At 69.7% G+C, this 52,783-nt stretch carries 61 protein-coding genes, 3 pseudogenes and 1 riboswitch; of the genes and pseudogenes, 33 read left to right on the top strand and 31 right to left on the bottom strand.

Features of this window, described 5'->3' with window-relative positions; genetic code table 11:
- Nucleotides 1-139: 139 nt before the first annotated feature.
- Complete coding sequence (locus ACZ6YG_RS38745) at nt 140-670, bottom strand: hypothetical protein (protein WP_271276175.1); 531 nt, start codon at nt 668-670, stop codon at nt 140-142.
- 137 nt (nt 671-807) lie between these two features.
- Between ACZ6YG_RS38745 and ACZ6YG_RS38740 the strand changes: the two genes are divergently transcribed.
- On the top strand, nt 808-2,619 hold the full coding sequence (locus ACZ6YG_RS38740) for an ABC transporter ATP-binding protein (protein ID WP_261808908.1): 1,812 nt from the start codon (nt 808-810) through the stop codon (nt 2,617-2,619).
- Nucleotides 2,619-4,442 carry an ABC transporter ATP-binding protein gene (locus tag ACZ6YG_RS38735; protein WP_219546030.1) on the top strand — a complete coding sequence of 608 codons (1,824 nt, stop codon included), beginning with the start codon at nt 2,619-2,621 and terminating at the stop codon, nt 4,440-4,442. The genes ACZ6YG_RS38740 and ACZ6YG_RS38735 overlap by 1 nt, the downstream gene beginning before the upstream one ends.
- 20 nt (nt 4,443-4,462) lie before the next feature.
- Here ACZ6YG_RS38735 and ACZ6YG_RS38730 read toward each other — a convergent pair whose 3' ends face one another.
- Entirely contained in the window at nt 4,463-4,975 is a 513-nt protein-coding gene (locus ACZ6YG_RS38730) for a hemerythrin domain-containing protein (RefSeq protein ID WP_187281469.1), read from the bottom strand.
- A 131-nt stretch (nt 4,976-5,106) separates the two neighbouring features.
- Here ACZ6YG_RS38730 and ACZ6YG_RS38725 point away from each other — a divergent pair, with 131 nt between their 5' ends.
- Nucleotides 5,107-6,423: an alpha/beta hydrolase family protein gene (locus tag ACZ6YG_RS38725; RefSeq protein WP_466020722.1), complete on the top strand. Its 1,317-nt coding sequence runs from the start codon at nt 5,107-5,109 to the stop codon at nt 6,421-6,423.
- Between the two features lie 4 nt (nt 6,424-6,427).
- Here the strand turns inward: ACZ6YG_RS38725 and ACZ6YG_RS38720 are convergent, their stop codons facing one another.
- Nucleotides 6,428-6,874: a hypothetical protein gene (locus tag ACZ6YG_RS38720; RefSeq protein WP_271276171.1), complete on the bottom strand. Its 447-nt coding sequence runs from the start codon at nt 6,872-6,874 to the stop codon at nt 6,428-6,430.
- A gap of 10 nt (nt 6,875-6,884) precedes the next feature.
- Nucleotides 6,885-7,967 (bottom strand): DUF6745 domain-containing protein, encoded by a 1,083-nt coding sequence (locus ACZ6YG_RS38715; RefSeq protein ID WP_466020721.1) that lies wholly within the window; start codon nt 7,965-7,967, stop codon nt 6,885-6,887.
- Nucleotides 7,968-8,132: 165 nt separating this feature from the next.
- On the opposite strand from ACZ6YG_RS38715, the gene ACZ6YG_RS38710 reads away from it, so the two are divergent.
- The 8 genes from ACZ6YG_RS38710 (at nt 8,133) to ACZ6YG_RS38675 (ending at nt 15,973) form a co-directional block, all read left to right on the top strand.
- Nucleotides 8,133-8,675 (top strand): LGFP repeat-containing protein, encoded by a 543-nt coding sequence (locus ACZ6YG_RS38710; RefSeq protein ID WP_187281468.1) that lies wholly within the window; start codon nt 8,133-8,135, stop codon nt 8,673-8,675.
- 85 nt (nt 8,676-8,760) lie between these two features.
- Nucleotides 8,761-9,459 carry a ThuA domain-containing protein gene (locus ACZ6YG_RS38705; RefSeq protein WP_466020720.1) on the top strand — a complete coding sequence of 233 codons (699 nt, stop codon included), beginning with the start codon at nt 8,761-8,763 and terminating at the stop codon, nt 9,457-9,459.
- 219 nt (nt 9,460-9,678) lie between these two features.
- A complete protein-coding gene (locus tag ACZ6YG_RS38700) occupies nt 9,679-10,647 on the top strand; it encodes an ABC transporter permease (RefSeq protein WP_466020719.1) in 969 nt (322 codons plus the stop codon).
- 2 nt (nt 10,648-10,649) lie between these two features.
- Nucleotides 10,650-11,507: an ABC transporter permease gene (locus ACZ6YG_RS38695; RefSeq protein ID WP_148035046.1), complete on the top strand. Its 858-nt coding sequence runs from the start codon at nt 10,650-10,652 to the stop codon at nt 11,505-11,507.
- A 35-nt stretch (nt 11,508-11,542) separates the two neighbouring features.
- Nucleotides 11,543-13,099 (top strand): ABC transporter substrate-binding protein, encoded by a 1,557-nt coding sequence (locus ACZ6YG_RS38690; RefSeq protein WP_466020718.1) that lies wholly within the window; start codon nt 11,543-11,545, stop codon nt 13,097-13,099.
- Nucleotides 13,099-14,046, top strand: coding sequence for an ABC transporter ATP-binding protein (locus ACZ6YG_RS38685; protein ID WP_466020717.1), 948 nt, complete (start codon nt 13,099-13,101; stop codon nt 14,044-14,046). Before ACZ6YG_RS38690 ends, ACZ6YG_RS38685 begins: the two co-directional genes overlap by 1 nt.
- Complete coding sequence (locus ACZ6YG_RS38680) at nt 14,043-14,960, top strand: oligopeptide/dipeptide ABC transporter ATP-binding protein (protein ID WP_148035043.1); 918 nt, start codon at nt 14,043-14,045, stop codon at nt 14,958-14,960. Before ACZ6YG_RS38685 ends, ACZ6YG_RS38680 begins: the two co-directional genes overlap by 4 nt.
- Nucleotides 14,957-15,973 carry a nitrilase-related carbon-nitrogen hydrolase gene (locus ACZ6YG_RS38675; protein ID WP_466020716.1) on the top strand — a complete coding sequence of 339 codons (1,017 nt, stop codon included), beginning with the start codon at nt 14,957-14,959 and terminating at the stop codon, nt 15,971-15,973. Before ACZ6YG_RS38680 ends, ACZ6YG_RS38675 begins: the two co-directional genes overlap by 4 nt.
- On the opposite strand, the gene ACZ6YG_RS38670 is transcribed toward ACZ6YG_RS38675, so the two are convergent.
- Nucleotides 15,970-16,407 carry an anthrone oxygenase family protein gene (locus ACZ6YG_RS38670; RefSeq protein WP_466020715.1) on the bottom strand — a complete coding sequence of 146 codons (438 nt, stop codon included), beginning with the start codon at nt 16,405-16,407 and terminating at the stop codon, nt 15,970-15,972. The two genes, ACZ6YG_RS38675 and ACZ6YG_RS38670, sit on opposite strands and share 4 nt — an antisense overlap.
- A 91-nt stretch (nt 16,408-16,498) precedes the next feature.
- On the opposite strand from ACZ6YG_RS38670, the gene ACZ6YG_RS38665 reads away from it, so the two are divergent.
- Complete coding sequence (locus ACZ6YG_RS38665) at nt 16,499-17,041, top strand: hypothetical protein (RefSeq protein WP_466020714.1); 543 nt, start codon at nt 16,499-16,501, stop codon at nt 17,039-17,041.
- A gap of 63 nt (nt 17,042-17,104) precedes the next feature.
- The gene (locus ACZ6YG_RS38660) at nt 17,105-17,284 is read left to right on the top strand and encodes a hypothetical protein (RefSeq protein WP_148035039.1); all 180 of its coding nucleotides are present in this window, start codon (nt 17,105-17,107) and stop codon (nt 17,282-17,284) included.
- Nucleotides 17,285-17,429: 145 nt separating this feature from the next.
- Here the strand turns inward: ACZ6YG_RS38660 and ACZ6YG_RS38655 are convergent, their stop codons facing one another.
- On the bottom strand, nt 17,430-18,122 hold the full coding sequence (locus tag ACZ6YG_RS38655; protein ID WP_148035038.1) for an NAD(P)-dependent oxidoreductase: 693 nt from the start codon (nt 18,120-18,122) through the stop codon (nt 17,430-17,432).
- A 91-nt stretch (nt 18,123-18,213) separates the two neighbouring features.
- Between ACZ6YG_RS38655 and ACZ6YG_RS38650 the strand changes: the two genes are divergently transcribed.
- Nucleotides 18,214-18,852, top strand: a complete 639-nt coding sequence (locus tag ACZ6YG_RS38650; RefSeq protein ID WP_148035037.1) for a TetR/AcrR family transcriptional regulator — start codon at nt 18,214-18,216, stop codon at nt 18,850-18,852.
- 1 nt (nt 18,853) lies between these two features.
- On the opposite strand, the gene ACZ6YG_RS38645 is transcribed toward ACZ6YG_RS38650, so the two are convergent.
- Nucleotides 18,854-19,558, bottom strand: a complete 705-nt coding sequence (locus tag ACZ6YG_RS38645) for an NADPH-dependent F420 reductase (protein ID WP_466020713.1) — start codon at nt 19,556-19,558, stop codon at nt 18,854-18,856.
- A 66-nt stretch (nt 19,559-19,624) separates the two neighbouring features.
- Nucleotides 19,625-19,966 carry a MerR family transcriptional regulator gene (locus ACZ6YG_RS38640; RefSeq protein WP_148035035.1) on the bottom strand — a complete coding sequence of 114 codons (342 nt, stop codon included), beginning with the start codon at nt 19,964-19,966 and terminating at the stop codon, nt 19,625-19,627.
- Nucleotides 19,967-20,051: 85 nt separating this feature from the next.
- Between ACZ6YG_RS38640 and ACZ6YG_RS38635 the strand changes: the two genes are divergently transcribed.
- Nucleotides 20,052-20,849: an aminotransferase class IV family protein gene (locus ACZ6YG_RS38635; RefSeq protein ID WP_466020712.1), complete on the top strand. Its 798-nt coding sequence runs from the start codon at nt 20,052-20,054 to the stop codon at nt 20,847-20,849.
- On the opposite strand, the gene ACZ6YG_RS38630 is transcribed toward ACZ6YG_RS38635, so the two are convergent.
- Nucleotides 20,836-21,600 carry an RpnC/YadD family protein gene (locus ACZ6YG_RS38630; protein ID WP_466020711.1) on the bottom strand — a complete coding sequence of 255 codons (765 nt, stop codon included), beginning with the start codon at nt 21,598-21,600 and terminating at the stop codon, nt 20,836-20,838. The two genes, ACZ6YG_RS38635 and ACZ6YG_RS38630, sit on opposite strands and share 14 nt — an antisense overlap.
- Before the next feature lie 151 nt (nt 21,601-21,751).
- Here ACZ6YG_RS38630 and ACZ6YG_RS38625 point away from each other — a divergent pair, with 151 nt between their 5' ends.
- The gene (locus tag ACZ6YG_RS38625; protein WP_466020710.1) at nt 21,752-22,198 is read left to right on the top strand and encodes a hypothetical protein; all 447 of its coding nucleotides are present in this window, start codon (nt 21,752-21,754) and stop codon (nt 22,196-22,198) included.
- On the opposite strand, the gene ACZ6YG_RS38620 is transcribed toward ACZ6YG_RS38625, so the two are convergent.
- Nucleotides 22,195-22,596, bottom strand: coding sequence for a hypothetical protein (locus ACZ6YG_RS38620; protein WP_466020709.1), 402 nt, complete (start codon nt 22,594-22,596; stop codon nt 22,195-22,197). The two genes, ACZ6YG_RS38625 and ACZ6YG_RS38620, sit on opposite strands and share 4 nt — an antisense overlap.
- A gap of 153 nt (nt 22,597-22,749) precedes the next feature.
- Between ACZ6YG_RS38620 and ACZ6YG_RS38615 the strand changes: the two genes are divergently transcribed.
- Entirely contained in the window at nt 22,750-23,637 is an 888-nt protein-coding gene (locus tag ACZ6YG_RS38615) for a phosphorothioated DNA-binding restriction endonuclease (RefSeq protein WP_466020708.1), read from the top strand.
- A gap of 5 nt (nt 23,638-23,642) precedes the next feature.
- Here ACZ6YG_RS38615 and ACZ6YG_RS38610 read toward each other — a convergent pair whose 3' ends face one another.
- Both ACZ6YG_RS38610 and ACZ6YG_RS38605 read right to left on the bottom strand, forming a co-directional pair.
- On the bottom strand, nt 23,643-23,900 hold the full coding sequence (locus ACZ6YG_RS38610) for a hypothetical protein (RefSeq protein WP_466020707.1): 258 nt from the start codon (nt 23,898-23,900) through the stop codon (nt 23,643-23,645).
- Entirely contained in the window at nt 23,897-24,295 is a 399-nt protein-coding gene (locus tag ACZ6YG_RS38605) for a hypothetical protein (protein WP_466020706.1), read from the bottom strand. The genes ACZ6YG_RS38610 and ACZ6YG_RS38605 overlap by 4 nt, the downstream gene beginning before the upstream one ends.
- A gap of 847 nt (nt 24,296-25,142) precedes the next feature.
- Between ACZ6YG_RS38605 and ACZ6YG_RS38600 the strand changes: the two genes are divergently transcribed.
- The gene (locus tag ACZ6YG_RS38600; protein ID WP_466020705.1) at nt 25,143-26,852 is read left to right on the top strand and encodes a hypothetical protein; all 1,710 of its coding nucleotides are present in this window, start codon (nt 25,143-25,145) and stop codon (nt 26,850-26,852) included.
- 151 nt (nt 26,853-27,003) lie between these two features.
- Here ACZ6YG_RS38600 and ACZ6YG_RS38595 read toward each other — a convergent pair whose 3' ends face one another.
- The 3 genes and pseudogenes from ACZ6YG_RS38595 to ACZ6YG_RS38585 form a co-directional block, all read right to left on the bottom strand.
- Entirely contained in the window at nt 27,004-27,222 is a 219-nt protein-coding gene (locus ACZ6YG_RS38595; RefSeq protein ID WP_466020769.1) for a transposase, read from the bottom strand.
- 163 nt (nt 27,223-27,385) lie between these two features.
- Nucleotides 27,386-27,702 (bottom strand): annotated as a pseudogene (locus ACZ6YG_RS38590) (ScoMcrA-related endonuclease).
- A gap of 74 nt (nt 27,703-27,776) precedes the next feature.
- Nucleotides 27,777-28,028, bottom strand: coding sequence for a GntR family transcriptional regulator (locus ACZ6YG_RS38585; RefSeq protein ID WP_466020704.1), 252 nt, complete (start codon nt 28,026-28,028; stop codon nt 27,777-27,779).
- An 87-nt stretch (nt 28,029-28,115) separates the two neighbouring features.
- Between ACZ6YG_RS38585 and ACZ6YG_RS38580 the strand changes: the two genes are divergently transcribed.
- The 3 genes from ACZ6YG_RS38580 (at nt 28,116) to ACZ6YG_RS38570 (ending at nt 29,975) form a co-directional block, all read left to right on the top strand.
- On the top strand, nt 28,116-28,334 hold the full coding sequence (locus tag ACZ6YG_RS38580; RefSeq protein WP_466020703.1) for a hypothetical protein: 219 nt from the start codon (nt 28,116-28,118) through the stop codon (nt 28,332-28,334).
- A gap of 484 nt (nt 28,335-28,818) precedes the next feature.
- Nucleotides 28,819-29,553: an SDR family oxidoreductase gene (locus ACZ6YG_RS38575; RefSeq protein ID WP_466020702.1), complete on the top strand. Its 735-nt coding sequence runs from the start codon at nt 28,819-28,821 to the stop codon at nt 29,551-29,553.
- 5 nt (nt 29,554-29,558) lie between these two features.
- The gene (locus ACZ6YG_RS38570; RefSeq protein ID WP_466020701.1) at nt 29,559-29,975 is read left to right on the top strand and encodes a cupin domain-containing protein; all 417 of its coding nucleotides are present in this window, start codon (nt 29,559-29,561) and stop codon (nt 29,973-29,975) included.
- Here ACZ6YG_RS38570 and ACZ6YG_RS38565 read toward each other — a convergent pair.
- Nucleotides 29,972-30,340, bottom strand: coding sequence for a YybH family protein (locus ACZ6YG_RS38565; RefSeq protein WP_148035025.1), 369 nt, complete (start codon nt 30,338-30,340; stop codon nt 29,972-29,974). The genes ACZ6YG_RS38570 and ACZ6YG_RS38565 overlap by 4 nt on opposite strands.
- 69 nt (nt 30,341-30,409) lie before the next feature.
- A complete protein-coding gene (locus ACZ6YG_RS38560; protein ID WP_466020700.1) occupies nt 30,410-31,021 on the bottom strand; it encodes a dihydrofolate reductase family protein in 612 nt (203 codons plus the stop codon).
- Nucleotides 31,022-31,236: 215 nt separating this feature from the next.
- On the opposite strand from ACZ6YG_RS38560, the gene ACZ6YG_RS38555 reads away from it, so the two are divergent.
- From ACZ6YG_RS38555 to ACZ6YG_RS38545, 3 genes are all read left to right on the top strand, one after another.
- The gene (locus tag ACZ6YG_RS38555; protein WP_466020699.1) at nt 31,237-31,749 is read left to right on the top strand and encodes a hypothetical protein; all 513 of its coding nucleotides are present in this window, start codon (nt 31,237-31,239) and stop codon (nt 31,747-31,749) included.
- An 88-nt stretch (nt 31,750-31,837) separates the two neighbouring features.
- Nucleotides 31,838-32,740, top strand: a complete 903-nt coding sequence (locus ACZ6YG_RS38550) for a LysR family transcriptional regulator (RefSeq protein ID WP_466020698.1) — start codon at nt 31,838-31,840, stop codon at nt 32,738-32,740.
- A gap of 48 nt (nt 32,741-32,788) precedes the next feature.
- The gene (locus ACZ6YG_RS38545; RefSeq protein WP_148035021.1) at nt 32,789-33,208 is read left to right on the top strand and encodes a hypothetical protein; all 420 of its coding nucleotides are present in this window, start codon (nt 32,789-32,791) and stop codon (nt 33,206-33,208) included.
- Here ACZ6YG_RS38545 and ACZ6YG_RS38540 read toward each other — a convergent pair.
- Genes ACZ6YG_RS38540 through ACZ6YG_RS38530 form a run of 3 tightly spaced genes read right to left on the bottom strand, consistent with a single transcriptional unit; the run spans nt 33,158 to nt 36,029 of the window.
- The gene (locus ACZ6YG_RS38540) at nt 33,158-33,814 is read right to left on the bottom strand and encodes a TetR/AcrR family transcriptional regulator (protein WP_466020697.1); all 657 of its coding nucleotides are present in this window, start codon (nt 33,812-33,814) and stop codon (nt 33,158-33,160) included. The two genes, ACZ6YG_RS38545 and ACZ6YG_RS38540, sit on opposite strands and share 51 nt — an antisense overlap.
- Nucleotides 33,811-35,097, bottom strand: coding sequence for a cytochrome P450 (locus tag ACZ6YG_RS38535; protein WP_466020696.1), 1,287 nt, complete (start codon nt 35,095-35,097; stop codon nt 33,811-33,813). Before ACZ6YG_RS38535 ends, ACZ6YG_RS38540 begins: the two co-directional genes overlap by 4 nt.
- Before the next feature lie 47 nt (nt 35,098-35,144).
- On the bottom strand, nt 35,145-36,029 hold the full coding sequence (locus tag ACZ6YG_RS38530) for an LLM class flavin-dependent oxidoreductase (protein ID WP_466020695.1): 885 nt from the start codon (nt 36,027-36,029) through the stop codon (nt 35,145-35,147).
- A 51-nt stretch (nt 36,030-36,080) separates the two neighbouring features.
- Here ACZ6YG_RS38530 and ACZ6YG_RS38525 point away from each other — a divergent pair, with 51 nt between their 5' ends.
- Nucleotides 36,081-36,488 carry a hypothetical protein gene (locus ACZ6YG_RS38525; protein WP_466020694.1) on the top strand — a complete coding sequence of 136 codons (408 nt, stop codon included), beginning with the start codon at nt 36,081-36,083 and terminating at the stop codon, nt 36,486-36,488.
- A 253-nt stretch (nt 36,489-36,741) separates the two neighbouring features.
- Here the strand turns inward: ACZ6YG_RS38525 and ACZ6YG_RS38520 are convergent, their stop codons facing one another.
- The gene (locus tag ACZ6YG_RS38520) at nt 36,742-36,870 is read right to left on the bottom strand and encodes a hypothetical protein (RefSeq protein WP_466020693.1); all 129 of its coding nucleotides are present in this window, start codon (nt 36,868-36,870) and stop codon (nt 36,742-36,744) included.
- A 196-nt stretch (nt 36,871-37,066) separates the two neighbouring features.
- On the opposite strand from ACZ6YG_RS38520, the gene ACZ6YG_RS38515 reads away from it, so the two are divergent.
- The gene (locus ACZ6YG_RS38515) at nt 37,067-39,568 is read left to right on the top strand and encodes a polysaccharide lyase family 8 super-sandwich domain-containing protein (protein WP_466020692.1); all 2,502 of its coding nucleotides are present in this window, start codon (nt 37,067-37,069) and stop codon (nt 39,566-39,568) included.
- 94 nt (nt 39,569-39,662) lie between these two features.
- On the opposite strand, the pseudogene ACZ6YG_RS38510 reads toward ACZ6YG_RS38515, so the two are convergent.
- Nucleotides 39,663-40,920 (bottom strand): annotated as a pseudogene (locus tag ACZ6YG_RS38510) (RNA-guided endonuclease InsQ/TnpB family protein).
- Between the two features lie 187 nt (nt 40,921-41,107).
- Between ACZ6YG_RS38510 and ACZ6YG_RS38505 the strand changes: the two are divergent.
- Nucleotides 41,108-41,665 carry a restriction endonuclease gene (locus ACZ6YG_RS38505; RefSeq protein ID WP_466020691.1) on the top strand — a complete coding sequence of 186 codons (558 nt, stop codon included), beginning with the start codon at nt 41,108-41,110 and terminating at the stop codon, nt 41,663-41,665.
- 270 nt (nt 41,666-41,935) lie between these two features.
- Here ACZ6YG_RS38505 and ACZ6YG_RS38500 read toward each other — a convergent pair whose 3' ends face one another.
- From ACZ6YG_RS38500 to ACZ6YG_RS38490, 3 genes and pseudogenes are all read right to left on the bottom strand, one after another.
- Nucleotides 41,936-42,502 (bottom strand): hypothetical protein, encoded by a 567-nt coding sequence (locus ACZ6YG_RS38500; RefSeq protein ID WP_466020690.1) that lies wholly within the window; start codon nt 42,500-42,502, stop codon nt 41,936-41,938.
- 64 nt (nt 42,503-42,566) lie between these two features.
- Entirely contained in the window at nt 42,567-42,725 is a 159-nt protein-coding gene (locus tag ACZ6YG_RS38495; protein WP_466020689.1) for a multicopper oxidase domain-containing protein, read from the bottom strand.
- A 38-nt stretch (nt 42,726-42,763) separates the two neighbouring features.
- Nucleotides 42,764-42,931: pseudogene (locus ACZ6YG_RS38490) on the bottom strand (multicopper oxidase domain-containing protein); the annotation flags it as partial.
- A gap of 441 nt (nt 42,932-43,372) precedes the next feature.
- Between ACZ6YG_RS38490 and ACZ6YG_RS38485 the strand changes: the two are divergent.
- From ACZ6YG_RS38485 to ACZ6YG_RS38475, 3 genes are all read left to right on the top strand, one after another.
- Entirely contained in the window at nt 43,373-43,792 is a 420-nt protein-coding gene (locus tag ACZ6YG_RS38485; protein ID WP_148035013.1) for a DoxX family protein, read from the top strand.
- Between the two features lie 152 nt (nt 43,793-43,944).
- Nucleotides 43,945-44,997 carry a hypothetical protein gene (locus ACZ6YG_RS38480; RefSeq protein ID WP_148035012.1) on the top strand — a complete coding sequence of 351 codons (1,053 nt, stop codon included), beginning with the start codon at nt 43,945-43,947 and terminating at the stop codon, nt 44,995-44,997.
- Between the two features lie 111 nt (nt 44,998-45,108).
- The gene (locus tag ACZ6YG_RS38475) at nt 45,109-45,687 is read left to right on the top strand and encodes a dihydrofolate reductase family protein (RefSeq protein WP_466020688.1); all 579 of its coding nucleotides are present in this window, start codon (nt 45,109-45,111) and stop codon (nt 45,685-45,687) included.
- A 59-nt stretch (nt 45,688-45,746) separates the two neighbouring features.
- On the opposite strand, the gene ACZ6YG_RS38470 is transcribed toward ACZ6YG_RS38475, so the two are convergent.
- On the bottom strand, nt 45,747-46,058 hold the full coding sequence (locus tag ACZ6YG_RS38470) for an ATP-binding protein (RefSeq protein ID WP_466020687.1): 312 nt from the start codon (nt 46,056-46,058) through the stop codon (nt 45,747-45,749).
- A 29-nt stretch (nt 46,059-46,087) separates the two neighbouring features.
- Entirely contained in the window at nt 46,088-46,411 is a 324-nt protein-coding gene (locus ACZ6YG_RS38465; RefSeq protein WP_219545971.1) for a DMT family transporter, read from the bottom strand.
- A 19-nt stretch (nt 46,412-46,430) separates the two neighbouring features.
- Nucleotides 46,431-46,496, bottom strand: a riboswitch (guanidine-III (ykkC-III) riboswitch).
- 151 nt (nt 46,497-46,647) lie between these two features.
- Here ACZ6YG_RS38465 and ACZ6YG_RS38460 point away from each other — a divergent pair.
- Nucleotides 46,648-47,301, top strand: a complete 654-nt coding sequence (locus tag ACZ6YG_RS38460; protein ID WP_219545970.1) for a YoaK family protein — start codon at nt 46,648-46,650, stop codon at nt 47,299-47,301.
- Here the strand turns inward: ACZ6YG_RS38460 and ACZ6YG_RS38455 are convergent.
- The 3 genes from ACZ6YG_RS38455 to ACZ6YG_RS38445 are packed head-to-tail and all read right to left on the bottom strand — an operon-like array spanning nt 47,285 to nt 50,305.
- Nucleotides 47,285-48,790, bottom strand: coding sequence for a tripartite tricarboxylate transporter permease (locus ACZ6YG_RS38455; protein WP_148035006.1), 1,506 nt, complete (start codon nt 48,788-48,790; stop codon nt 47,285-47,287). The genes ACZ6YG_RS38460 and ACZ6YG_RS38455 overlap by 17 nt on opposite strands.
- A gap of 20 nt (nt 48,791-48,810) precedes the next feature.
- The gene (locus ACZ6YG_RS38450; protein ID WP_148035005.1) at nt 48,811-49,272 is read right to left on the bottom strand and encodes a tripartite tricarboxylate transporter TctB family protein; all 462 of its coding nucleotides are present in this window, start codon (nt 49,270-49,272) and stop codon (nt 48,811-48,813) included.
- Nucleotide 49,273: 1 nt separating this feature from the next.
- On the bottom strand, nt 49,274-50,305 hold the full coding sequence (locus ACZ6YG_RS38445; protein ID WP_222709214.1) for a tripartite tricarboxylate transporter substrate-binding protein: 1,032 nt from the start codon (nt 50,303-50,305) through the stop codon (nt 49,274-49,276).
- Nucleotides 50,306-50,474: 169 nt separating this feature from the next.
- Here ACZ6YG_RS38445 and ACZ6YG_RS38440 point away from each other — a divergent pair, with 169 nt between their 5' ends.
- Both ACZ6YG_RS38440 and ACZ6YG_RS38435 read left to right on the top strand, forming a co-directional pair.
- A complete protein-coding gene (locus ACZ6YG_RS38440; RefSeq protein WP_148035004.1) occupies nt 50,475-51,158 on the top strand; it encodes a response regulator transcription factor in 684 nt (227 codons plus the stop codon).
- A 6-nt stretch (nt 51,159-51,164) separates the two neighbouring features.
- Nucleotides 51,165-52,601: a sensor histidine kinase gene (locus ACZ6YG_RS38435; RefSeq protein ID WP_466020686.1), complete on the top strand. Its 1,437-nt coding sequence runs from the start codon at nt 51,165-51,167 to the stop codon at nt 52,599-52,601.
- On the opposite strand, the gene ACZ6YG_RS38430 is transcribed toward ACZ6YG_RS38435, so the two are convergent.
- Nucleotides 52,602-52,783: hypothetical protein (locus ACZ6YG_RS38430; protein WP_466020685.1), on the bottom strand; the 182-nt coding region annotated here is incomplete at its 5' end.

Genomic DNA, 52,783 nt, shown 5'->3' with positions numbered 1-52,783 from the left:
ACCCTCCCGATCAGAACGGCCGGCCCGCCCTGGCGGGGGCTGAGCTGGGAGCCAGCCCGCCCTCCCCGGGCGGGCGGCTCCGTCCTGGTGGGGCTGAGCTGGAAGCCGGCCCGCTCTCCCTGGATGGCCGGGTCGGTTGTCAGAGCCAGCTGGCGCGGACGCTGGGGCCGGCTTCGGCGGGGGCGGTGCCGAGGTCGCCCGCGCGTACGGCGGCGAGGGTGCGTTCGACGCAGGCGATGATCTCGGGGGCGCGCTCGCGGAGGGCGAGGGCGTCCTGGGGGTACGACTCCTCCACGTTCCCCTGCTTGAGCACCACGTCCAGGTCGCCCAGCCGGTCGGCCAGCCAGCCGAGCGGGTCGGCCGACAGTTCCCTGGCGAAGACCCGGGGGCCCGGGTCCCAGCCGGTGAAGACCGGGTGGTGGTGGGTCCGGTCGAAGCTGCCCGGCCGCCCGTCGACGGACTCCAGCAGGTCCACTCGCCAGATCGGCCGGCCGAGGCTGATCGGGCGGGCCGAGTAGACCGTGCCCCGCAGCTCGCCCTCGTCGAGCATCCGCACTTCGAGCCGGACGCCGTGCTCGGCGCCCTCCTGGCCCTTGTTGGGTTGCGGGTCGACGAAGTAGATGTCGCTGACGGCCACGCCGATCCGCTCGAAGCCGAAGACGTACAGCACGAGGTACCCCTCTCCGTTCGGTTCCTCCTCCTCGGAGTATGAGCAGTGCTCGCCCAGGAGAAAAGCGTTGGGAAACTGTCGGTGGCGGCTGGTAGAAAACAGGGTCGAAACGTCAACGGGGTCAGGGGGCCGTTCCCGTGAGCAGCAGTTCGGAGTTCTCTGTTTCCGGGCCGGTCTACGACCGGCGCGGCCCGCTGCGCTGGCTCTGGTCCCATGTGCGCCGCCATCCGCTCCACCTGACCGGGTTCCTCGGCGGGTCGCTGGTCATGGTGGTGCTCAACGCCATGGTCCCGCAGCTCACCGGCTCCGCCTTCGACGCGGTGCTGGGCGACGGCTCCGCGCTCGGCGCGATCGTGCTGGTCATGCTGGCGGTCGTGGTGGCCCGCGGCATCATCGACCTGGTGGCGCGGCTGTCGTCCGAGGTGCTGGCCAAGCGGCTGGAGCGCGACGCCCGCGACGAGCTCTACGTGAGCCTGCTCGGCAAGAGCCAGACCTTCCACAACCGCCAGCGGGTCGGCGATCTGATGGCCAGGGCCGCCAACGACATCCGGCAGCTCTCCATCATGATCTCCCCGGGCTTCGACCTGATCGTCGACTCCGGGCTGTCCGGCCTGGTGCCGCTGTTCTTCATCGCCACCATCGACCCGCGGCTGCTGCTCGTGCCCGGCGTGTTCGCGGTCGTCTTCGTGATCGCGCTCTGGCACTACATGCGCCAGCTCAACCCGGTCGCGACCCGGATGCGCGAGCAGTTCGGCGATCTCAACGCCGGGCTCAACGAGGCCGTGCGCGGCATCGAGGTCATCAAGGTGACCGCCCAGGAGGCGCAGGAGCGCCGCCGGTTCCGCGCCCGCGCCCGGCTCTACCGCGACTCCTTCGTGCGCAACGGCCTGGTGCAGGCCCGCTACCTGCCCACGCTGCTCTTCGCGGCCGCGATGGCGGGCGCGCTCTGGCACGCGCTCGCGCTGCAGGCGGCGGGCCAGATCACGATCGGCGACGTGGTGGCCTTCATGGGGCTCATGGGCATGCTCGGCTTCCCCACCCAGATGTCGATCTTCACGTTCTCGCTGGTCCAGCTCGGCGTCGTGGCCTCCCGCCGGATCCTCGCCATCGTCAACGCCGAGACCGAGCTCGACCAGCCGGCCGACGGCCATGCCGCCGCCGTCACCGGCGAGATCGTCTTCGACGACGTGACGTTCGGCTACGAGGGCGGCGACCCGGTGCTGCGCGGCGTGTCGTTCACCGTGCGGCCGGGCGAGACGGTCGCCGTCGTCGGCGAGACCGGCTCGGGCAAGAGCACGCTGACCAAGCTCGTGCCGCGCATCTACGACGTCACCTCCGGCCGCGTCCTTGTCGACGGCGTCGACGTGCGCGCCTGGGACCTCGACTCGCTGCGCTCCCAGATCTCCACCATCGAGCAGGACATCGTGCTGTTCTCCCGCTCCGTCGCGGAGAACATCGCCTTCGGCCTGGGCCAGAAGGCCGGCCGCGACGACGTGGTGCGGGCGGCCGAGGACGCGCAGGCGGCCGAGTTCATCGGCGAGCTCGACGACGGCTACGACACGGTCATCGGCGAGCGCGGCATCACCCTCTCCGGCGGCCAGCGGCAGCGGCTGGCCATCGCGCGGGCCCTGCTGACCGACCCGGCGATCCTCGTGCTCGACGACTCCACCAGCGCCGTCGACTCGGCCACCGAAGACCTGATCCAGCAGGCGATCGGCCGCGTGCTCGAAGGCCGCACCACGCTGCTGATCACCCACCGGCTGTCCCAGATCCGGTGGGCCGACAAGGTGCTGCTGCTCAAACGGGGCGAGCTGGTCGACTTCGGCACCCACGACGAGCTGCTCGGGCGCAGCCGTCTCTACCGCCGCATCTTCGCCCACTACGACGAGGTCCTGCCGGCCGGGGGCGACGCGCCCGTGCTGGCCGGCGAGCAGGGAAGGGCCGGCTGATGGGCTTCCTGATGGACGGCCTGGAGGCCGAAGACTACGACCGCACCTACAGCGACCGCGAGCTGCTGCGCCGGATCCTGTCCTACTTCCGGCCCAAGCTCGGGGCGATGGTGCTGGTCGCCGCCATGATCGTGCTCGTGTCGCTGGGGCAGGCGGCGGTGCCGCTGCTGGTCAGCTGGGGCGTCGACGCGGTGCAGGCGGGCACGATCGGCGACGTCGCCTGGCCGCTGACCGGCGCGCTGCTGCTCACCGGCGTCCTCGGCTGGGTGTTCAACTTCTTCCGGCAGTGGTACAGCGCGCGGGTGACCGGCGACGTCGTGCTCCACCTGCGCGAAGACGCCTTCGACGCGGTGCTCCAGCGCGACCTGTCCTTCTACGACGAGACGCCGTCCGGCCGCATCGTCAGCCGGGTGACGTCCGACACCGACGACTTCGCCACCGTGTCCACGCTCACCATGGACCTGATCAGCCAGGTGCTGATGGTCGGGTTCGTCACCGTGCTGCTGTTCCTGCGCAGCGTCGAGCTGGCCCTGCTGACGCTTCTGGTGGTGCCCGTCGTCGTGGGCCTGGCCCTGCTGTTCCGGCGGCTCGCCCGCGCCACCACCCGCAAGGCCCAGCGCTCGCTCAGCCGGGTCAACGCCAACCTGCAGGAGACCATGGGCGGCATCGCGGTGGCCAAGAGCTTCCGCCAGGAGCGGCAGGTCTACGACGAGTTCCTGCCGATCAACCGGCAGAGCTACCAGGTGACGCTGCGGCAGGGGTTCGTCTTCTCGGCGATCTTCCCGGTGCTGTTCCTGGTGGCCGGGCTCGCCACGGTCGCCCTGGTGCAGTTCGGCGGCACGGCCGTGCTCGGCGGGCGGCTGACGGCCGGTGACTGGTACCTGTTCCTCCAGGGTGTGGCGCTGTTCTGGTTCCCGCTGACGTCGATCGCCGCGTTCTGGTCGCAGTTCCAGCAGGGCCTGTCGGCGTCGGAGCGGGTCTTCGCGCTGATCGACGCGCCGCCGCGGGTGGTGCAGACCGGCGCGCAGCCGGTCGGCAGGCTGGCCGGGCGCATCGAGTTCCAGGGCGTCACCTTCGGCTACGACCCCGCGAGCCCGGTGCTGCGCGACTTCGACCTGCGCATCGAGGCCGGCGAGACGGTCGCGCTGGTCGGCCACACCGGTGCGGGCAAGTCCACGCTGAGCAAGCTGATCACCCGGTTCTACGAGTTCCAGGAAGGCCGGCTGCTCATCGACGGCCGCGACATCCGCGAGCTCGACCTGGGCGAGTACCGCCGCCAGATCGGCGCGGTGCCGCAGGCGCCGTTCCTGTTCAGCGGCACCGTCGCCGACAACATCCGCTACCCCAGGCCGGATGCGACCGACGACGAGGTGCGGGCCGCGGCCGAGGCGGTCGGCGGCGGCGACTGGATCGACGCCCTGCCCCACGGCCTCGACACCGACGTGGGCGAGCACGGCCGGGCCCTGTCGATGGGGCAGCGCCAGCTCGTCGCGCTGGCCCGCCTGCTCGTCCAGGACCCGGCGATCGTGGTGCTCGACGAGGCCACGGCCAGCGTCGATCCGCTCACCGAGGCGCAGATCCAGGAGGGTCTCGACGTGGTGCTGGCCGAGCGCACCTCGATCGTCATCGCCCACCGGCTGTCCACCATCGAGCACGTCGACCGCATCATCGTGCTCGACCACGGCCGCATCGTGGAGGAGGGCGACCATCCGACGCTGCTGGCGCGAGGCGGCCGCTACTGCCAGGTCTACAACACCTACTTCCGTCACCAGTCGCCCAACTACCGGGCGGGCAGCGGGTTTGTGCCCATCGGCTCGTCCTGACCGCAACACCCGAGCCGGGGTCACAGCGTGGTGAGCACCTCCTGCATCCTGGTCTTGCCCGTGCCGAACCGGCCGGCCTCCCGGCGGGGCTCGCCCTCGGCCGGACGGCCTCTGAGCGCGTCCAGCTCGCGCTGCCGGGCGTCCCGGAACGCCGCGCCCAGCTCGGCCAGCTCTTCGCCGCTCATGCTGCGGGCCAGCATCGGGAGGATCGTCGTCTCCTCGTCGCAGAAGTGCGCCATCACCGACACGACGAGCTGATGCAGCGCCTCGGTGAGCTCGGGCGTCCCGGCGTCGGCCCGCCGCAGCGTGTCCAGGTGGACCTCGGCCTCCTTGTGCTGGGCGAAGCCGTGGTGGGCGTCCAGGAGCGGGTAGACCACGTCCTCCTCGGCGCGGGTGTGCGCGGTCAGCAGGGCGTGCAGCGCGCTGACGGCGGGCCCGGGGTCCTTCTGGTTCAGCAGCAGACGCTTGAACAGGACTTCGATCCGGCGATGGTCGGCCTGGACGAGGGCGATGACGTCGTTCCGCACGGTCATGGGATCGTGGCTACCCGGGCGGCGGGCCCCCAACCGTGCCGCCCGGTGCGGGACCCTTCCCATGCCCGGTGCGCCGGAGTATGAACGAATCACCCGCACCCCCCGATCAGCCTGCCCGGAGGTGACGGCTGATGCGCCGTCCGAGCCTGGTTCTCTGCGCCCTCGCCCTGGCCGCCGCGTTACTCGTGCCCGGCACGGGCGCCGCGGCGGACGCGCGCACCGTCGTGCCCGGCGACCAGCCGCTGCCCGGCTACACCGTCGACAACCCGCCGCTCCCGCCCGCGCTCGTGGACGGCAGGCCGGCCAGGGTGCTGCAGGGCGTGCACGAGCACGCGGCGTACGTGATCGAGGTGCCGCCGCGCTGGAACGGCGGCCTGGCGATGTGGGCCCACGGCTTCCGCGGCGCCACGCGGGTGCTCTCCGTGGACCCGCCAGGCTACGGGCTCCGGCAGCGGTTCCTGGACCAGGGGTACGCGTGGGCGGCGTCCTCGTACTACGCCAACGACTACGACGTGCGGGCCGGCGTGGTCAGCACCCGCGCGCTGGCCGGTCACTTCGCGCGGGTGGTCGGCAAGCCGAAGCGTACGTTCATCGCCGGGGTGTCGATGGGCGGGCACATCACGGCCCGCTCCATCGAGCAGTACCCGGGCTTCTACGACGCCGCGATGCCGATGTGCGGGGTGCTCGGCGACCACGAGCTGTTCGACTTCTTCCTCGACTTCCACCTCGTCGCCCAGGACCTGGCGGACGTGCCCGCGTACCCGTTCCCGGCCGACTACGCCACCTCGGCCGTACCGAAGATGCGGGAGCGGCTGGACCCGGGCAGCGCGGTCGGCGCGCAGTTCCGCGACATCGTGATCAACCAGGGCGGCGGCGAGCGGCCGGGCGCGGACGCTGCGTTCGCGTACTGGAAGGACTTCCTGTTCGGGCTGGCCGGGCCGGACGAAGGCGGCTCGCTGGCGCAGCAGCCCGGCCGGGTGGGCACGAACGTCGGCACCCGCTACGCGCCCTCCTCGCCGGTGAACGTCAACGCGACCGTCCGGCGGGTGGCCCCCGAGGACCCGGTGGCCCGGTTCACCCGCGGGCTGACGGCCGTGGCGAGCGTGTCGGGCCGGATCGACGTGCCCGTGCTGTCGCTGCACGACCTGGGCGACAACTTCGTGCCGTTCTCGATGGAGCAGCACTACTTCAAGGACGTGGCCCGGCACGGCCGGACGAAGCACCTGGTGCAGCGGGCGATCAGGGCCGTGGGCCACTGCGAGTTCAGCGACGCCGAGGCCGGGGCCGCCTGGGACGACCTCGTCCGGTGGCAGCGCGGCGGCCCCCGGCCCGCGGGCGACGACGTGGTCACCCGCTCGGTGGTGGCCGACCCGCGCTACGGGTGCCGGTTCACCGACCCGTCGGTCTACTCGACCGGCACCCGTCCGCTGTTCCCCGCCTGCCCCTGACGGGTCAGTCGGCGACCAGGCGGGCCCGCGGGCCTTCCTGCTCGCGCTGCCGGCGGATCACGTACGTGCCCGGAGCGCAGCCCGTCGCCCCGTGCTCCGGGTGCAGCAGGTAGGCCGGGGCGGTGGTCTCGAACACGCCGATGGCCAGCCGTTCGGAGTCGTGGAGCCGCCGCGTCCACCGGCAGGTGTACGGTTCGGCGACGAGGGTGTGCGTGTTGCCGCCGGCCTCGCCGCGCAGCAGGTCGACGCCTTCCACGGGCACGTCGATCCACTCCCACGCCACGGCGGCCGGCGGGATCCGGACGGACGCGGCGATCATGGCCAGCGGGATGACGATCAGGTCGCCCTGGGCCTGGGGCCCGTCGACGACGGGGATGCGCACCGACCGCTCCAGGTGGTCGAGCGCGGTCAGTCCGGTCTGCTCTTCGAGGGTGGCGAGAGTCACTTTCATGGCATTCACCTCAGGTTCGGCGGAGAAGGGTCGCGTACTGGCCGGCGGACAGCCCGTAGGTCCAGCCGGCGGCGGCGATCGGGTCGTCGAAGTACCACGGCACGGTCAGCCCGTAGCGGCGGCGGCGCCCGTCGCGCTCGACGGACCCGTTGACGGCGAGCAGCACCCTGGTGCCCGCGCGCACGTCGTACAGCCGCAGCTCGAAGCCGGGATTGCCGGGGTCGGGGGCGGCGGCGACCAGCCGGAGGCCGGCCTGCTCGATGTAGGCGGCCCAGCCGAGGCGCTCGATCGCGCACCGCCTGACCTCGACGTTGCGCTCCCGCCCGATGCGCTCGGCGGACGGATCGGTGGTCACCCAGGACGGCACCCGGGTGCCGTGCCAGGCGTGCACGTCCCAGCCGTCGGCGAACCGCACGGCCGGGCCGCCGTCGTGGTGCAGGCGCACCTCGCCGTGCTCGCCGCACACCTCTGTGCGCAGCTCGGCCGGGCGTTCCGAGAGCACGCACACGTCCCGGCGCGGCCACCACCAGCCGCACGAGCGGGCCACCACGGCCCACAGGTGGGCCTGCCGTTTCTGTGCCCGGCTGAACGCCTCGACGCCGCCCAGCCGGCGCAGCGCGTCGTGCCGCGCCTGCCACGCGACGGCCGTGACGTCCTCGTACCAGCTCGTGCGCCGGAGCGGGCGGTCGTGCGCGGCCTCCAGCACCGGGACGAGCCGGCGCGCCGTCCAGGAGAGCGGGTCGTGCACCTCGCGGCGGACCACCTGGTCGAGCTCCAGGTGGGCGCCCCTGACGGCGGCGTCGACCCGCCCGCGCAGCTCGCCGGCCATGCGGGTCAGGCTCTTCACCACCGGCCAGTCCTGCACCCGCTCCGGGGGTTCGTCGGGGCGCGGCCGGACGCCGGGCGGCACGGTGGCGAGGGCGGTCACGGGCGAGGCGGCCCAGTGGAAACGCGGCGGGGCGAACCCGGCCAGGAGGTAGAGCTCCGAGATGGCGGCTTCGGCCGCCTGACGGTGACAGGGCCGCGTCGACAGCGCCAGGCCCAGCCATTCTTCGCGGATGGTCGCAGCTTCCCGCTGCGCGCGTGCGCTCACCGGCTCAGGGTGGCGCCGTCCTTCCTCACGATCATGTCTGCGATGGTGACATGTCGGAACCTCATCTGTCCACCGCCGACAGGGCCTGCCAGAAGGCGGCGGTCAAGCGTCCGGCAAGCGACAGGTCGTATCACTGAGACAGCCGACCCCCCAAGGAGCGCCGCGATGAACCGTCGCCTGTCCCTCACGCTCGTCGCGGCGCTCGCCGCCGCCGGAACGCTGACCACCGTGCCCGCGCACGCCGCGACCGGCACCGCGTGCAAGATCCAGCCGTACGGGCTCATCGGCGCCCGCTGGCAGCAGCTCGGCGGCGCGAACGGCAAGCTCGGCTGCCCCACCACGGGCGAGCGCGACATCCACCAGAACGGGGTCGGCTGGGCCGGCCGCCGTCAGACGTTCGAACGGGGCCAGCTGGCCTGGTCGCCCAAGCTGGGCGGGAACTTCGTGGTGGCGGCCTGGTCGGCCGGCGGGAACGCGTACGTCGACTGGCACCGGACGGCCAAGGAGTTCGACACCTTCCTCGTCCGCTACACCAGCGCCGCCGACCCGCACGGGGTACAGAAGGACACCGCGGGCGGCTTCCGCGGCCGCTACATCGTCAGGGCGCGGACGAACGGCGGCTACCGGTGGAACATCAAGGGCTGCGACAGCAACCTCATCGGCCCGTCCAGCTGCCAGAAGCACTGGTCCGTCTCGGTGACCGGCTGATCAGCGCGATCGCCGCCCGTGCAGGGCTATGACCCGGAAAATGCGACGATCGGATACGTCGACCCTCCGAGCGATTGGCGCGAGCATGGCGAACCGTAAGGCACTGGTGGTGCGCGGCGGCTGGGAAGGACATGCCCCGGTGGCCGCCACCGACTTCTTCGTCCCCTTCCTCGAAGCGCACGGCTTCGAGGTGCACCTGGCCGGCTCCCCGGAGCCGTACGCGGACGCCGCGTTCATGGCCGGGGTCGACCTGGTCGTGCAGTGCTACACCATGGGGACGATCGAGCCCGGCGAGCTCGCGGGCCTGCGCGCCGCCGTCGAGTCGGGCACCGGGATGGCGGGCTGGCACGGCGGCATCGCCGACTCCTTCCGCAACTCCTCCGACTACCTCCACCTGATCGGCGGGCAGTTCGCCTGCCACCCCGGCAAGGACCCGGCCGAGCCGCACGAGAGCGCCGAGGCGCACAACTTCGTGCCGTACACCGTGAACCTGCTCCCCGAGGCCGCCGCCCACCCCATCACCGAGGGCCTGACGGACTTCGACCTGGTGACCGAGCAGTACTGGGTGCTGACCGACGACTACATCGACGTGCTGGCCACGACCACCCAGCAGGTCCGCCCGTGGGACCCCTGGCACCGTGAGGTCACCTCGCCGGCCATCTGGACCCGGAGCTGGGGCGCCGGCCGCATCTTCGTCACCACCCCCGGTCACAGCCTCGACGTGCTGCGGAACGACACCGTACGCACGATCATCGAACGCGGCATGCTCTGGGCGGCCCGGTAGCCGGAAGACCCCTCGAACAGTCCCGTACCGCTCACCGTGACGGCGTTCCATGACCGCCGCGTCCAGGTGAGCTGAGGTCGAGGGCTGGATTTTCTGCGGAACAATGTTTCAAGTTGGAGCGAAAAACTCTTCCATCTCGGCTTGTGGCGTGACTAGTATTCCGCTCACCGTAATGACAGTCCGCCACGCGAAACAGCGTCGAGCACGAAGGGGCCCGCGATGCTCCGGTACGTCGGGCGCAGGGTCGCCGGTCTCGCACTGGTCCTGCTGATCGTCCTGACGCTCGTCTTCTTCATGCTCAGGGCGGCTCCCGGCGGTCCCGCCGAGGCCTACCTCGGCATGAACCCCACCCCGGAGAAGGTCGCCGAGGTCGAGCGCAGGCTCGGCCTCGACCAGCCGATCTGGGTCCAGTACGGCACCTTCGTCGGCAACCTGCTGGCCGGCGACTTCGGCCGCTCACTGTTCAGCGACCGCCCGGTCATCGAGATCATCGCCGAGCGGCTCCCCGTCACCCTGGAGCTCAGCCTGATCGCGTTCGTGTTCTGGGTCGCCGCCGGCCTTCTGGCCGGAGCCGTGGCGGCCAGGAAGCGCGACTCGTTCCTGGACGGCTGCGTGCGGGTGATCAGCGTGATCGCGCTGTCGATCCCGAGCTTCTGGCTCGGCCTGGTGCTCGTCGTGGTGTTCGGCCTCTACGTCCAGGGCGTGCTGCCCTCCAGCGGATGGGTGCGCTTCGGCGACGATCCGCTCGAGAACCTGCGCGGCGTGATCCTGCCCGCGTTCGCCCTCGGCCTCGGCTCGGGCGCCATCATCGCCCGTACGCTGCGCGCCTCGATGATCGACACCGCGCAGGCCGACTACGTGTCGTTCGCCCGCGCGATGGGCATGCCCGAGCGGCGCATCCTGCGCCGGATCACCGCGCGTAACGCGATCATCCCGACGGCCACCGTGATCGGGCTCATGCTCGGCGTCTTCATCAGCGGCACCGTGCTGGTGGAGAACGTGTTCAACCTGCCGGGGATCGGCCAGACCATCGTCGCCGCCTTCAAGCAGCACGACTACCCGCTGGCCATCGCCTGCACCCTGATCACCGCCGCTGTCTTCCTGGTCACGAACCTGATCGTGGACCTCCTCTACTTCGTGCTCAACCCCCGGATCCGCGCCGGGTTCCTGAACGGGACGGCCCGCTGACCATGAACCGAGTGCTTCCCCGGATGTCCGCGCTGACCTGGGCCGGCCTGGCCCTGCTCGGGCTGTTCCTGCTGCTGGCCGTGGCCGGGCCGCTGCTGGCCGGCTCGCCGGACGCGCGCACCGGCCTGACCCTGGCCGCCCCCGGCGCCGACCACCTGTTCGGCACCGACCACCTGCAGCGCGACCTGTTCGCCCGCACCGCCGAAGGCGCCCGCGTCTCGCTGCTCGTGGCGGCGGCCGGCGTCGCCTTCGGCCTGGTCGTCGCCGTGCCCGCCGGGCTGGTGGCCGGGTACTTCGGCGGCCGCTGGCCCGACGACCTGATCATGCGCGTGCTGGAGGCGCTGCAGGCACTGCCGCTCTTCGTCTTCGCGCTGTTCGTCATCGGCATCACCGGCACCGGCGACTCGCACTGGGGCCCGCTGACGGTGACCGCGACCACCAAGGTCGTACTGCTGCTCGGCGTCGGCTTCATCCCGTACTTCGCCCGCGTGACCCGCTCGGCCACCCTGGTCGAGGTCCAGGAGGACTACGTCGACGCGCTCCGGGCGATCGGCGTGCCGCGCTGGCGCATCATCGGCGGCGAGGTGCTGGTCAACGTGCTGCCGCCGGTGCTCGTGCAGGCGTTCCTGTGGCTCGGCGTGGCGATCTTCGCCGAGAGCGCGCTCAGCTTCCTCGGCCTCGGCATCCAGCCGCCGCGGCCCAGCCTCGGCAACATCCTCGGCGACGCGACCAGCTACATGCTGCTCGGCGCGTGGTGGTACTCCATCATCCCCGGCCTGGTCATCCTCGTCGCCACCGTCGGATTCAACCTCGCGGGCGACGGCCTCGGCGACGCGCTCGACGCGCAGGGCCGGCGCTGAGCCTCACCACCCCCACCTCTGAAGGAAACATCGTGATGAATGAAGCGATCATCGGCCGCCGCCGCTTCCTGGCGATGGCCGGCCTGCTCACCGCGGGCTCGCTGGCCGTGACGGCATGCGGCACGTCCGGGACGCCGGCCCCGGCCGCCTCCCAGGGCCCGAAGCCCACCAAGCTGGCGTTCGGCGTCACCTCCATCTCCGACTACCTGAACCCGCTCTACACCACCTCCAGCCGGGTCCACTGGATCACCGACCCCGTGGTGGAGTCGCTCTACACCCACGACGCGTCGCTGAAATCCGTGCCGCTGCTCGCCGACGGCGAGCCGGAGATCTCCGACGACGGCCTCACCTGGACCATCAAGCTCAAGGAGGGCGTGACCTTCGCCAACGGCGACCCGTTCACCGCGGCGGACGTCGTGGCCGCGCTGAAGTTCGTCTCCGACCCCAAGTCCACCAGCGACTGGACGGTCTTCTTCGCCGGCTACGTCAAGGACGCCGAGGCGGACGGCGACCACACCGTGAAGATCACCCTGACCGCCCGGTACGGCGTGCTCCGCGCCCACCTCACCAACCTGCCGATCATCCACAAGGACTTCGTCGCCAAGACCGACACCACCATGGGCACCGGCCCCTTCACGATCGAGAAGGTGACCCAGGGCCAGTCGGTCGAGCTGAGCCGCAACGACTCCTACCACGGCGACAAGCCCGCGCTCGCGAGCGTCGTCTTCCAGGCGGTGCCCGACCCCGCCACCCGCCTGGTCAACCTGCGCGAAGGCAAGATCCACATCATGACCGACGTCACGCCGGAGAGCGTGGCCCTGCTCAAGCAGGACGCGCAGGTCAAGGTGCACGAGGTCGACGCGCCCAGCGACATCATCACCTACTTCACGGCCAACAAGGCACCCTTCGACGACGTCAAGGTGCGGCAGGCGCTCGCGTACGCGATGGACCGCAAGGGCGTGCGCGACGTCGCGTACGCGGGCACCGCCACCATCGCGCAGGGCCCCATCGGCCCCGCCGTCGAGGGCCACGACCCGTCCCTGCAGATCTACGGCGAGGCACCCGACCACGAGAAGGCCAAGGCGCTGCTGGCCGAGGCCGGCGCGAGCGACCTGAAGTTCACCCTGACGATCACCAGCGACGCCATGATGAAGAACATCGGCCAGGTGCTCGTCGAAGGCTGGAAGCAGGCCGGCATCACCTGCACGCTGGAGACCCTCGACGTCGGCCCCTGGGTGCAGAAGTGGGCGTCGGGCAAGTTCGACCTGGTGATGAACAGCTTCGAGACCGGCTTCGGCGCCGGGCGCACCGCCTTCTCCCTCCTGAACGTGACCAACTCGGCGTATTCGCTGAACTTCGGTTACCAGAACGAGGAAGTGGACAAGCTGCTCGGCCAGGCCTGGGCCGCCGACGACGAGGCGGAGCGGGCCGAGCTGTGCAAGCGGATCAACGGCCTGTTGGCGGCGGACGCGATCATCATCCCGCCCGTCTACCCGAAGATGCTCGTGGCGCAGCGCACCGACGTCTCGCCGCTCGACGAGCCGGGCATGAGCGTCAGCCGCATCAGCGTCCCCGCCGTGCAGTTCACCTGATGAGCGCGCTGCTGTCGGTCAGGGACCTGGGGGTCGCCTTCCGTACCAGGGAGGGCGACGTGCCCGCCGTGCGCGAGGTCTCCTTCGACCTCGCCCGCGGCGAGATCCTCGGGCTGGTCGGCGAGTCGGGGTCGGGCAAGAGCACGCTGCTCACCGCGCTGACGCGGATGCTGCCGCCCAACGCGCGCCTCGACGCCGGGCGCCTCGCCTTCGACGGCGCCGACCTCGTCAAGCTGCGCGAGGACGGCATGCGCAAGCTGCGGGGCGACCGCATCGGGCTGATCCCGCAACGGCCCATGACCTCGCTCTCGCCGGTCACGCCCGTCGGCCGGCAGCTGCGCTGGCACCTCGACGGGCTCGACGACGGGCGGCTCAAGGAGCTGCTCGCCGGCGTCGGGCTCGGCGCGGTGCTCGACCGGCTCGACGGCTACCCGCACGAGTTCTCCGGCGGGCAGCTGCAACGCCTGCTCATCGCCGTGGCGGCCATCGGCAAGCGGCCCGACCTGCTGCTCGCCGACGAGCCCACCACCACGCTGGACGCCACCGTGCAGGCCCAGGTGCTGCGGCTGCTGCTGGACCTGCGCGACGAGATCGGCTGCTCGATGATCTTCGTCAGTCACGATCTCGGCGTGATCTCGCAGGTCAGCGACCGCATCGGGGTCATGTACGCGGGCCGCCTGGTCGAGCTGGCCCCCGCCGCCGAACTGTTCGCGACGCCGCGCCACCCGTACACGCGGGCCCTGCTGGACGCGATGCCGAGCCGGCACCGCAGGGGCGAGCCGCTGCGCACCATCCCCGGCACCGTCACCGGCGCCAACCGGCTCGCCGGATGCCCGTTCGCGCCGCGCTGCGCGTCCGTCGCCGAGCGCTGCCACGAGGAGAACCCGGAGGTCCGTACGGTGGGAGAGTCGCTGGTGCGCTGCCACGTGGCGGGGGAGTCCGCATGATCGCGGTCCGCGCCGAAGGTCTCGTCAAGCACTACCGCACCGGCGGAGGCAGGACGCTGCGCGCCGTCGACGGCGTCACCTTCGAGGTGCCGCAGGGCCGGACGCTCGCCGTCATCGGCGAGTCCGGCTGCGGCAAGTCGACCATCGCCCGCATGCTCGTCCGGCTCGCCGAACCCACCGAAGGCCGCATCCAGGTGCAGGGCAGCGAGCAGGCCGACCGCCGCGCCATCCAGCTCGTGTCGCAGAACCCCTGGTCGGCGCTGAACCGGCGCAAGAGCATCGGGCACGCGCTGCGTCAGCCGCTCGCCGTGCACGGCCTGCACCCAGGCCGCGCGGCCCGCGACGCCCGCGTCCGCGAGCTGCTCGACCTGGTCGGCCTCACCGAGGAGTACCTCGGCCGCAGGCCCGGCGGCGTCAGCGGCGGCGAGCTGCAGCGCGTCACCGTCGCCCGCGCGCTCGCCGTCGAGCCGAAGGTCCTCGTGCTCGACGAGCCCACCGCCAGCCTCGACGTCAGCGTCAAGGCGCTGCTCGTGAACCTGCTCCAGGACCTGAGGCAACGCCTCGGGCTCAGCTACGTGCTCATCACCCACGAGATCGACATCGCCCGGCACCTGGCCGACGACGTCGCCGTCATGTATCTCGGCCGCTTCGTCGAGACCGGCACCGCCGACCAGGTCTTCGACGACCCCCGCCACCCCTACACCCGGGCGCTGCTCGCCGCCGTGCCCGACCCCGGCCGCCCACCGGCGGCGCCGCTCACCGGCGAGGTGCCCTCCGCGCTGGCCCCGCCGCCCGGCTGCCGCTTCCACACCCGCTGCCCGCTGGCCACCGCCGCCTGCGAGGCCACCGATCCCGCGCTCGAACCCGCGACCGACGGCCGCCTGATCGCCTGCATCCACGAGGAGACCGCATGACCCAGCACACCGACGGCCTCTATCCCACCGTCGACCTGGCCAAGGACGTCTGGACCCTCGGCGTCGTCCAGTCGACCGTGAACCCGACGCCCGACCCGTCGGGCATGCGGGCCAACCTCGACCACATGCTCCACCTGATCGACAACTGCTTCCACACCCCCTTCGGCTACCGGCCCGACCTGCTGTTCTTCCACGAGTTCCCGATCAGCGGCTGGGACAACTGGACCAAGGCCGAAGCCGAGCGCCGCTGCATCGAGCTGCCCGGCCCCGAGTCGGAGGCCATCTCCGCCAAGGCCCGTCAGCACAACTGTTACATCGCCTTCGGCGCGTACGTCCGCGACCCCGACTGGCCCGGCCACGTGCTCAGCGTCACCACGCTCATCGGCCCGGACGGCGAGATCGTCGCCAAGCACTGGAAGGCCCGCAACGTCAAGGGCGTCTTCGGCGGCGTCGAGCTGTTCACCACCACCGTCTACGACGTGCTGGACGAGTACATCGAGAAGTACGGCATCGACCAGGTCGTGCCCGTCGCCCGCACCCCGCTGGGCAACATCTCCATGTCGTCCACCCAGTTGGAGCCCGAGCTCTTCCGCGCCGCCGCCGTCAAGGGCGCCGAGGTCTTCCTCCGCACCGCCAGCGGCAGCTTCAACGAGATCGACGTGCGCGCCTCCGCCCTGCACAACCGCGTCTACACCGCGATCGTCAACAACTCGCTCCTGCCGCGCGACACCCCGTACTTCGAGGACACCGGCGCGGGCGGCTCGGCCGTCTACGGCCCGGACGGCAACGTCATCGCGGCGGCGGACAGCAAGTTCGAGAAGCTCGTCGTCGCCCAGATCCCCATCGCCGCCCACCGCGCCCGCCATCGCCAGCCGGACATCCACTGGGACATGTACAAGCACATCTTCGACGCGTACCGGAGCCGCTTCGCCCCCAACCTCTTCACCCCGTACCAGCCGGAGAGCCTGGAGGACGCCGGCCGCTACCTCGACGGCAAGTCCCGCTGGCGCTAGAGCCAGGCCAGGCCGACGCCCACCAGGGCGAGGCAGGCCAGGGACGCCGCGGCCCGGACCGTGTTCCAGGCGGTCCACCGCGGCGAGTACTCCTTCCACGGCATCGTGCCCGCGTCGACGGCGTTGTTCATCGGCACGTTGATCGCCACGGTGACCACGAAGGAGCCGACGAAGTTCACCCCGGCGGCGGCGAAGAACCAGACCGCGGCCGGCCCGTCGGCGAACAGCCCGGCGACCAGCGCCGCGACCGGAGCCCCGAGGAACGCGACGTAGAGCCAGGGGTTGAGGATCTTCTTGTTGACGCTCCGCATCACCGTCTCGGCCTGAGCGGGCTCGACGGCGTTGAGCGCCGGCATGACGGACATGGAGAAGGCGTAGAAGAGGCCCGCGAGGGCGCCGTGCAGCACGAGGGCGATGAGCGGCAGAACCAGCATGCCCTCATCGTGTCCGTACGGGCCGGGACCGTCCATGCACCGCCCTCTCAACCGCATACGCGAGCGTCTCTCTTGTGGTGGGATATGGCGAATGGAGCGAGCGGGCCAATTAATCGGCGACACGTTGATCTTCATCTTCCTGTTCGCCGTCGTCACCGGAGCCTTCCTGGCATACCACTTCACACCCGGTGACCACACGATCGTCTACGACGGCTCGTACGCGCCGTTGCAGGGCGTCCCCATGAGCGAGGCCTACAGCTCGTCCCTGCGGATCAGCTTCGACGTGCCCGGCGGGCTGCTCCTGCGGCAGGTGCACCTCCAGTCCTGGCCCGTCCTCGCCTTCGGCACCTTCGTCTGGCTCCTGGTCGCCCGGCACCGGTACGCGCTCGCGGCGTTCGGCCTGGCCATGACCGCCACCCTGTCCGGCTACGCGACCGTCGACGACCTGCTCAGCAGGACCTTGCTGGGCGAGGTGTCCACCATCTGGTGGTACGGGGTGCACCTGGTGGTGGCGCTGGCCCTGATCGTCGTGCTGGTGATCTCCTCCCGCCGCGAAGCCGCCCGTCAGCCGAGAACCGTCCCCTTCATCGCCCTGGCCTTCGCCATCGCCCTGCTGGCGGTCTACTGGCTCTGACTTGCATCCCGTTCCCAGCCGGTTCCAAGAGCGTCACAAGAGCGGCCCGATGTAATCCTCGCCATGACCGACAACAACAAGAACGGCGCCTTCGGGCGCGCGGTTCGCCGGATCGCCGCCGTGGCGGTGATCTCCGCGGCCGCACTGTCCCTCGCCGCCGGATCGGCCCAGGCCAGGCCGCCGGACATCTGGTACCCCTGCACCATCGACGGCAAGCCGATGTGGTGCATGGACGTCACCTGACGACGTCACATCCCAGCGGCCGGCGCAGTCACCGTCAGAAAACTTCGTTCCATGGGGGGAGCGTCACGGTGACGCCCCAGGCGCCGGGCTGACGAACGGGCACGACCCTTGCCAAGGGGGGTCGTGCCCGTTCTGTTTCCCGGGGTCATCCGATGTGCAGCGCTTCCTTCACGAGCATGCGGTAAAGGTTCGGGGTGCCTTCGGTGGTGATGACCTCGACGACGGCGCGTGGGTTGCGGTCTTCGACGGCTTCCCGGATGAGCGCGTCCGCCAGGTCACGGCGGGAGGTGAACCGGCCGACCAACTGCGGGAGGCCGACGGTGTAATCGGTGACGCCGGTGCGGTCGAACAAGCCCGCGGGACGGATGACGGTCCAGTCGAGGTCGCTGCGCGCCACGATCTCCTCCGCGCGCCCCGCGTCCTCGTACAGCGGACGTCCCAGCCTGAGCAGCCACGGCATGATCACCTTTCGGTAGAAGAGCGTCTCGCCGGGCGGGGGTTTCATCGGCACGCCGGTCGAGGTGACCATGACCAGCCGCCGGAGCCCGTGGGCGGTCATGGCCGCGACGATGGCCGCGGCGGCCTCGGAGGCCGTCGTGGTGTCCGCCGAGCCGTACGGGACTCCGAGTGTCGAGATCACCGCGTCGTGCCCGGCCACGACCCGGTCCACCGCGGCGCCGTCCCGCGCGTCCGCCTTCACCACCGCCAGCCCGGGATCGTCCAGGGGGAACTCCTCCGGATGCCGGGTCACCGCAGTGACGGCATGCCCTTCGGCGAGCGCCTGGGCGGTGGCGATCCGGCCGGTCTGGCCGTTGGCCCCGAAGATCACAAGTCTCACGTACGCACCTCCGCTAGCTTGGCCGTCGTGGCACCTGCGATTCGACGCCACTTATATTGATTATAGGCACCGTAAAGCCAAATGGGGGATCATGAGCGAGGAGCAGGAGCGGCGTCGCTACGAGTCGTTGCGCCGCACCACCCAGGCGCTGGAAACCCGGGCGGAGATCGCCCGGGCCGCCCGTACGCTCTTCCTCACCCGGGGGTGGGCCCAGACCACGGTGCGCGACGTGGCACGCGAGGCGGGCGTCTCCGTGCCGACCGTCTACGCGACGTACGGCAACAAGACCGGCCTGGCACGGGCACTGGCCGACGCCGCCGACCTGAGCGGCGACGTGCCGCACCTGCTGGCCGAGCTCGAAGACCCCGCCGCGGACCCGGCACGGCAGCTCGGCGCGATGGCCGGCTTCGACCGCCGGCTGTACGAGCGCTCGGGCGACATCATCATGCTCGTACGGGAAGCGGCACGCACGGAGCCGGACCTGGCCACCCTCTACAGCGACGGCCGCCGCCGCGCCGACGAGACCCGCGTCCACGTGTTCTCCTCGTGGCCGGACGGGGCCCTGCGGGCCGGCCTGGACGTGGCGACGGCCGTCGACGTCTACGCCGCCATCTGCAACATCGACGTCTACGCCGTGCTCACCGGCGAGCGCGGCTGGTCACCCGACCGCGTCGAGAACTGGTGGGGCGACGTCCTGGCCCGCGAACTGCTGGTGAAGAGCGGGCCGTGAGTCACTCCATGTCGCGGTAACGGAGCGCGGCGGCCAGCGCGGTGCGCAGCTCGTCGGCGCCGGCGGGGGAGCCCGGGTCGTCCGCGGAGATCCCGGCGCCCTGCGGCGCGTGCGCGTACGGCACCACGTACGCGGCGGTGTCCCGCTGGAACCGCCACCCCTCCGCCAGCGGCCCCGCGTCGACCACGTCGAACCCGAGCGTGTCCAACAGCTCGGTCGCGGCCGCCTTGGCGCCGGCGTCGTCCCCCGCGATCGGCAGCGCCGTCCGGTCGGCGGCGCCCGCCGGGCGGGGGAGCGAGGCCAGGTGCTTGAAGTAGATGTTGTTGAAGGCCTTGACCACCTTGGCCCCGGGCAACCGCCGCTGGAGCAGCTCGCTGGTCGTGGTCTCCTCCGCGTCGAGCTCCGGGATCTGCCCGTCGCGCTGCGGATAGTAGTTGCCGGTGTCCAGCACGACCTTCCCGGCCAGCGGCTCCGCCGGCAGCTGGTCGATGGCGCGCAGCGGGATCGTCACCACCACCCAGTCGCCGGCGGCCGCGGCCTCGGCCGGCGTGGCGGCGCGGGCGCGCGGGCCGAGCTCCTCGACGAGCGAGGCCAGGGTCTCCGGGCCGCGCGAGTTGCTCAGGACGACGTCGAGACCGGCATCGACGGCTAGGCGGGCGAGCGTGCCACCGATGTTGCCACTGCCGATCAATCCAAGAGTTGCCATGCCCGCGACAACCCCGCCCGCGCGGGGCCTATTCCCTACCATGCAGGAGGGTTACTGGTCGTTTACCTATCGCATGAGGAGGCCGGCGAGCGTGCTCCGGTTGCGCTGGAGGTCGTCGATGCGCTCGTCCATGGCCGCCAGCTCCCCGTTGAGTATGTCCCACAGCTCCGCGCACCAGTCGAACTCCGGCCGCTCGCCCCGCGCGCATGGCAGCACCGTACGGATCACCTCGGTGGACAGACCCGCCTTCAACAGCGCGCGCACCTGCCGCACGGTGACGACGGCATCCTCGCCGTAACGGCGGTAGCCGTTGGCGGCGCGGCTGACGTCGAGCAGCCCCTGCTCCTCGTAGTAGCGCAGCATCCTCGGGCGTACCCCGGTCAGCCGGGACAGCTCCCCGATCAGCATGAGTTGACCTTTCCATCGGTGTGAAGCCATAACGTCGCCTCGTCGAACGGGCATTCCGGCCCGCGTCATCACCCTGGAGCAAGCCATGTCTTCTTTCGTCGTCCACCGCGACGGCCACCCGGCGACCGCCGCGGAGCTGGCGCCGCTCGCCTTCGCGGGCTACGCCCACTTCACCGCCATGCAGGTCAGGGGAGGTCGCGTACGAGGTCTCGACCTCCACCTGGAGAGGCTGCGATCCGCCTCCATGGAGCTGTTCGGCCGGGCACTCCCCGACGATCAGGTTCGGGCCCGGCTGCGGTCGGCCCTCCTGGCAGGCCCGGCCGACCTCTCCCTGACGGCCACCGTGTACTCCCCGGCGGGCGAGTTCACCGCGACCGACCTGGAGCCCTCGCTCTTGGTACGCACCGGCCCGCCCGCGTCCGGGCCCCGAGGACCGCTCTCGCTGGCGGCGGTCGAGCACGAACGGGTCCTCCCCGCGGTGAAACACGTCGGCGAGGTGGCCAAGACGTACTACCTCCGCCAGGCCGTCGCCCGCGGCTTCGACGACGCCGCCTTCCTCGACCGTCGCGGCCGGCTCAGCGAAGGGTCCATCTGGAACCTGGCCTTCTGGGACGGGACCGCGGTGGTGTGGCCGGAGGCCGAGATGCTGGGCGGCACCACGATGGCCATCGTCCGCCGCCAACTGGACCGGCTCGGCGTCCCCCAGCGGGTCCAGGAGATCAGGCTCACCGACCTGCCTGAGCTGGCCGGGGCCGTGGTCATGAACTCGTGGACGCCGGGGGTGCCCGTACAGCGGATCGCCTCGACCTCTCTGCCTGAGGCGCCGTCTTTCGTACGAATGCTGCACGAGGCGTACGAGACCGAACCCCTCAGCGCCCCTTAGGCAGCTCGCCCTCAGGCTGGGTCTCCAAATCGTCGAACAGGTCGTCGAGGGTCTGGGCGCTGAGCGCGCTGGTAGCCCAGGTTTCGAGTCGGTCCAGGTCGGTGCAGGCGGTGATGCGGGCCCGGATGTCGTCGGAAAGTGCGAAGCCACGGGTTTCGAGCACGAGCAGCACCACCCGAGCGGCTTCTTCCACCCTGCCTTCTGCTTTGACTTGGGCTAGGCCGTCTCTGAAACCGCGGCCGTAATGTTCGCGCGCGAAGGGACTGTAGACGGGCCAGGCGGTGGACTTCATGCCGTGGACCATGACCGCCTCGTGGGGGTCGGTGATGATCGAGATGTCGTCCGGTCCCAGCACGTGGGGGTGCAGGCGGTAGCCGGTCAGCCCGGAATCGATCGGCGTGGAGTAGTGGGCGGCGACCCCTTGGTCAGGGCAGATGACCAGGACGGTGACGTCGCAGCGCAGCAGCAGCCACAGTGCGGTGGCATAGCGGGCGAGCTGTTTCGGGTCCTTGGACTTGTCGTGCGGGATCTCCACGACGATGGCGTGCGCGGGCTCGTTGGGTGGCCCCAGGACGACGACCACATCGGCTTCGAGATCCCCCGAGAAACGGGTGTTGAATGTGCTGTCCTCGACGCGGATCAGCGGAGTAGTGGGTATCTCCACTCCCTTGAGGTCGCGCAAGATCTCCACTGCCAGCTCAGGCCGGTCTTTGAACAGCTGAATGAGTGCGTCATGTTGGGGGGACGGCATGACACTCATTGTGACATGCCAACTACCTTGAGTGGTCATCGGGTCTCGCCCTTGACCACCCCGGTTGCCCCATTCACGCGGGTACCGGCTCCGACGCCCGCCCGTGGCTGATCGACCCGAACGAACCCCCGGCCCGACCCGTCATATCCATATGAAGCGATTCGCTGTGGCGAGTGCGTGGCTGGCAGCGTTCCTCCTGGTCATCCCGACGGCTGGTCTGGCCGTGGCGGCCTCGTCGCTGCCCGAGCCCGCGGCATTCCTGGGCTGGTACCTGGTGCTGCTGGCACTGGCCTACATCCTGGGCCTGATCCCCCTCGCACTGATCGGGCTCTCGCCCGACTGGCTACGGGCACTCGTCACGGCGATCGTGATGTACGTGATCGCGCTCGCAACGCCGCTCACCACCGCCATGGCCAGCTTCCCGATCCACGTGACCAGGTGCGGCGGGCTGCCGCTCGTCGCCACGGACTTCGCCGCCGCCAAGAGCTACACCATGCCCAGCAGCGAGTACTACCTGGTGACCCCGCTGGACAGCCGCTTCTTCTGCACCGAGGACGAGGCCCGCGCCGCCCGCTACCACCGATGGCCAGAGCCTTAGCTGCCCTGGGTGAAGATGGTCTTCGACTTCGAGCACGACCCGGTGGGCTGCTTGGCGGTGCCCCGGCAGACCTGGATCTTGATCTGCAGCACGTACCCGTAGCTCCTGCGGAAGGTGCCGACCCCGGGCTTGCAGTAGTAGAAGCCGTGAGTCTTCCAGCGGCCGTTCTTCGCACTCTGGGCGCGGACGATCGCCCAGGAACAGGCCTTGCCGGGGATGTCCCGCACGTTGCCGGAGACGACGAAACCGGACTGGCCCACCGTCACCCTGCCCCAGGCGCTGGCCTTGGCGTCAGCGGAGTACACGGTCCCCCACTTCCAGGACGTACGGTCGGCGGCGGCCGGGGAGGCCAGGGTGAGGGGGAGGGCCAGAGCGGCGAGGAAGGCGAGCAAGCGCATGAGGGAACTCCGGGATGGTACGTGACGTGATCACCTCTAGAGATAGGCCGTGCGCCTTGCGATCCGCTTGAAGCCGACTGTGATCAACCCACCAGCCCGGCGAGCAGATCTGCTGACCTCCAACAACCGGAAGATCGCCCTACACTGACGATCGTGGACTGGATCGAGCGGGTCGCCGAGATCCGGCGCTGGACCAGAGGCGGCGAACGCGCGCCGCACAAACCGCTCCTCCTCCTGTACGCCCTGGGCCGGTTCCAACGCCACGGCAACCGGCCGATCCCGTTCAGCGCCGCCGAGGCCGAGCTCAAGACCTTGCTCAAGGAGTACGGCCCGCCCCGCGACACCAGCCCCGGCTACCCGTTCCACCACCTGACCAGCGACGGCCTCTGGCTGGTCGAGACCCTGCACGGCCCCGGCAGCCCCGGCCCCGAACTGGGCAGATTGCGCGACAGCCAGGCCAGCGGCCGCCTCCACCCCGACCTGGCCCGCGCCCTGTCGGAGGAGCCCGGGCTCCTGGGACGGATCGCCCGCTACCTCCTCGATGCCAACTTCGCCCCGTCCCTGCACACCGACCTCTGCATGCTGGCCGGCCTGGACCTGGAGACGGCGGAGACCACCGCCGAGGTCAGGAAGCCACCGCCGGTCCGCCGCGGCCCCGGGTTCCGCGATCAGGTGCTGATGGCGTACGAGTACTGCTGCGCGTTCTGCTCGTACGACGGCTGGCTGGACGGCACGGCGGTGGGCCTGGACGCGGCGCACGTCCGCTGGTGGGCCTTCGACGGCCCGGACGACCTGACCAACGGGCTGTGCCTGTGCGCGATCCACCACAAACTGTTCGACAAGGGCGTCCTCGGACTGACGCAGGACCGCACCATCACCGTCTCGGCCAGATACGTGGGCCGGTCGCAGGCATCCCGCGACATGGTCCTCTCCCTGGCCGGACGCCCGGCCCGGGAACCCCAGCCGGGCCTGGAGGCGGTCAAGCCAGACCACATCGGCTGGCACGCCCGCCAGGTCTTCCGCACGCCCGCCCGCGGTTGACCGAGCTATTGCTGCTCGTCGAACAGGTCGTCAACGGTCTGGGCGTTGATGGCGCGGGTGGCTTGGGTTTCGAGCCGACCCAGGGCGGTGCAGGCATCGATACCCCGGAGGTCGTCCGGCACTATGAAGCCGCGGGTTTGCAGCAGGAGCAACACCAGCCGCGCGGCTTCTTCCGCCTTGCCTTGGGCTTGTCCCTCTTCGAGGCCGCGACCGTAGTGTTCGCGAGCGAAAGGGCTGTAAACCGGCCAGGCGGTAGATTTCATGACCTCCTCCAGGAGACGCCAGATATCGGGCGCGGCCATGCTGAGGCTTCGTGGGGGTCGGTGATGATCGGGGTGTCGTCCGGACCCAGCATGTGGGCGTGCAGGCGGTAGCCGGTCAGCCCAGAATCGATGGGCTTCGCATAGTGGTCGGCGACCCCTTGGTCAGGGCAGATGACCAGAACGGTCACGTCACAGCCCAGCAGCAGCAACAGCGCGGCGGCGTAGCGGGCGAGCTGACGGGGCCTCTTCGACTTGTCCTGCTGGATCTGAAAGGTCGAGCGCCCCTGCCTGAACAGCTTGCCCAGCAGCGACAGCGCAATCACACTCTTGCCGCTGCCCAGACCTCCGGTGACGATGACCACCTGCTTGGAGTTCGCGCGCCTTGCCCGCTCCATGGCCCCATGACCAGTTCATACGCGACCTGCTGTTCGTCCAGCAGCGTGAACTGCTCGCGCTCGCGGACCTCCTTCGACCCGTACGACAGAACTGCTTGCTCGGGCAGGGGTGCCGCATCTGTCGCGAATGCCGCAGTTCGTGTCTCGCGAATGTATGCCTGTGACCGATATGTTTCGGTCATCCATTATGCCGGATCTGTAGAGGACCCTAAATCAAAGCTCCGCCCTCCTTACGTATCGTGCATACTGTGCCCCATTGTGTGACCCTGATTGTGTGTGTCACGACTAAACTGTTCGATCGGTAGATCAAGAGGGAGGTATGGCATAGCCTGTAAGGTTCTGTTGATTCAGGAATGAGGCGGATAGGTAGACGCAAGATAAGCATGTATCTCGAAAGAATCATCGCTCAGAGATTGTGGAGGGCCTAGAGTCGCGCTCAGCGAGTTCGCTGCAATCGCGGATGCTTTGCAAGCGGTACGAGCGAGGTCGGCTGAGCCGTCAACCTGTTAGACCAAGGGGGGCGCATGACACACGAAGTAGGACTCTGGCGAATCGGTGCAAGCGGCGAACCTGTTCGTGTCACTTCCAGTCCGATTCCGTTGGAATCCGAGCTGGAAACTCTAGATGAATAGATTGGGGAGCGGCCAGTGGTGGTTGGCTGTAGGTCTCTCCGATAAGATTCCAAATCCCACTAGTGTACGTGAGTGCTTGCGGCGACCACTAGGAGGCTATTGCAATAGTCGCGAAGCGAAAAATCATTTGATCAAAGTGTATCGACTTGTCCATGATGCATGCCCAGCTGGATGACTGATCTAAAAAGTGCAGAGAGAAATATGGTGGAGGGCGAGTGACCGCTGGACGCTATCGATCGATATTCCACACGGACCTTACCCCGGCGGATGCTACAACCACCGCGTCCCGTGAATGGCGCCAGTGGCTGGTCAAGAAGAGTGTGCGCCAGAAGATTGATATTGAGGCATACGATAATGGTCAGGCCGTACTGGGGGACGGCATAGTTCTCCTCCGCGACACAAGAACGGCCGGAGACGGTACGCAGACCAGCAAGTGGCAGTTACGTGAGCACAAGGACGGCGGATATTGGCTCAGCTCTCTGATCGTGCATGCGCCCGGCAGGGTGACGACCGCCAATGAACGCACCTGGTTCTGGCTCGATGTCGAGCATGTACGCCCGGCCCAGAGTTCGGAGGATGCTGGGAGGCCTTCCCTCGCGGCGCTGCCTGGCCTCGCGCGTCAATTGCTAGGGGCGGTGGATGCTCGAGATCATTGGGCTTATCTGCGGCCGACCCCCACGCTGATCCGCCCTGACAGGGTGGACGACCTCTTGGAAGTCCTGACTGACGAACAACGGCGACTTCCCGCTGTTGTCGCTTCTCCTCACGACCGAGTCTCTTTCTCTGCCTGGAAAGCGACGATTGATCGGGTGACCCGTTTTCTGCCGGGTCTGGCGAGTCTTTACCTCCTCGATCCGCTTGCCGCAGATGCGTTCAACCGCGATGTAGGCAAAGCGTACGAAGTCCGTAGCGGAGCAGTGCGCACCTATCTTCCCGACCTTGATCTGGCGATCGAGGAGGATGCAGGTAGGCACAGATACTTGTCCGGTTCGCGAATCGAAGCCGATTTCAGTAGGTCGACGCAGCTACTCGCTGCCCTGCCTCGGCAACTGGCGGCGGACGGGCGCTTGCCTGAACCGCTGAACAAATTGACGCGTACCGCCGTGGCCGCAACTGCGCATGGATCGAGGCAGGCAGCACGCACATCGGATACGTTATCTTCCGACTTCTCGCGCCTGCTTAAGGAGAACAAGAAGCTGCTCGCCGATAACGACGAGTTGCATGAGCTTCTGGATCTTGCCGGATACGAGGAGCAGAAACTCCGCGATGACGCAGCCAATCTTCAGGACGGTTTAATCGATACGGCAGCGGAGCTGGAAGTAGCAAACCAGAAGATCGCCGAACTCACTGACTGGGTACGGGTACTGCGGCAGAGGCTAAGCTCGGTAGGGCGCGCGACCGAGGCCTATGTCCCCGCCGAAGTACTGACTCTTCTTCCCACGCAATTGCCGGAGGTCATCGAACGGCTGGATGAGCTTAACCGCGTTGAGTTCACCGGCGACATCGACTATGTGTGGAAACTGGAGGAGAAGGCACAGTCGTCCACATGGGCGCAAACGACCTGGCAGGTGATGCTGGCGTTCCAGGACTACGCCGAGGCAGTGTTCGAAGGTAGATTCAACGGCGACTTCCGCCGCTGGTGCACAGAGCCGCTCCCCGGGGCCGCCGCTATCTCCGCGGGAAAGGTCAAGTCAGATGAATCGGAGACAGTCCACACCAACACCAAGCTGAGTCGGCTGCGGCTGCTGCCGGTACCGCCAGACGTTGATCCGTCTGGTTGCGCCTATATGTGGTCACACATCCGGATCGGTGGCGGTGCCGGGATGAGCGCTCCGAGGATGCATTACTTTGACGACGTCCGGAAGACGGGAAAAATCTACATCGGCTATATTGGCCCTCACCTACCCGTGAAGTCGACCAACTGAGATCCAGACAAGGTCGACAACGGGCTGAGTGGATACGTACACCGCTCCGGCTTGCCGCTGAGCACGCCGAGGAAGTCAGTTATGTACTTGCAGTACCGGCGTACCTGCTCGTCCGGATGCAGCTTCTCGCCGCCCGGCATGCCGTCCACGATCACGGCTCTTCGAATTGAGGCGGGGTTGTGGTGCCCCGGGCGCGGCGGGTGGTGGCGCAGCGAGTGCGTAGTCGTTGGTTCTCCGGATTGCGGAAGCCGTGGGCGTCGCGGGCGACGGTTTTTATGACGCGGCTGGTGCCTTTGGAGTCGGCGTTGGTGATGCCGGTGTGGATGAACGCGAGGATCTGGGGGCGCCAGGTCTCGATGGTGGTGGCCAGCCGGAAAGAGGGATGGCCGAACCGGGTATCAACGCTCCGATCCCGACGGCTGTCCGTGACCAGCTCTCCAGCAGGGCTGGGCCTGTCCGGATAACAGAGTCAGCGCCTGGTGCCGACGTGGCTCGCCTGTCAGCCTTGGCGTGTCGGTGCGGAGCGAGCCGACCTACAGGAGCAAATCCTCGATCGTGTGCTGTCCGATTTCCAAGCCCGGAGCGGCGACTTCAAATCCGAAACGGATGAGCTGGCGAGCCACGGTTACCCGGCCGCCGGAGAAGTCGCTGGGTCGGTGAGGCCGCCCGGTGACCCCGCAGTGGGCTGCTCCCGCAATCGCCTTCGAGCCGTAGCGTCGGCCCTCATGAACGAGGAAGTACCCCGCGCCGGCCAGTACTCGTACCGCTCCAGGAAGGCGTCCCGCCCTATCGAGTCGTACTCCGCGATCGCGGTAAGGATCATTTCACGACGAAGATCCGCGAGTCCCACGGTGACAGCTTATGGGGCGATTTCTCCGCCACACAGCCTTTCGGCACCGGACCGTGATCGGCGACTGCCTCCGCCTACTCGGCAGCGGGCTGAGCTTCGCTGGGCGGGCTGACGAAGCTGCCCATGTGGGGGACCGTGTAGATCAGGCCTTCTTCGCGAAGAGCGCGTACGGCCTTGCGCGCGGTGTCGCGGGCGATGCCGAACTCCTGGACGAGTGAGAGTTCGGAGACCAGGTGCTTGGGCGGATAGCTGCCTGACTGGATGCGCTCCCGGATGACGTCCGCCACCTGCTGCCATCTCGGCCGGTCTGGTTCGAACTCGAACATGAATCAACGGTAGAAAACGGTCGCCGTAGACCTTCATTGGCCTACGTCTATAGACAAGGGTAGACATTACTTCGTACGCTCAAGCGCATGACGCCACCTCCCTATGACCTTGACAGCCTTCGCGCGGCCTTCCCCGCCTGGTCGATCTTCCGCAGCGATGCAGGCGTGTTCTACGGCACCCGTCGCGGCGTCCAGCTCCGGGAAACCGACATCGACCAGGGACTGCGGCAGACGGTGAGCGCGGAGGACGCGTACGCCTTCGTATCGTTGCTCCAGGAACAGGGCCACTTGGCGGTGACGCCGTGAGCCGTCCGCCGCTAGGCCAAGAGTGCCTCGGCCTCCACGTACCCACACCCCGCGCCGACGCCATACGGGTGGACTGGGCGAAGAGCCTTCCCAGAGCGGACCGGCTGCGAGTCCGCGGCCATACATGTGCCTGTACCTACCCAGCGTTCGAACTCTGCACAGCCGCCGGCCTGTGGTTCGTCCGGCGCCTCCCCGCCAAAGGCCTCGGGGAAATCGTGGAAAGCGTCTGGACGTCCGCCCGCGCGACCGAGGAACTGTGGCTGCAGATCGTGACCGGCCGCGCTCGGTGATGTAAGCGGGCCGACGAACCCCCACAGACAGGGACGCCGGCGACGGTTGCTGAAAGTTTGCCGCCCTGTACGTGGCAGCAGAGACAGCACGAGGGACGTTGAAAGACGAGGTCCAAAGCAACTCAGGCCAGGAAGCCGTCCTGTCCTAACCGGTAGCCGCGAGGCCAAGGGCACCTCGCAGGGAAAGGTCAGGAATGAAGATCGTCGTAGTAGGCGGAACCGGTCTGATCGGTTCCAAGCTCGTCGCCAAGCTCGACGAGCGCGGCCACGAGGCCGTGGCAGCATCCCCGAGCACCGGAGTGAACGCCCTCACCGGCGAAGGCCTGGCCGAAGTGCTGGAGGGCGCGTCCGTGGTGGTCGACGTATCGAAATCCCACTCCTTCGAGGAAGCCGCCGTACGAGAGTTCTTCGACACCTCCACCCGAAACCTGCTCGCCGCGGAGGCAGACGCCGGCGTCGGCCACCACGTCGTCCTGTCGATAGTGGGCGCGGATCGCCCGCCGGCGCGCCCGTACTTCCAGGCGAAGGCCGCCCAGGAGAAGCTGATCCAGGAGTCACCGATCCCGTTCTCGCTCGTACGCGCCACCCAGTTCTTCGAGTTCGTCCCGAGCATCGCCGACGAGGCGACGGACGGCGGCAAGGTGCGGATGGCGCCCGTGCTCTTCCAGCCCATCGCGGGTGACGATGTCGCGCGGGCGGTCGGCCGGGTCTCGGTGGGGGAGCCGACGAACGGCAGGGTCGATGTGGCGGGACCCGAGCAGGTCCGGATGGACGAGTTCTTCCGGGAGGCGCTCGCCTCCTGGGGTGATCCGCGTGAGGTGGTCACCGACCCGCACGCGCACTACTTCGGAGCCGAGCTGCGCGAGCGGTCGCTGGTGCCGGATGACGGCGCCACCCTCGGCGAGATCCGCTATCGAGACTGGAGGTAGGTCCCATGTCTGAGGCCAAGCAGAGGTCGACCGCCTGGCAGACGGCGCTCACCATGCTGCAGGAGGTCGAGCCGCCCTTCATCCCGGAGGGGGCGCACGTGATGACCGTGGTCATCGAGTTCCCGCCCGGTGACCCCGGCACGCCGCCGCACCGGCACTCCGGCCCGGCGTTCGGCTACGTGCTGGAAGGCGAGATGCTGTTCGAGCTGGAAGGGGAGCCGGAGCGGGTCTTGCGAGCCGGTGAGGTGTTCTGGGAGCCGGGCGGCGACGTCATCCACTACCAGGACGGCAACCACCGCGACGACGTCCGGCTCCGCTTCACCGTCACCATGCTGTGTGAGCCCGGCAAGCCGATGCTCACGCTGGTCGACGACGAAGAGCTCGCCCAGCGCCAGGACTGCCGCGCCCCTCGCCCGTCCTAAGAGCGGCCCGGCGGCACGAATTCGGGCTGGTCGAGCACCCGCAGCCAGCTCCCGTCGGCCTGACGCCGGACCACCTGCGCACGAGCGCCGGAGCCGTCCTTGGGCGGCGTCGAGGTCAGGGCGATGTCGCCGCTGATCAACGTGGGCAGCGGCTCCTCCGGCGAGAACCGGGGACGCCCGGCCAGCACCTTCGACCACAGCTCGCGGATCGCCTCCCGCCCCACGGTCTGGCTCCCCGGCGGGTAGGCCAGCACCGCGTCCTCCTCGTACAGATCAGCGACCCCGGCCGCGTCCCCGGCGTTGGACCGCTCGACGAACAGCCGGGTGATGTCTTCAGGTCGCATGGCCTTCTCGTATGCGCTCATGCCTCCAGCATCCCCATCCCTCCCGTCAGAAGTCCAACAGCTGGTTCTGATCGAAGCCAGAACCAGCACTCATGAAACGCGGCTCATGTCCCCTGTCCCGGGTATGCCCTCGGCGAGCCCGTAGCGCAGGTACACGGTCCCCTTCGGGCCGGCTGCCGGTGGTTCGAGGAGTGTGACGTTCGTGGGCACCGCGCCGCCGTCGAACACCTTCTTGCCGACGCCGAGCACGATGGGGTGCACCCAGAGGTCGAGACGGTCGAAGAGCTTCTCGCGCAGGAGGGTCTGCACCAGGTTCAGGCTCCCGACGACCTTCACGTGCTCGTGCCGGTCGCGGATCTCGCGCACCGCGCCGGCCAGGTCCGGGCCGAGGCGCGTGGAACCGGCCCACGAGAGGTCGGGCGTGCCGCGGGAGGCCACGTACTTCGGGACGCTGTTGAACAGCGTGGCGATCTCGCCCTCCTGGTGCGGCCAGTAGGCGGCGAAGATGTCGTAGGTCCGCCGGCCGAGCAGGAGCGCGTCCGTGCCCTCGTACGCGGCGGATACCTGCGCCCCTGAGGCCTCGTCCAGCAGGGGCGCCTGCCAGCCGCCGAACGGGAACCCCACCGGGTCCTCGTCGGGGCTGCCGGGCGACTGCCCGACGAGGTCGAGGGTGGCGAACAGTTCGATGTGGATGAGGCCCATGCCCTTACTCCCGATGCGTTGGTTGTCTGGGTCGAGAAGTAGACCTCTGGGCGCCGGCGGACTCATCGCTGCGCATCGCGTCCGATGTCCTCCTCGACGGGGGCGGTGAGCAGGAAGTCGGGCGCCCAGCGTTGAGGGTCACGACGGCCTTGACCGTTTCGCACGGCCCAGTGGTTTCCAAGTGAGTCGCAAACCCATCACTCCACAGTGACACCATGCCCTCTCGTTCCGAAGCCTCCGGCGAGTCGATGTTCACCATGGTCGTCCTGGTCGTCGCCACGATGGTCGCGGCGGTGGGATGGACCCTGACGGCCACTGTCCCCGCACTGGTCGACATCGGATTGGCGACCGGTCTCACCGGCGCTCCGGGAACCTTGACCGTTCAGGAGTGCCATGACGTGGAGTCCAGCAGGTATGGCAGGCAGGTGTGCACGGGCGACTTCGTGTACGCGGCCACCGGCGACAAGGTGGCGGCGGTCGGCGCCTTCTCCTGGGGCGAGCCCGGCCGCGTCTATCCGGCTCAGATCACCAGCGGTGGTGACCGGGCCGGATTCCGGGGAGTGCAGGGCGCTCTGGCAGCGCTTCCCCACGTCTCCATCGACTTGATCTTCATCACCGCGGCGGGGATGGCCCTGAGGCTTCGGGCCTTCCGCTTGCGCAACGCGGTAGCGGTCGCCGCAGTGGGACTCGTGGGGATCATCGTCGGCGTCGTCGCGAGATGGTTCTGAGGGCCAGGGTGCCGTCTTCGGGGCGCTGTTGAACAGGCCATGTTAGAAGCCCATCAGATAGTCCTCGTCGAAACTAGAATCAATGCTTATGGAACTCCGGCAGCTCGAGTACTTCATAGCCGTCGCCGAAGAGCGCAACTTCACCAGAGCCGCCGAACGCGTCCACATCAGCCAGTCCGGCGTCAGCGCCCAGATCCGCCAGCTCGAACGCGAGCTCGGCGCCGAGCTCTTCGAAAGGCACACCCGCACCGTCACCCTGACCGTCGCCGGCAAGGCCGCGCTCGAACACGCCCGCGCCGCCATCGCCGCCTCCAACGCCGTCAAGCAGGCAGTGGGGGAGGTGACCGACCTGATCCGGGGCAGGCTCACCGTCGGCATGGTCATCGGCTGTACGGTCACGCCGCTGTTCGACGCCCTCGCCGCCTTCCACCGGGCGCACCCGGGAGTGGAGATCTCGCTGCTGGAGGGCAACTCCGACCGGCTCGCCGAGAGCGTACGAACCGGGACGATCGACCTGGCCCTCATCGGGACGGGGACAGCCGAGCACGACGGGCTCCACACGATGACGATCATCAGTGAACGCCTCGTCGCGGCGGTCTCGCCCGGCCATCCCCTCGCGGGCCGGGAACGGGTCACCCTGGACGAGCTGACCGCGTACCCGATCGTCTGCATGCCGGAGGGCACCGGGCTGCGCGCCGTGTTCGACCGGGCCTGCGCCGCGAGAGACCGCCGGCCGGTGATCGCGTTCCAGGCCAGTGCCGGGGACGCCGTCGCCGACCTGACCGCGCGAGGGCTCGGCGTCGGCATCCTCAGCGAGTCGATGGCCGCGCACCACCGCGACCGGCTCGCCGCCCGCGTCATCGACGACGTCGAAGCTCCCGCCCGGCTCGCCCTCGTCTGGAAGAACACCCACAGCCCGGCCGTACGGGAGGCGCTGGCGCACAGCCGGAAGGCCTTCGCCGTTAAGCCGGACGATAACGCCGGTCATTAGCGTGCTGGTGAAACCGGGGGAACGGCCCCGGCGCACCCGAGGAGCACCATGCGCAGAAGAGCCGGCCTGATCCTGCTGTCGACCCTCACCGCCCTCACGGTGGCGACCCCCGCCCAGGCGCACGCAGCCGCGGGCTGGCAGTGCTGGGCGAACTCCTACCAGAACGACGGCGACGCCGGCGGGAGGTCGGCCTACACCCAGTTCCTCTACAACAACAGCACGACCAACCAGGTGAAGGGCAACTTCTACGCCCTGGACGAGCGCATGACGCTCAAGAACGGCACCTCGTACCCCGTGATCCTCCGCCTCTTCAACGCCCGGACGGGAGCCCAGATCGGATACCTGAGCGCCGCGGCGAACTCACCGAACAAGATCAAGGACCTCGACCTGGCCGAAGACATCCCCGTCAAGCTCGAACTAACCATGAACCGCTTCCACGTCTGCACCGCCACCGGCGCCATCACCTGAGCAGGGACGGTCCAGGCCGGCGGCGAGTTCGGCGATCACCAGGTCGACCTGCCGCCCCAGCACCTCGGCGGACGGTTCCCGCCCCGCCTCCAGCCACTGGTTGACCACGATCCGCAGCGCCGCATGCACCGCCGCCGCGCACACCATCGGATAGACGGAGTCCTCAGGGACGACGACACGTTCGGCGATCGCTGAAGCCAGCGCCTTCTCCTGGGCGGCGAGCATGGCGAGCTGCTGCGGTACGAGCGACGGCGTCCGGTGGATCAGCCTGACCACCGCCAAGTAGTCGCGGTTGGCCGCGTCACTCTCGTTCAGGATCACCAGCACCGCCTCACGGAAGGCCCGCAGAACGGATTCCGTACGGGGCCGCGCCCGGAACTCGGCGATGAGCGCCTCCGCGGCCGAGGACACGGTGGCCACCACCGCCTCCTCCTTGCTGGAGAAGTAGTTGAAGAAGGTGCGCAGCGCGATGTCGGCCTCGTCGGCGATCCGCTCGACGGTGACGTTCTCGACCCCGTCGCGGATCGCCAGCCGCAGCGCGGCCTCCTTCAGGGCGGCGCGAGTGGCCTGTTTCTTCCGCTCACGCCGCCCCGGAAGCGTCGTCATGACCAGGTCACAGGTAGCGAGTGGACGCCGAAGATCAGCATCTCGTTGCGTACCGGGATCTTCTCGGCCGGCACGGCCAGGCGCAGGCCCGGCAGGCGGGTGATCAGCTCGCGCAGGCCGATCTGCATCTCGACGCGGGCGAGCTGCTGGCCGAGGCACTGGTGGACGCCGTGACCGAAGGCGAGGTGCGGGGTGCGGGGGCGCCGCACGTCGAGCCGGTCGGGGTCGGGCCAGTGCTGGGCGTCACGGTTGACCTCGGGGGTGGCGATCACGACCGTGGCGCCGGCCGGGATGTCGACGCCGCCCAGCGTGACGGGCTCGGTCGTGACCCGGTTGACGCCGAGCTGGATGATCGACAGGTGGCGGAGCAGCTCCTCGACCGCGTTGTCGATCAGGGAGGGGTCGGCGCGCAGCGCGGCGAGCTGGTCGGGGTTCTCCAGCAGTGCGAACGTGCTCAGGCTCAGCTGGTTGGCGGTCGTCTCGTGGCCCGCGCCGAGCAGGACGAGCGCGACGTCGACGAGCTGGGCGTCGGTGAGCGGCGGGTCGGCGTCGTGGACGAGCCCGGACAGCAGGTCGTCGGCAGGGTGGGCGCGCTTGTGGGCGACCAGGCGCTGCATGAACCCGTACAGCTCGGCCCCGGACAGCGCCCGCCGCTCGGGGTCGGCGCTGCTGTCGAGCGCCACGGAGGTGTGCTCCTGGAACTCGGCCCGGTCGGCGTAGTCGACGCCGAGCAGCTCGCAGATGACCAGCGACGGCAGCGGCAGCGCGAACGCCGGCACCAGGTCGGCCTCGTCGCCGGCCGCCTTCATCGCCTCGATGTGCTCGACGGCGATCTCGGTGACCCGCGACTCCAGCGCCTTCATCCGCCGCACGGTGAACTGGCCGGTCAGCAGCCGCCGCAGGCGGGTGTGCTCGGGCGGGTCCATGAAGACGAAGAACCCGTCCTCGCGGGTCGCGAGCGGCTCGGGGGTGGTGGGCGCGTCCACTTCGTGCGGCTGCATCGACGTGGCGTCTCGGTGGCGCATCTTGTCGGCGCTGAACCGCGGATCGGACAGTACGGTGCGCGCCTCCTCGAAGCCGGTCACCAGCCACGCCTGCGCGCCGTTGCGCAGCGGCAGCGGCTGCACCGCCCCCTGGCCGCGCCGCTCCCGCAGACCGGGCGGCGGGTCGAACGGGCACTGCCCGCGCTCCAGCATGTCCGGGGGGATGATCTGGCGCATCGCCGTGGGGCTGGAGCTCGGCGACTCTTCGGGCGTCGCGGTCTGCGCGGTGTCGGCGCTCATGTACGCATCCTGTCTAGAGGGGACAGGTCAAACATACACAACGCGCATCAATGCGTGTCGTGCAAGATTTTGCGAACCTCCGCCAGCAGCTCGACCTGCGTCCGCCAGTCCCCGCCCGCTATCCCGACCACCGCGTGCCGCGCCCCCGCCTCGCGGTAGGCGGCCAGCTTCTCGGCGGCCTCCTCCGGACGGCCGGTCAGCGGGATGTCGATCACCTCCTCCACGGGACGCCCGTAGGCGCCGCCGATGCCTGACGCGATCTCCTCACGGGAAGGGACCCCCGTGCCCAGGGCGCAGGTCCCCCCGATCGCGACGACCGGCGCGGGCCTGCCTTGCTCCGCGGCCAGCTCGGCGAGCCGCGCCGCGCCCTCGGCCAGCTGAGCGGGGGAGATCAGGGACGGGAACCAGCCGTCCCCCAGCCGCGCGGCCCGCCGGATCGCCGTCATGGACGCGTTCCCGACCCAGACCGGGGGCATCGGCACGGACGGCGCCAGCTCGACGGCCGCGCCCTCGACCTCGGTCCGCTCGCCCGCCAGCAGGCGCGGGAGGAGCCGCAGCGCGCTGTCGGTACGGGGCCCGCGCTCGGCGTAGGGCACCCCGGCGGCGGCCCACTGCCCGGGGCCGCCACCCGAACCGACCCCGAGCACCAGCCGGCCGCCCGACACGTACTGGAGCGTCGCGACCTGCTTGGCGGCCCAGGCGAGGGGGCGGATCGCCGGGATGAGGACGCTCGTGCCGATCCTGACCCGGGCCGTGGCCGCGGCGGCGGTGGCCAGGGCGATCGGGGCGTCCAGCGTCGGCGCCCCGACCGCGAGATGATCCCCGTGCCACACGCCGTCCAGCCCGGCGTCCTCCACGTGCCGCGCCGCCTCCCGCAGGTCGATGCCCGCACCGACCCCGGGCAGGATGACGCCGATCTCGAAGCTGTTCATCCTCGTACGGTGCAACCTGAAGTTCGGTTGACGTCAAGTATCGTCGCCCTTGTGGCGCGTTTCCTCTGCTTCGCCTGCCGTCGCCCGATCACCCTGCCGGTCCGCAGGATCCCCCTGCCGCCGGCGCACTACACCGCCATCGCCGGCGCGACCGTACCCACCGACCGCATCCAGCCCCCGCGGATGCCGCGCGGCACGTACGCGGCCAACCACCGGCCCGAGGAGTTCTCCGGCGAACCGCCCGGCCTGGTGATCCACCCGGACGACGCGGTCGGCATGCTCCTGCACCCGGACCGGTCCCGGGTCAGCGGCTGCTGCGGGATCAGCGAGATCGACAGCCCCAACCTCGTCTGCGCGGGCTGCGGCACGGACCTCGCCACCCACCAGGCCGACTGCTACGGGCAGAACCAGATCACCCTGGTGGCGGACGCCGTCATCCTGTCGCACGTGGACGACTGACCATCAGCGCTCACAGGCCCGTGAGTCGTGATCTCCCGCCTTCTCCAGGGCCTGCGACGAGCTCGCTCGCGGTTCGCCTTCCCAGCCACAGATACAGACACAGACCGGAACGTACCCCTCGCGGCTCCGCTCCTCCGCCCAGCCGAGAGCGCCGCCACACCGCCGAAAGCCACGGCCGCCACACCCCACACCATGTGGACGGTCCGCGGAACGAGCTCCAGGACGGTGGGAACGATCACGATGACAGCCGTGATCACACGCTCGCGAGGACGCGGGGCGTGAACACCTGATGCCACAGCGGCCGGGTGACGAGGACCCCGATGCCGGTCACGAGCAGACCGCCCAGGGCGAGGGCGAGCAGGGGACGCCTGTCCAGGATCATCGCTCCTCCTCCCCCCGATCTTCACCGGTCCCCGCCACCGTGTCCACTTTCAACCCTGGGCGGGCGATCTGTAGAGGTCCTCGGCCCCCACCAGGACGTGAAAGATTTCTTCATCGATAAACCACGAGATGGCTATGGATTCCAACGCGATGAGTGTGGATCATGTGAGGAGCCCCCGACAGCCCGGAGTCAAGCCGTGCCGCATCTGTCTCGCCGCCAGGCCCTCTCCCTCCTCCCCGCCGCCGGCCTCCTCGCCGTAGCCTCTCCCGTGCGCGCCGCCGCGTCCGGCGCCGACCACGCCCGGCTGCTCGCCAACACCGTGGCCATGCTCGCCGGCACCTCCGACAGCAACACCCGCCCCGAGGTCGCCGCCAAGCTCGCCGCCATCCTCAGGACCGCCAGGCAGCGCCTCACCGCCATGGACCAGGCAGGCGACGGCGAGCTGTTCGCCGGACTCACGCTCGGCGCCGACGACGCCGCCCTCCGCCAGGCCTTCCAGTTCCTGTACGAGATCGCGCTCGCCACCCGCACCCCCGGCGGCGAACTCGACGGCGACGCCACCGTCCAGCGGCGCGTCGTCGAGGGACTCCAATGGCTGCACGAGCGCCACTTCGGCGACCAGGCGGCGGGCTACTACGGCAACTGGCACAACTGGGAGATCGGCATCCCCACCCACGTCAGCCGGACCCTGGTCCTGCTCGCCGACCTCTTACGTGACGAACGCCCCGCTCTGACGTCCACGTACCTCGCCACGATGGACGCCTACCTCCGCAACGGCAAGGACGGCGACGTCGACCTCGACTCCCGCTTCCACACCGGCGCCAACCTCGCCGACATCACCGCCAACCGCATCCTCCAGGGCGCCCTCACCGCCGACGACGCCCGCGTCGCCAAGGCCATCGCCGACCAGGCCACCGTCTTCGCCACCATCGACCCGTACGATCTGCGGCACGGCGTCACCGACGGCTACTACGAGGACGGCTCCTTCATCCAGCACCACTCGGTCGCCTACACCGGCTCGTACGGGCGCATCCTGCTGACCCGCGTCGTCCAGACCCTCAAGACGCTCGAAGGCGCGACCACCGGGTCAGGGCTGGGGGAGGTGGTCTACAGGTGGATCACCGACGGCTTCGCCCCGCTCATCTTCGAGGGCTGGATGATGGAGATCGTCAAGGGGCGCGCGGTCTCCCGTACCAACACCGGGTACGCGGACGTCGGGATCATCGTGGAGGCCATCGCCGACCTGGCGGACCACGTCGGCGGGGACAGCGCGCTGGCGTTGAAGAAGTACGTCAAGCACCTGCCTCCTGCCGACACGGGCTCGTTCGTCTCTCCGGTCAGCATCGCCCGCTACTCGGCCATCCGCGCCGACGACGCCATCCCGGCCGCCGACCTGAACCCGCCTTCGCGGTCCGTGGCCTTCAACGCCATGGACCGGGCCGTGCACCGGCGGCCGGGGTACGCGTTCGCGCTGGCGCGGAGTTCGGAGCGGATCAGCAAGTACGAGTACATGAACGGGGAGAACCTCATGCCCTGGTTCCAGGGGGATGGGGCTTACTACCTCTATCTGGCGGGCGAGGACCAGCGGGAGGTGTTCGGGGTCGACTATTTCACGGCCGTCTCCCCGTACCGGCTGGCCGGGGTCACCGCGCCGGTGGAGGAGCGGCGGACGGTGCCGGAGCTGTACGGGCGGTTCTGGTACGAGAACCCGGGGCATCCGCTGAACTTCACCTCGTCGTCGGAGTCGCAGAACACGTACGTGTACTTCCCGCGTGGCGAGAACGCGTTCTCCGGCGGGGTGACGTCGGGGGCGTACGGGGCGGCCGGTTTCGTGCAGTCCGATGACGTGGCCTATACGGCCAAGCAGGAGGGGGTTCTGCCCGAGGATTTCGTGGCTTATCGGAATGCCCGGGCCACCAAGTCGTGGTTCATGCTCGACGACGAGATCGTGGTGCTGGCGGCGGGGGTCGCCGGGCAGGGCGGGCGTGCCGCGGTGACGACCGTGGACAGCCGCATCGCCGCTCCCGGCGACGCGGTCGCGGTCACCGGCGAACGCTGGCAGGGGGGAGCCTGGCGGGCGGGTGACACCACGCCGCCCCGCTGGCTGCGCTACGCCAACGGCACCCGCGGCACCGCCGTCGGCTACGCCTTCCTCACCAGGCAGCCCGTCACCGCCGGGATGGAGACGGTGACCCGCAGCCGCAGAGTCGTCCGTACGAGCAACCCCGACACCAGCGTCACCAAGAACGTCTTCACCGCGTCGGTCACCCATCCCGCGGGCGGTCAGGTTCCCGAGCTTGCCTACGCTCTGGTGCCCGGCGCGACCGAGGCGGGGCTGCGCGGGTACGCGCGTGGAACGGTGCGCGTGCTGGCCAACGACCGGCACGTCCAGGCGATCGAGCACAAGGGGCTCGGGATCGTGGCGGCCAACGTCTTCTCGGACGGGCCGCGTCTCGCCGGGCGGATGCTGGTCGACGGGCCCGCTTCGGTGATCGTGCGGTCGGGTGAGCGTACGGTGGTCGCGCTGTCGGATCCGACGATGCGGCGGGACCGGGTCAGCGTCGTGCTCCACGGTCCGCGTCTACGGGTCGACTCGGCGGACGAGGGGGTGAAGGTGCGGCGGGTGCCGGGCGGGATGCTGATCCAGGCGACGACCCGCCACGCCCACGGCCGCGGTTTCACGGCGACGTTGCGCTGACGATCTGTCGGTCCTCTCGCTCACACTTGCCTTCGGGACCACTCATCGAGGAGGCACCGTGACTCCTCCGCTCCCTGAAGGGAGCGGCTTCTCGCTAAGCCGCTTCCGCAGCCTGGCGAAGGGCAAGCCCTGCCCTCACGATGTTGACCGCCGCGTTCACGTCGGCGTGCGCGGCATGCCCGCACGACACGCACCGGAACTCGGCCTGGGTGACGCGGTTCGCCTTCGCGCAGTGCCCGCAACGTGAGCATGTGCGGGAGGTGCCGGCGGGGTTCACCGCGATCAGCTCTCGACCGGCGCTTTCAGCCTTGTGCGACAGGATCGTCAGGAACACCCCCCAGCCCGCGTCCAGAATCGAACGGTTGAGGCCCGACTTCTGGGCGACGTTCCGGCCGGGAGCCTCGATCGTGCCGGACGCGCCGCAGGTCATGTTCGTGATCCGCAGGTCTTCGTGCACGATCACGTCGTAGGCGCGGACCAGGGCGAGCGCGGCCTTGTGCGCGTGGTCCGCGCTGACGGCGGACCTTGCCGTGCAGGGCAGCGACGCGGGCCACCGCCTTGCGCCGCCGCCGGGAGCCGCGCCGCTTGCGGGCCAAGTCGCGCTGCGCGTCCGCGAGGCGGCCGGCGGTGGCGGCCAGGTGACGTGGGTTCGCCACGTGCACGCCGTCGGAGGTGGTGAGGAGCGAGGCGATGCCCATGTCGATCCCGGCCATCGCGCCTGTCGCAGGCAGTGAGCCGACGGGCACGTTGTCGCACGACAGGACCACGTACCAGCGGGAGCCCTCGCGCTTGACGGCGATCGTCTTGACCCGGCCGCGTACGGGCCGGTGCTGGTGGACGCGGACGTGGCCGATTCCTTGGAGCCGGACGAAGGTCGCTTTTGGGTGTTCGGGCTGGGAGTCCCACCGGCAGCCGTCGCCGTCCTTGGGCCACTCGACGGTGTCGAACCAGCCGCGCCCTTTGAAACGCGGGAAGCCCGGGGTGTGCCCGGCCTTGACCCGGCGGAAGAACGCGGCGAACGCCTTGTCGAGGCGTCGCAGGGTGGCCTGCTGGGAGGAGAAGGACCAGCGGCCCTGCCCGCCGGTGTCGTCGGCGCGGATGTGTTTCAGCTCGGCGGACTGGTCGCCGTACCGGACGCTCACGCGCGCCTTGGCGTAGGCGGTGCGGCGGTGTTCCAGGGCGGCGTTGTAGAGCTGCCGGTGGTCCTCCAGACACGCGGTGAGAGCGATCTCCTGGTGGCGGGTGGGGCGCAGCAGGAACTTCAACGACCTGCGCACACCCCACCTCCTGTCACATTCGGTAACGACAGCACCACAGTATCGGCTGGCGCCGACAAAACCCCGGAAGGACATCCCTATGCGCGGACCTGACAAGTCAGGGCACGCTCGGCTCTGGCGGCTCTGGCGGCCCTCCCGCTCCCGATTCCCCGTCGCCTGAAGGCGACGGTCCCCTCGGGAGAATCTGATGGCGAGGTGCTCCAGGAGAGGGAAGAGTGCACGAAGGAGGCAGCGGGCAGCCGCGGTAGTCTGCGTCGCGGGCGTGTGGTTCGCCGCCGAACACCCCGGCTGGGCCCTGGGGATCACCTGCCTGCTCGGCGTGTTACTCGCCGGCGGACTCGTTCTCCGGCAGCGCATGATCCGGGCAGAGAGACAGCGCTTCCTGGCCGCCAACGTCGAGCTGGAGAAGGTCGACCGGATGTCGGGGCCCGAGTTCGAGCACCTTGTCGCCGAACGCATGATCGCCGACGGGTTCCGCCAGGTCCGTCAGCGCGGCGGTGCCGGTGACCGCGGGGTGGATATCACAGCCCTCGCTCCGGGCCACGGCCGCTACGCCATCCAGTGCAAGCGCTACGGCAAGCCGGTCGGCGCCCGCGACGTACGCGACTTCCTCGGCGCGCTGGCCAACACCTTCGCGGGCCACACCGGCGTCCTGGTCACCTCCGCCGGTCTCACCAAGCAGGCCAGGCTCGAAGCCCTGGGCGCGCGGGAGCCGCTCATCCTGGTCGAACGCGACCGGCTCGCGGACTGGCTGCTGGGCGCGGTCTCGCTCTTGCCTGCGAGGTCCGCCGGGATGCTGACGGAGGAGGAAGCCACATGAGCACGCCCGCAGATCCTCCGGGCCACCCTGGTAGGCACGTTGTCGCCGGGCCGAGGCGGAGCGCGGACATGTTGCTAACACGGATGTTACTAACATTGATGTTAGTAACTTGATAGTCCGGTGCACTCCGGGGAGGCTGCCAATCTCGATGAGATGTGAAGATCCTCGGAAACTGATGGAGCCGTCCAGCTCGGTCGTTCAAGACGGCGGTGTCGAGATTCCTGGAGCACTACGGTGCGCCGCGCCGGCGGTGGGCTTGGAGTCGTGCCGCTACCCGCAGGTGTCGCATACGCCCGTCGCGGGAAGCTGCATGAAGCAGCGGGAGCAGACCCGCGGAGGCTTCTCGGAGTGTGCTCGCCGACGATCGACGGCCGATTGATATCGAGGGGCGAGCGCGGGAACGCCGCCATCCGGGGGCAAGATCGCGCCGAAGTGCCGATAGCACTCCAACCTCGAGCGAGCGGCGTGCAGCTCGCGATCTAAGGCGTTGCCCGCCGGCGGTTCGCCGGCGACCTCGAGCACTTCTTTGTAGCCCTCGCCCACCATGCCGTCATCGGTGTGTACCACAAGCGCCGTGAGCGGCGGGTCGCCGCGGCGGTGAGCTTCCCGCAGCACCTCGCTCAGGACGCGGCCGATCCAGTTATGGAGTAACGCCCTGGTACGGATCCCCGAGGTCTCCTGAATCCTGTCGGCGAGTTCCTTGTAGGTGATGACCGCGCGATACGTGCGCGCCACGTCCACGAGCAGGGGATACGCCTCACGGGCCCAGATCTCCCGGGCCTTCGCCGCCGTCACGGGAGTGCCGTCGGCCACGTGCCAATAGCCAGGTTGCGACATGCCTCGTCCCTTGAGTCGTCGTGCGTTCATCCAGGGCCTACCGAACCGGCATGGGTCTCAACCCTCACGGGTGATGATGGGCCGTGATCGTGCGGGACACCTGGTGCTCCGTGCCCGGTTCCACGATCACGAACTGGCCCATCATCCCCGAGTCCTCGTGCCGCAGGATGTGCCAGTGGTACATGTACGGCGTCGCCGGGTCCGTGAACGTCCCGAACCGCACCGCCAGCCGCGCCGTGCTCTTCGGCGGCTGGCGGGCAGGCGCATGCCGTGCCAGTGCACGGTGCTGGTCTCGGCCAGGCGGTTGGTGACCGTCATGCGGACCTCGTCGCCGCGCGCCGCCCGGATCGTCGGGCCGAGGTGAGGGCCGTTGAAGCCCCAGGTCTCGGCCGGTCTGCCCGGCAGGAGCTCGGTACGGCCGCGCCGCATCGTCAGTGCGAAGGTCCGCGTCCCGTCCTCGCCGATCTCGCGTTCGAGCAGGGGTGGTACGCGGAAGGCGGCCGGATCGCTCGCGGGGGCGGAAGCGCGACCAGAGCGCCGTGGACCATGTGCATGTCCTCCGCGAGCAGAACCCGGATCATCGATCGCCCCCACTCCGCTTTCGCCCGACTTCCACCATCTCGTGAGGTCGCCACTGTGGATCATGAAACTTTCATGGTCGGTGAGGGGGAGTCGTGTAGTTGAAATTTTCATCTTCTACGAGGTCGCGGTTGTGGTGTTCCGCCTTGTGGGGCGCGTGGCAGCCGACGGCGGGATCTCCCGCGGGAGGCGCGGCGTTGACGGGCGGGTTCCGTACAGAGACCCTTTGGGAGCGCTCCCAAAGCGTCCCGGAGAACGGCACCAGCAACCCTTCGTCGAAAGGACACCTCTGTGGAATCGCTGGTCAAGGACCAAGGGCTGTTCCTGGCCCTGTACCGGATCGTGATAGGCCTGCTGTTCGCCTGTCACGGCGTGGCGACGCTCTTCGACGTGCTGGGCGGGCCCCACGGCCAGGTGCCCGGCGTCGGGCAGTGGCCGGACTGGTGGGCGGCCGTCATCCAGCTGATCGGCGGCGTCCTCGTCCTCCTCGGGCTGGCAACCCGCGCCGCCGCCGTCGTCTGCTCGGGCACCATGGCCTACGCCTACTTCGTCGTCCACCAGCCGCAGGCGCTGTTCCCGATCGAGAACGGCGGCGAGAAGGCCGCGCTCTTCTGCTGGGGCTTCCTGCTCGTCGCCGCACTCGGGCCCGGCCGCTGGGCGCTGTCCTCGGCGCTCATGCCTTCTCGTGCGCTCGCGGGAAACCGGAGCTGACGGCGAACGGTCAGGACGTGCCGAAGTGGAGCGAGCCGCGTATGTCGCCGGCTTGGATGACGAATTCGGGTTCGGCGACCGGAACGCGGCAGGTCATGAAAGCATCGCGCTGACCGGCGACGAAGCCGTCCCCTCCACATGAAGGAGCCGCCATGCTGGTTCGCGGGCTGACCTGCTTGTTCGTGCTCGCCGGTTCGCTCCTGCCGGCGCCCGCGCACGCCGCCGCCGGGTGGGAACCAGGGGCGGCCCAGCAGGTCTATGATCCGAAGGGCAAGCTCTACGCGTACGCTCCCGCCGCGATCGAACAGGGCGCCACCGAGCACTATTGGACCTGTCACAACACCACCGACGGCAAGATCAAGGACGACATCTGGCACACTCGCCGGTCCGGCGGGAAGATCGTCGGCGACCGGCGGGTCATCGCCTCCGGTGGCACTGGCTGGGACAAGTACCACAACTGCGACCCCGCCGTCGTCGCGGTCACCGCTCGACATCAGGGCGTCACGTACGGCTACGCGATGTTCTACCTGGGCAACGACGTGAACGCCAGCGCCCACAACCAGATCGGCGTGGCCTTCGCCAAGACCCTCGACGGGCCGTGGGTGAAGTATCCGAAGCCCGTCGTGGCGTTCCCCTTCGACGACCCCGCCGCGTGGGGCGCCGGCCAGCCCGCGGTCACCGCCGTCGATCCCGCCGCCGGCCGGCTGCTGCTGTTCTACACCGCGGGCGGTCCCGGCGGGACTCGGGCGTACCGGCGCGACATCACCCTGGCCGACATGTCCGCCCCCGTGGTCGGCCCCGCCGTCGAGGTCACCAGGGCCGGGCTGACCGGGAGCGACGGGAAGCCCGACGTGCTCAACAACTTCGACGTCGCCTATGACCCCTCCCGTGACCGCTTCTACGCCGTACGTGAGCAGCACCCGTACCCGACCGTCGCCCCGAAGCAGATCGGCGCCTCGCTCCAGGTGGCCAGCATCGACGGCGCGTCCATCTGGAACGGCGGCGGCTCCTGGCGCGTCGAGGGCGTCATCGACCCCGCGCTCACCGGTCTGCCCCGCAACCACAACGCCGGCATCGTGCGTACCGTATACGGCACGCTGCCCGACAGCGGATCGCTCACGGTCATCTTCACCGAGAGTTGCGCGGGGACGTGCGCCTCGCTGTGGAGCTACGACCTGTGGCGCGTCACCGGCACACTGACTTGACGTCCGGGGCGAGCCGGCTGACGAGATTTTCCCGGTGCGGTGTCTGTTCCGGCGGTGTGCGTTCGACGCATGGGTGAAAGGACGAAATAGTCACACACCCTGGGAGATCTCATGAGCACCGTGGTCATGCACAACGTCGTGTCGGTGGACGGTTTCATCGCCGACGCCGCCGATGAGGTAGGCCCGCTGTTCGAGTGGTACGGCAACGGCGACGTCCCGCTCGTCGAAGGCGGCGCGATGAAGGTCTCGCGGGCCTCGGCCGCGTACGTCAGGCCGATCTGGGCCGGCATGGGGGCGATGGTGATCGGCCGTCACCTGTTCGACATCACGAACGGCTGGGAGGGACGCCCGCCGGCCGGCGAGCACGTCGTCGTGGTGTCGCACCGGCCCAAGCCCGAGGGCTGGCACCCGGAGGCGTCCTACCACTTCGTCGACGACGTGGCGCGGGCGGTCGCCAAGGCGAGGGCACTCGCGGGGGAGCGCACGGTCGCCGTGGCGGCGGGCGACGTCGGCGGGCAGGCGCTGGCCCTCGGGCTGGTGGACGAGGTGGCGATGGACGTCGTGCCGGTGGTCTTCGGCTCGGGCAAGCGCTACTTCGGCTCGGTCGACGCTCAGCACCTGCTGGAGGACCCGCACGTGGTGATCCAGGGCGACCGGGTGCTCCACCTGGCTTACCAGGTCCGCCGGTGACGGCGGTCAGGAGTCGCGGCCGCGATAGGTGATCGTCGCCCGGCCGGCCAGGCGGAGTGTCATCCCCGGATGCAGGTCCACGACGGCTCCGGGCGGGAGTCCGTGGAACTCGTCGCCCTCGGCGTAGGAGATCTCCGTCCCGCTCGTCGTGTCCAGGTTGTGGACGCAGACCGTCCAGCCGTCCAGCCGTCCAGCCGGATGGACAGGACGACGATCTCTCCCTGCTCGCCGTCCTTCTCGATCGCGTGCAGCGCCCTGGCCACCACGGTGCTCTTGCCCACCCCGCGGAACCCGGTGACGAGGAACGTCCCGCCTCTGGATCTGCGTAACAGCTGCCTGAGCTCGTCCACGAACGACTGGTTGCCGGGCATCGGAAAGGCGTCCTCGGGATCCGGGCCCGTCAGTGGCCCCCGCTCGCCAGGTTGAGGCCGACGACGCCGGCGATGATGAGGGTGATCGAGGCGAGCTTCAGGAGGGACACGCTCTCTCCCAGCAGGATCATGCCCAGCGCGGCGGTCCCGACCGCGCCGATGCCTGTCCATACGGCATAGGCCGTACCGACGTCGAGGGTCTTGAGTGCGAGCGCGAGCAGACCGAAGCTGAGCACGGCGAAGACGACGAAACCGATGCTCGGCAGCAACTGCGAGAACCCGTTGCTCTGCTTGAGCGCGTAGGCCATGGCGATCTCGAAGAGACCCGCGGCGACCAGCATGATCCAAGCCATGACGGCTCCTTCCATGAAAGGAGCGTCGTCTTCGCAGGCCGGGTACGGCGCGTCTCGTCCGGGCGGACCCATGGTCGGGCTCGCATTTCCGACAACGGCGGCGACCGCGCCCGCATTCCATCGGCCGCGCGTGTCAGGCATGTGGTGGCGCTTCGTGGTGGAATGGGTGCGGAGTGTGACGTCGGGTGTGGGGAGGGTGCGATGCGGGACGGTCGTGGGCCCGTGACGCGCCGCTGATGGGGCGCGAGCGGCTGGACCTTCCGCTCACCGCCATGGCCGTCGTGCTCACCGTCGGCACCGGAGCGGTCGACGCGGCCAGTTTCATCCGGCTCGGCGGGGTGTTCAGCAGTGTCATGACCGGCAACCTGGTGGTGTCCGGCTACGCGATCGGCACCGCCGACCTCGCGCACCTGCTCACCACCGTCACCGCGGTCATCGGGTACGTGCTGGGGGTCGCCGCCGGCACCGGCGTCGCGGGCCGCGGCGGGATGATCGCGGTGCTCGGTGCGGAGCTGCTCGCGCTGGTGGCGTTCGCGGTGGGCTGGGAGGTGACCGGTGGCCGCCCGTCCGCCGTGGCGCTGCACGTCCTGCTGGTTCTGACGGCGATGGCCATGGGGTTGCAGAGCGCGGCGATGCGCGCCCTGGGCGGCCGCCGGGTGGTGTCGACGACGTACCTGACGGGGACGCTGACCGGCGTCATCGCCGCCCTGCTCACCTCCGGCGGCCTGGCGGGGGCCATGGTGCGCGACATCGCCATCCTGACGGCGGTCGTGGTCGGGGCGGCGGCGGGGACCCTGGTGGTCACGCTGGTCCCCGCCGCGCTGCCGGCCATCCCGCTCGTCACCGTGCTCGCCGCCCTCACGATGGCCGGGCTCACTCGTCCTCGGTGAACACCTGCTCGCGGCGCTTGCGGATCGCCGGGAGGACGGAGAGGGCGAGCGCCGCCACCGACAGGGCCAGGAGCGCCGCGGAGATCGGCCGGGTCAGGAAGACCGACGCGTCGCCGCGGGAGATGATGAGCGCTCGCCGCAGGTTCTCCTCCAGCAGGGGGCCGAGGACGAAGCCGAGCAGCAGCGGGGCCGGCTCGCAGCCGCACTTGATCAGGATGTAGCCCAGGAGCCCGAAGAGCACGATCGCGTAGACGTCGTAGGCGTTGAACCCCAGGGAGTACGTGCCGATCGAGGCGAACAGGATGATCATCGGGAACAGCACCTGGTACGGGATGCGCAGCATGCGCACCCACATGCCGATCAGCGGCAGGTTCAGCAGCACGAGCAGCACGTTGCCGATCCACATCGACGCGATCAGGCCCCAGAACAGCGCGGGCTCGTCGGTGATGACGTTCGGGCCGGGGGTGATGCCGTGCACGATGAACGCGCCGATCATCAGCGCCATCACCGGGTGGGCCGGCAGGCCCAGGGTGAGCAGCGGGATGAACGACGTCTGCGCCGCGGCGTTGTTCGCCGACTCGGGGCCGGCGACGCCCTCGATCGCGCCGTGCCCGAACTCCTGCGGCCGCTTCGAGATCCGCTTCTCGACGGCGTACGAGGTGAACGAGGCCAGCACGTGGCCGCCGCCGGGCAGGACCCCGAGCGCCGCGCCGAGACCGGTGCCGCGCAGGATGGGGGCGACGATGCGGCGCCGGTCCTCCCGGGTCGGCCAGAGGTTCCGCACCTTGTCGACGATCGCCGTGCGCGTCTGCTCGTTCTCCAGGTTGCGCAGGATCTCGGCCACGCCGAACATGCCGACGGCGACCGACACGAAGTCGATCCCGCCGTACAGCTCGCGCTGGTCGAAGGTGAAGCGGGGGGTGCCGGTGTAGATGTCCTGGCCGACCGTGCCGAGCAGGACGCCCAGGAAGATCATCGCGAGGGCCTTGAGCGCGGTGCCGCGCGCCAGCGCGATCGACACGATCAGGCCGAACAGCACCAGCGCGAAGTACTCGGCGGGGCCGAACTGCAACGCGACGCGGGCCAGCGGCGGCGCCGCGACGGCCAGCACGACCGTGGCGACCGTGCCCGCGATGAAGGATCCGATCGCCGCGGTGGCCAGGGCGGCGCCGGCCCTGCCCTGGCGGGCCATCTCGTGCCCGTCCAGCGCGGTGACGGCCGCGGACGACTCACCGGGCAGGTTGATCAGGATGGCGGTGGTCGAGCCGCCGTACTGCGCGCCGTAGTAGATGCCGGCCAGCATGATCAGCGCCGTCACCGGCTCGAAGCTGAAGGTGATCGGCAGCAGCATCGCCACCGTCGCCGTCGGCCCGATGCCGGGCAGCACGCCGACCATCGTCCCGAGCAGCACTCCCACGAAGCACCAGAGGACGTTCTGGAGCAGGAGAGCGGTCGAGAGGCCGAGCGCGAGGTTTTCGAGTAGGTCCATGCCTCAATCCGGATGCCGCGTCAGAATCCGAGCCACGGGCCCCAGAGCGGGATCCGCAGCTGGAGGCCGACGACGAAGATGAGCGTGCTGGCCACGGTGAGCCCGGCCGCGACGACCACGGCGGTGAGCGGCCGTACGTGCTTACTGGCCAGCGTGGTGAGCAGGGCGGTGACGGCCGACGTCGGCACGAACCCGAGGCCCCGTACGGTGAATCCGAAGAACATCAGCGCGAGCGTGATGACGGCGACCGCGCGCCAGGGGATCGTGCCGAAGGCGATCATCTCGCCGGCGACCAGCCCCTTGACCACGATCGCCAGGCCCAGGGCGGCCACGAGCGCGCCGACGAGCAGCGGGAAGGCGCCGGGGCCCATCCGCAGCGGGGTGCCCAGCTCGTAGCCGAGCGACCCCACCACGAACGCGCCACCGATCAGGACGAAGATCCCCCCGGCGAGGACGTCGGGGAATGACCGGCGGTGCTCCACGTCAGGAAGCCTTGATCCCGGCGTCGGCGATGACCTTCGCCCAGGTGCCGAGCTGCTCCTGGAGCTTGGTCCGGTGCGCCTCGGGGGTGGCGCTCTCGGCCGGGACCGGCGCGGTGCCGAGCTTGGCCATCTGGTCGACGACCTTCTGGTCGGCCAGCGCCGTCTTCAGCGCCTCGGACAGCTTCTGGACGACGTCCTGCGGGGTGCCCTTCGGCACGTAGAGGCCGTGCCACACGCTGACCTCCAGGCCGGGCAGCCCCGCCTCGGCCGTGGTCGGCAGGTCGGGCAGGCTCTTGACCCGCTCCGGCGTGGTGACCGCGTACGCCTTGACCTCGCCCGCGGAGATCTGGCCGCTGGTGTTGGTCGTCTGGTCGCACATGAAGTCGACCTGGCCGCCGACGAGGTCGGTCAGCGCGGGGCCGGTGCCCTCGTACGGGACCTCCTGCAGCTTGACGCCCGCGGCGGTCTGGAACAGCAGCCCGCACAGGTGGGACGCGGCGCCGATGCCGGCGTTGGCCAGCGTGACCTTGTCGGCGTTCGCCTTCACGTGGGTCACGAGGTCCTGGAGCGTCGCGGGCGCGAAGTCCTTGCGGGCGACGACCGTCATCGGCACCTCGGTGACGAGCCCGACCGTCTCGAAGCTCTCCAGCGGCTGGTAGCCGAGGTTCTGGTAGAGGGCGGGCGCCGTCGACATGCCGATGTGGTGCATGAGCACGGTGTAGCCGTCGGGTTCGGCCCGCGCGACCTCGCCGGCCCCGACGGTGCCGCCCGCGCCCTCGACGTTCTGTACGACGATCTTGGCGCCGAGCTTGGCCGCCATCGGCTCGGCGATCATGCGGGTGACCGTGTCGGTCGGGCCGCCCGCGCTGAACGGCACGACGAAGGTGATGTTCTGCTCCGGGTAGCCCGCGGTGTCGCCGCCGCCGGTGGTGCCCCCGTCGCCCCCGTTGCCCGCACAGGCGGCGGCCAGCGAGACGACGCCGATGACGGCGATCATCCGCGCGGCGGCCCGGTACCTGCTGGTCGTTCTCATGTCGCGGCCTCCTCTTCGGCGCATTCGCGTTCTTGGGTGAGTGCGCGGCCTCAGTCTGGGCTGGTACGGGCGCGGATAGTGTCAGAGGAATCCCAAGGAATGCGCCAGATGTCAGGAAAATCCCAAGAACTGGTTAACAACGGAGTCGGACCGGGCCGTACAATCCGGTATGCGGATCACCATCATCGAGGATGACGACCGCGTGGCCCGGGGTCTGGTGACCGTCCTGGCCCAGGCGGGCTTCGAGGTCCACCGCCTCGCCACCGCCGCGGAGGCCGTGCGCGCGGCCCCGTCCGACGTCGTCCTGGTCGACCTGGGCCTGCCCGACGGCGACGGGCTCGACGTGATCCGCAAGCTGCGCGACCGCCCCGAGACCGCCGTCATCGCCGTCACGGCGCGCTCCGAGGAGCACGAGCGGGTCCGCGGCCTGCGCGCCGGCGCCGACGACTACATCGTCAAGCCGTTCGGCATCCCCGAGCTGCTGGCCCGGATCGACGCCGTGCTGCGGCGCACCCGGGTGGCCCGCGCCCTGAGCGCCCCCGACGAGCCGCTCCTCCTCGGCCCGATGCGCATCGGCGTCGGCACCCGCGAGGTCACCGTCGACGACACGCCCGTGACGCTCACCCGCAAGGAGTTCGAGCTGCTCCTGCTGCTGGCCCGGCGGGCGCCCAACGTGGTCAGCCGCGACGTCATCCTCGACCAGATCTGGGGCGCGACCTGGGAGTCGTCGAGCCGCACCCTCGACACCCACATCGCCGCGCTGCGGCAGAAGATCGGCCCGGCCGTGGTCATCCGCACCGTCCACGGGGTCGGCTACAGGCTCCTGGCCGACCGGCCGGAGCCGACCGGCTGACGCGCCGTGCACCGCCGGCTGCTCGTCGTCCTGGTGCCCCTCGCGGTGATGCTCGTCGCCGCGCTCGGGGTTCCCCTCAGCGTCACGGTGGCCGAGCGGGAGGTGCAGGAGACGTACGTCGACCGGCTGAACGACGTCGGCCGGTTCGCGTCGCTGGCCGAGACCGCGCTGTCGACCGGGCGGACCGAGGCGCTCCAGCTGGAGCTGGCCCGCTACCACGAGCTCTACGGCATCCCGGTCGCGGTGATCGACACCTCAGGCACCGTGCTGCTCGGGCCCAGGGACGCCTACCGGGAGGCGGCGCGAAGCGAGCCGGGCATGGGCCCGATCGTCACCGCCGCGCTGGCCGGGGCTCGGCCCGAACCGTCCGGTGACTGGGCGCCGTGGGCCGGGTCGGCGCTCGTGGTCGCGGAGCCGGTGGGCCGCGACAGCGAGGTGGTCGGCGCCATCGTGACGATCTCCGACCTGTCGAAGACGCGCGGGCGCATCATGCTGCGCTGGGCCCAGCTCGCCGGGATCGGGCTGCTGCCGCTGGTCGCGCTGATGGCGGTCGCCTGGCCGGTGTCGGCGTGGGTGCTGCGGCCGGTGCGGGAGCTGGACGCGGCGAGCTCGCGGATCTCGCAGGGCGACCTCACCATCCGGGCCGACGCCGAGGCCGGGCCCGCCGAGCTGCGGCGGCTGGCGGAGTCGTTCAACACCATGATGGACGCGGTCGAGAACGCCGTGCAGCGGCAGCGGGCGTTCGTCTCCGACGCCTCCCACCAGCTGCGCAACCCGCTGACCAGCCTCCGGCTCGCGGTGGAGAGCCTCGAACCGCACCTGCGCGCCGCCGGTGACGGGCGGCAGGTGTACGACGTCGCCGTGGACGAGCTGAAGGCCATGCAGCGGCTGCTGAACTCGCTGCAGGCCAGCGCGCGGATGGAGAGCATCCGGACGGCGTCCCCGGTGGACCTCGACGCGGTGCTGGCGACCCGGGTGGAGCGGTGGCGGGCGCTGACGGCGACGGCCGGGCAGACGCTCGCGGTCGACGTGCCGCCGGGGCTGCGGCTGCTGGAGCCCACCGGCGGGCTGGGCAGCATCCTGGACGAGCTCATCAGCAACGCGTTGCGGCTGTCGGACGCCCGGGTGGTGGAGGTCACCGCCCGGGCCGTCCCCGCGGGCGGGGGCGTGGTCACGATCGCGGTGCGCGACGACGGGCAGGGGATCGAGGCGTCCGAGCGGGCCCAGGCACTGCGGCGGTTCTGGCGCTCGCCGCGCCACCAGAACGTGTCCGGGACCGGCCTGGGCCTGGCGATCTGCGCCGACCTGGTCGGCGCGGCCGGTGGCGAGCTGCGGCTGGAGGACGGCCTGCCGCGCCCGGACGGGTCCGGGTACGGGTTCGCCGCGGTGGTCGCGCTGCCGGTCGCACCGCGGCTGGAAGCGTCGTCCGGTGCTCCGGCCTGATCAGCCGGTGAGCTGGGTGGCGAGGAGCCGCGTGTAGGCGCCTCGGGCGGCGAGGAGCTCGTCGTGCGTCCCGGCTTCGGCGACGATGCCGCCGTCCAGGACGACGATGCGGTCGGCGGTGCGGATGGTCGACAGGCGGTGGGCGATGATCAGGGTGGTGCGGTCGTGGCGGGCGGCGGTCA

It is taken from the genome of Nonomuraea sp. NPDC054003 (assembly GCF_055585125.1).
Note: the sequence above shows the minus strand (reverse complement) of the source record. Positions and strands in the feature narration are given on the sequence as shown.

Bases quoted from the DNA above. Each gene is read 5' to 3' on its own strand.
- ACZ6YG_RS38735 (WP_219546030.1), top strand. From the start codon at position 2,619: ATGGGCTTCCTGATGGACGGCCTGGAGGCCGAAGACTACGACCGCACC.
- ACZ6YG_RS38730 (WP_187281469.1), bottom strand. From the start codon at position 4,975: ATGACCGTGCGGAACGACGTCATCGCCCTCGTCCAGGCCGACCATCGC.
- ACZ6YG_RS38725 (WP_466020722.1), top strand. From the start codon at position 5,107: ATGCGCCGTCCGAGCCTGGTTCTCTGCGCCCTCGCCCTGGCCGCCGCG.
- ACZ6YG_RS38720 (WP_271276171.1), bottom strand. From the start codon at position 6,874: ATGAAAGTGACTCTCGCCACCCTCGAAGAGCAGACCGGACTGACCGCG.
- ACZ6YG_RS38710 (WP_187281468.1), top strand. From the start codon at position 8,133: ATGAACCGTCGCCTGTCCCTCACGCTCGTCGCGGCGCTCGCCGCCGCC.
- ACZ6YG_RS38705 (WP_466020720.1), top strand. From the start codon at position 8,761: ATGGCGAACCGTAAGGCACTGGTGGTGCGCGGCGGCTGGGAAGGACAT.
- ACZ6YG_RS38700 (WP_466020719.1), top strand. From the start codon at position 9,679: ATGCTCCGGTACGTCGGGCGCAGGGTCGCCGGTCTCGCACTGGTCCTG.
- ACZ6YG_RS38695 (WP_148035046.1), top strand. From the start codon at position 10,650: ATGAACCGAGTGCTTCCCCGGATGTCCGCGCTGACCTGGGCCGGCCTG.
- ACZ6YG_RS38690 (WP_466020718.1), top strand. From the start codon at position 11,543: ATGAATGAAGCGATCATCGGCCGCCGCCGCTTCCTGGCGATGGCCGGC.
- ACZ6YG_RS38685 (WP_466020717.1), top strand. From the start codon at position 13,099: ATGAGCGCGCTGCTGTCGGTCAGGGACCTGGGGGTCGCCTTCCGTACC.
- ACZ6YG_RS38680 (WP_148035043.1), top strand. From the start codon at position 14,043: ATGATCGCGGTCCGCGCCGAAGGTCTCGTCAAGCACTACCGCACCGGC.
- ACZ6YG_RS38675 (WP_466020716.1), top strand. From the start codon at position 14,957: ATGACCCAGCACACCGACGGCCTCTATCCCACCGTCGACCTGGCCAAG.
- ACZ6YG_RS38670 (WP_466020715.1), bottom strand. From the start codon at position 16,407: ATGCTGGTTCTGCCGCTCATCGCCCTCGTGCTGCACGGCGCCCTCGCG.
- ACZ6YG_RS38665 (WP_466020714.1), top strand. From the start codon at position 16,499: ATGGAGCGAGCGGGCCAATTAATCGGCGACACGTTGATCTTCATCTTC.
- ACZ6YG_RS38660 (WP_148035039.1), top strand. From the start codon at position 17,105: ATGACCGACAACAACAAGAACGGCGCCTTCGGGCGCGCGGTTCGCCGG.
- ACZ6YG_RS38650 (WP_148035037.1), top strand. From the start codon at position 18,214: ATGAGCGAGGAGCAGGAGCGGCGTCGCTACGAGTCGTTGCGCCGCACC.
- ACZ6YG_RS38645 (WP_466020713.1), bottom strand. From the start codon at position 19,558: ATGGCAACTCTTGGATTGATCGGCAGTGGCAACATCGGTGGCACGCTC.
- ACZ6YG_RS38640 (WP_148035035.1), bottom strand. From the start codon at position 19,966: ATGCTGATCGGGGAGCTGTCCCGGCTGACCGGGGTACGCCCGAGGATG.
- ACZ6YG_RS38635 (WP_466020712.1), top strand. From the start codon at position 20,052: ATGTCTTCTTTCGTCGTCCACCGCGACGGCCACCCGGCGACCGCCGCG.
- ACZ6YG_RS38630 (WP_466020711.1), bottom strand. From the start codon at position 21,600: ATGCCGTCCCCCCAACATGACGCACTCATTCAGCTGTTCAAAGACCGG.
- ACZ6YG_RS38625 (WP_466020710.1), top strand. From the start codon at position 21,752: ATGAAGCGATTCGCTGTGGCGAGTGCGTGGCTGGCAGCGTTCCTCCTG.
- ACZ6YG_RS38620 (WP_466020709.1), bottom strand. From the start codon at position 22,596: ATGCGCTTGCTCGCCTTCCTCGCCGCTCTGGCCCTCCCCCTCACCCTG.
- ACZ6YG_RS38610 (WP_466020707.1), bottom strand. From the start codon at position 23,900: ATGAAATCTACCGCCTGGCCGGTTTACAGCCCTTTCGCTCGCGAACAC.
- ACZ6YG_RS38605 (WP_466020706.1), bottom strand. From the start codon at position 24,295: ATGGAGCGGGCAAGGCGCGCGAACTCCAAGCAGGTGGTCATCGTCACC.
- ACZ6YG_RS38585 (WP_466020704.1), bottom strand. From the start codon at position 28,028: ATGTTCGAGTTCGAACCAGACCGGCCGAGATGGCAGCAGGTGGCGGAC.
- ACZ6YG_RS38580 (WP_466020703.1), top strand. From the start codon at position 28,116: ATGACGCCACCTCCCTATGACCTTGACAGCCTTCGCGCGGCCTTCCCC.
- ACZ6YG_RS38575 (WP_466020702.1), top strand. From the start codon at position 28,819: ATGAAGATCGTCGTAGTAGGCGGAACCGGTCTGATCGGTTCCAAGCTC.
- ACZ6YG_RS38570 (WP_466020701.1), top strand. From the start codon at position 29,559: ATGTCTGAGGCCAAGCAGAGGTCGACCGCCTGGCAGACGGCGCTCACC.
- ACZ6YG_RS38565 (WP_148035025.1), bottom strand. From the start codon at position 30,340: ATGAGCGCATACGAGAAGGCCATGCGACCTGAAGACATCACCCGGCTG.
- ACZ6YG_RS38560 (WP_466020700.1), bottom strand. From the start codon at position 31,021: ATGGGCCTCATCCACATCGAACTGTTCGCCACCCTCGACCTCGTCGGG.
- ACZ6YG_RS38555 (WP_466020699.1), top strand. From the start codon at position 31,237: ATGCCCTCTCGTTCCGAAGCCTCCGGCGAGTCGATGTTCACCATGGTC.
- ACZ6YG_RS38550 (WP_466020698.1), top strand. From the start codon at position 31,838: ATGGAACTCCGGCAGCTCGAGTACTTCATAGCCGTCGCCGAAGAGCGC.
- ACZ6YG_RS38545 (WP_148035021.1), top strand. From the start codon at position 32,789: ATGCGCAGAAGAGCCGGCCTGATCCTGCTGTCGACCCTCACCGCCCTC.
- ACZ6YG_RS38540 (WP_466020697.1), bottom strand. From the start codon at position 33,814: ATGACGACGCTTCCGGGGCGGCGTGAGCGGAAGAAACAGGCCACTCGC.
- ACZ6YG_RS38535 (WP_466020696.1), bottom strand. From the start codon at position 35,097: ATGAGCGCCGACACCGCGCAGACCGCGACGCCCGAAGAGTCGCCGAGC.
- ACZ6YG_RS38530 (WP_466020695.1), bottom strand. From the start codon at position 36,029: ATGAACAGCTTCGAGATCGGCGTCATCCTGCCCGGGGTCGGTGCGGGC.
- ACZ6YG_RS38520 (WP_466020693.1), bottom strand. From the start codon at position 36,870: ATGATCCTGGACAGGCGTCCCCTGCTCGCCCTCGCCCTGGGCGGTCTG.
- ACZ6YG_RS38500 (WP_466020690.1), bottom strand. From the start codon at position 42,502: ATGTCGCAACCTGGCTATTGGCACGTGGCCGACGGCACTCCCGTGACG.
- ACZ6YG_RS38480 (WP_148035012.1), top strand. From the start codon at position 43,945: ATGCTGGTTCGCGGGCTGACCTGCTTGTTCGTGCTCGCCGGTTCGCTC.
- ACZ6YG_RS38475 (WP_466020688.1), top strand. From the start codon at position 45,109: ATGAGCACCGTGGTCATGCACAACGTCGTGTCGGTGGACGGTTTCATC.
- ACZ6YG_RS38470 (WP_466020687.1), bottom strand. From the start codon at position 46,058: ATGCCCGGCAACCAGTCGTTCGTGGACGAGCTCAGGCAGCTGTTACGC.
- ACZ6YG_RS38465 (WP_219545971.1), bottom strand. From the start codon at position 46,411: ATGGCTTGGATCATGCTGGTCGCCGCGGGTCTCTTCGAGATCGCCATG.
- ACZ6YG_RS38460 (WP_219545970.1), top strand. From the start codon at position 46,648: ATGGGGCGCGAGCGGCTGGACCTTCCGCTCACCGCCATGGCCGTCGTG.
- ACZ6YG_RS38455 (WP_148035006.1), bottom strand. From the start codon at position 48,790: ATGGACCTACTCGAAAACCTCGCGCTCGGCCTCTCGACCGCTCTCCTG.
- ACZ6YG_RS38445 (WP_222709214.1), bottom strand. From the start codon at position 50,305: ATGAGAACGACCAGCAGGTACCGGGCCGCCGCGCGGATGATCGCCGTC.
- ACZ6YG_RS38440 (WP_148035004.1), top strand. From the start codon at position 50,475: ATGCGGATCACCATCATCGAGGATGACGACCGCGTGGCCCGGGGTCTG.